We start from the raw sequence: 56,705 nt of genomic DNA on the forward strand, positions 1-56,705 counted from the left end.
GAAGCTTGCCGCCGCCATGCAGCGCAACCACGGCGTGGATCTGCGCTGCGGGGTGACGGTCACCGCCCTGCGCGGGGACGGGAAGGGCCGGTTCACCGGTGCGGACCTGTCCGACGGCAGCCGTGTGGAGGCGGATGTGTGCGTGGTGGCGTTGGGGGCGGTCCGCAACGTCGAGTGGCTGGCGGAGTCCGGGCTGGCCGCGGGCCCGCGCGGGATCGCCTGCGACGCGGGGTGCCGCGCCTTCAACATGTACGGAATCGTCACCGACGACATCTTCGTGGCCGGTGACGTCTCCCGCTTCCCCCACCCGCTGTTCGGCTACCAGATGCTGTCCCTGGAACACTGGGGCAACGCGGTCGCACAGGCCGAGGTGGCGGCCCACAACATGGTCAGTCCGGGGCCGCTGCGGCGCCCGCACCTTGCCGTCCCGACGTTCTGGTCGACCCAGTTCGGGCTCAACATCAAATCGGTGGGCGTGCCCACCTACTCCGACCATGTCGTCATCGCCCAAGGCTCGCTGGAGGCACGCCGCCTGGCAATGGTCTACGGCTACCAAGGACGGATCACCGCCGCAGTCACCGTCGACATGGCCAAGTCCCTGGAGTACTACCAGCATCTGATCGAGACCGCGGCCCCCTTCCCGCCCGCCCCCGGCGCGGCGGACCGCCCGCTCGCGGCCGACATCCCGGTTCCCTCCGATGTACCGGATCCGAAGGGGCTGTCCCACGGCCCCATCGTGGCGCTCACTGGTCACCTGCCGGACCGCCGACTGGTCACTGTGGCGAGCACTGGCTGACCCACCTCCCACCCCACCACGAGGAGCCGAACCCCATGCCCGCCGACACCCTGCTGCAACGGATCACCGACTACGCCAACCGCCCCAACCCCTACCCGCTGTACGCGGAACTCCGCGACGCCGGTCCCGTGGTGCGGCAGGCGGACGGCAGCTATCTGGTCGGCACCTATCACGAGATCGCCGCTCTGCTCCACGACCCGCGGCTCAGTGTCGATCCCCGCAGCCTCACCGCCCCGTCCGAAAGGGCGCCGAATCTGCCGTTCCTGCGGCTCGACGACCCCGAGCACCACAGACTCCGCAGGCTGGCCATGCGCCCGTTCGGCCCGCCGCACAGCCCCGGCCGGATCGACGCCATGCGTGGCCAGATCACCGAAATCACCGAGGAACTGCTCGATGGGCTCCGGGACCGCACGCAGATCGACATCGTCGACGATTTCGCCTACCCGCTGCCGGTCACGGTCATCTGCCGACTGCTCGGCGTCCCGCGCGAGGACGAGCAGCTGTTCGAGGCATGGACGGACGCGATTATCGCGTCCGTCGACGTCAGGCCCGAGGACAAGGACTCCACCGAGCGGGACCGGGCGGGCGACCAGGCGCGGATGGAGATGGGCCGGTACCTGGTGGACCTCGCTGAGCAGCGCCGCGGCCACCCGAGCGACGACATGCTCTCCGCCCTCATCAACGAACCGGATCCGGCCCTGCGGCTCACCCGCGAGGAACTCGCCGAAACTGGCGTGCTGTTGCTCATCGCGGGACACGAGACCACGGTCAACCTCATTACCAACGGGGTGCTCACCCTGCTGCGCTATCCCGACCGGCTGGCGCAGCTGCGCGACGACCCCGACCTGCTACCCGGCGCAGTAGAGGAACTGCTGCGCTACGAGCCCCCGCTCCACATGCGCGAGCGCATTCCCCTCGCCGACGTGGACGTCGCCGGCACCACCATCCCCAAGGGAACCTCCGTCGTGCTCGCGCTGGCCTCAGGCAGCCGCGATCCCAAGCGGTTCCACGACCCCGACCGGTTCGACCCGACGCGCCTCGACAACCAGCATCTCGGTTTCGGCGGCGGCATCCACCTGTGCTACGGCGCACCACTCGCCCGCATCGAAGTCCAGACCGCACTCGGTGCCCTGATCCCCCGCCTCGGCAACGCAACCCTGCTCCAAGACCCGCCCCCCTACCGGCAGGCAGCCATGCTCCGGGGCCCCCGGCACCTCCCCATCGGGATGCAACAGCCCGCCTGACTCCGGCCTCGGCCGATTACAGCAATCCGCCCCTTCGGGATGCCGCACGAGATTCCTGACAGCCACCTCCACCTCGTCGCGTCTTGAGCTGCGTTGACAGCGACAAACAGGATCTTCCGCTGTTCATCGCACTCAGCCACGAGATGGTGTCCCGTCAGGGATTCCAGGCCGCGCACGACCCATCCGAGCGGGCTGATCTTGTTCCGGATGACCTGCGGGAGCGCGTGGCTCCGCTGCTGCCACCTGCTCCTGAGCGGCGCCGCCGCTACCCCGGGCGACTGCGTGTGCCCGACCGGGTGGCACTCGCCGAGTTCATGTACGTACTGCGGACCGGAGTCGCATGGCGTGATGTCCCGGCCGAAACGGTGGGCTGCTCAGGGGTGACGCCGTGGCGCCGGCTTCGGGACTGGACCGAGGCCGAGACCTCCACCCCGTCGATGCCCCGGAAGGGGAACATGAAGTCGCCCGACGGATGGGGCGCATGCGGGTGTGCGGCCACGCACAGCCCTCCGACTTGATGGACCTGGTCTGGGCACTGATCGATCACCCCGTCCCTGAACTGGTGGTTCCAGTCGATGACCTCGCCGGGTTTGATGCCGAGCGCGAGCCAGCGCCCAGTCTTCGTGGTCACTTCCTCACCGAGAATGATCAAGAAGTCATCGGCAGCCAGGTGCCCCCACACACCGGATCCCGCAGCTGAGTTGTGCTCCGTCGTCGCCATGAAGTCGAGCCCGGCAGCACGCCCCCGAACGGCCAACTCTTCAGGAGTGGGTTCCCCGTCCGAGTGGACGTTTGCACTGGTCACCGGCTCGTAAGGTGCCGGGAGCCGTAACGCCGACGGAGGTCGCGGCGAGTGCGGTAGGCGGCGGGGCTCCGGGCTGCTGGGCCGGCACTGAGGTGTGGGCGGTCGCCACACCGGGTGGGTGCGGCGACCGTGGTTGATCGGCTCGTGGTTCGAGTCAGCCAGCCCGGAGCAGGGCGTGCAACTCGGTGGTGTCGATGATGTGGGCCCGTGAGGGGAAGACTCGGTGGAGTAGGACGTTATGGACTTCAGTGTCCGGGTCGGCGACGCCGTCGGACAGGACGTAGAGCTGGTAGTCGCGGTCGGCCGCATCGATGACGGTGGACAGGACGACTCCGCTGGTACTGATGCCGGAGACGACCAGAGTGGTGATGCCGCGCTCGCGTAGCTGCTGGTCGAGGTCGGTGGTGGACATGCCGCCGTAGCGGACCTTGCGCACGATGATGTCGCCGTCCTGGGGAGCCAGGCGCTCGTGGATGGCAGCGGCGGGATCCTCGTGGTGCATGACGCGGTGTTGGGCCAGCGGGGCGAAGGACTTGTTGGAGGCCGGGATCGCGTCCCAGTCGGCATCGGCGAAGCCGACGCGTACGTAGGCGATGGTGCCGCCGTTTGCGCGAACGTCGGCGATGGCCCCTTCCACGCGATCGAGCAGGGCGTTGCGGTCCTCGCCTTCGGGCACAAAGGCCAGGATCGCGGGCTGGTAGTCCATGACGAGAAGCGCGGTGTGCATGGGGTCGAGTGCGGGCGCAGTACTCACGCGAGTGTTCTCCTTGCTGGTGATGTGCGTGGTCGACGCGGACGCGCACCGGCGGACCGGCTGCGGCCTGCGGGCTTCAGTTGGCGAGTTGCGGTGCCTCATGAGTGGCTGCGGGACACTTCCGGCTCGTGCTGCGACGTCCGGTCCTGTCGGGGAAGCAGGAGCGGGGTGGTCAGGATGAGCAGTCCTGCGACCGTGAGAGCGGTGCGTGGGCTGGTGACGTCGGCGAGCAGCCCGGCGAGCGCGGTGAGGACGGCGATGGACGCCTGCTGCCCGATCGACCAGGCCGACAGGGTACGGGCGACGAGATGCTTGGGGGTGTGTTCGAGCCGGTAGGTGGCGAGCACCGGGCTGTACAGACTCATGTTGATGATGATTGCCAGCTCGACGGCCATCACGGTGACGAGGCCGACGACGCCGGGACGGACAAAGGCCAGGCCGATCAGCCAGATGGCGCGCAGAGTGCCGACGGTCCGGAAGACCCAGTGCCGGCCGAAGCGGGCCACGACACGGCGGGCCAGCCGCGAGCCGATGAGTCCGCCGAGGCAGGGGGCGGCGAAGGCAAGGCCGTACTGCCAGGGTGGGAACCCGAGCTGGCGAAGCAGGAGCACGGCCAGCAGCGGCTCGGTGGCCATGATCAGACCGGCGACGAGCATTTGGTTGAGGTAGAGCGGCCGCAGACCGGGGTGGCCCATGATGTGTCGCCACCCGTCGAGCAGTGCGCCCGCTCGGACCGGGCTCTTGTCGGTCGTCCGCGGCGCTTCTTCCTGGCCGCGGATCGCGGTGATGCCCAGCGCGGAGAGGAGGTAGCTGAGCGCGTCGGCCACCACGGTGATGACCGGCCCGAACAGGCCGATCGCCGCCCCACCCAACGGTGGCCCCACCGCGATGGAGCTCCAGTTCGTGGACTCGAACCGCGCGTTGGCCACGAGCAGGTCATCCGGTCGGACGAGAGCCTTGAGGTAGGCGCCGCTGGCCGCGTTGAACGCGATCTTGGCCGCGGCGACCACGGCCGAGATCACAAGCAGCTGGACGAAACTGAGCCGACTGAAGGCGTAGGCGACCGGGATCGTCGCCATGGCCGCAAACCGAACCAGGTCCATCATGATCAGGACCGGGCGCTTGCGCCGGAACTCCACCCACGGCGCGAGCGGCACCGCGATCAGCGCACCCACCGCAGGCCCCACCGCGGACAGCGCGGACACCTCAGCGGGTCCGACATGCAACACCAGTACAGCGATCAGCGGCAATGCCCCGAACCCCAGCCCGGACCCATACGCGCTCACCGCATATGCCGCCCACAGCCAGCCGAACTGACAGCCCAACGGTCTCCTGCCCACCATGCTCAGCGCGCCCCCCCTTGAAGTCCCACCCGAACAAACTGACGTTGACCAATGAGAGCCAAGCGGGCAGGACAACAGCAGGTCAAACAACTGACCTGCCAGCCATTCACAACTATTCGTTGTTCACTGAGGTGAGTCGGCGTGGGTCTCCAACCAGTACGTACCTTCGTCGCCGTCGCGGAAGCGGGCCAGTTCCAGAAAGCCGCCGCCGACCTGTCGACGGATGGAAACGCGCCACCCACGTTCTCCACTTATTGCAACTCTATTGCTATTGCGCGTAACAAGCGAAAAGCTAGATCGGTCCTTACTGTTGACCCAGGACGCGGAGCCGCCTTATGCCCCTGATGCCGGAATCCGGACCACAGCGTGTCATCGCCGCCTCGAACTTCGTCTACACCGTCGGCAGCGGCCTCTATCTGACCGCTGGAGTCCTGTACTTCACCGAGGCCGTCCGCCTTCCGGCAACCCAGGTGGGCCTAGGACTCGGTATCGCTGGTGTTCTCTCGCTCGCCGTGGGCATCGCTGTCGGTCATCTCGCGGACCGGCACGGAGCACGCGGTGTCTATGCGATCACCCTCGTCGTCCAGGCGTTGGCCACCGCCGGCTTCGTACTGGCAGACAGCTTCTGGCTGTTCGTCCTCGCGGTAGGCACGGCCATGGGTGCCAAAGCGGCCGGATTAGCCGCACGCAGCCCACTCATCAGGCACTACGGAGGGGGCCGACCGCAGGCATTCCGCGCTTATCTCCGCGCCGTGACCAACGTGGGCATCTCCCTCGGCGCCCTGCTGGCGGGCTGGGCCGTCCAGGTGGGCACCCTCCCCGCCTACCGACTCCTGGTCATCGGCAACGCGGTCGCCTTCGCGGCTTCCGCAGCGATCCTGATCCACCTGCCGCCGGTCAAACCTGTCCCCACCAACGGCGGCCCCCGCTGGATTGCCCTGCGGGACCGCCCCTACCTCCTACTCACCGCCCTCGATGGCATCATGGCCGTCCAGTTCAAGGTGCTCACGGTGGCCGTCCCACTCTGGCTGGTCACAGCCACCACCGCCCCGCGCTGGCTCATCTCGGGCACCATGCTCATCAACACCATCATCGTCATCGCGTTCCAGATACGAGCCAGCCACACCATCGATTCCCCAACGGCAGGCGGAGCCGCTTACCGTCGAGCAGGCGTGGCCTTTCTCGTCTCCTGCTCGCTGATCTCCCTGTCTGCCGGGATACCGGCGTGGGCCGCCGCCACGCTGCTCATGACCGCGATGGTGGTCCACACGATCGGCGAGCTGTGGCACTCCGCCGCAGGCTTCGAAGTGTCCTTCGCCCTCGCCCCACAGCACGCCACGGGCCAGTACCTCGGTGTGTTCGGCCTCGGCGCCGGACTGGCCGAAGCCCTCGGCCCGGCCCTGCTTATTTCACTCTGCATCACCTGGGGCCGCCCCGGATGGTACGTCACAGGAGCGCTGTTCGCCCTGACGGGCCTGGCAGCACCACTCGCCGTCCGCTGGGCACAACGCCACCAGCACGCTCGGCAGGCACACCCACAGGTCGCGTGGAAGGAAGCAGCCGCTCTGAAAGGCCCCGAAGGACGTTCGCCATCCCCGACTGCCGCGGGGCTGCTGCCGGGGCCGGTCGGCGTTCCGAAGATTGGAAAGGACGCGCACTCGGTGCCCTGACCCCACTAAGACCTGTCCGGTCGATCATGTGACTACCTCGTGCCTGGATCGTTGCTGCGGGTATGGGTCGGGGTGATCTGAGTGATGCCGAGTGGGAACGGCTGCGGCCGTTCCTGCCTGTCAGCAACAGGCGTTATGGCCGGTGGCGGGACCATCCGCAGGTGATCGATGGGATTCTGCACCGGGTTCGGACCGGCGTGCAGTGGCGTGACCTGCCTGAACGGTTCGGGCCGTGGAAGACCGTCTATGAACGGCACCAGCTGTGGTCGGCTGACGGCACTTGGGAACGGCTGCTTCAGCAGGTCCAGGCCGCCGCCGACGGCGCTGGTGAGATCGACTGGGCCGTCTCGGTCGACTCCACCATCGTCCGCGCACATCAGCATGCGGCCGGCGCCCGGACCGATCGGCCGCCCGCCCCCCGGTTCCAGGCGGCGGAAGGCCGTGGCCAGTTCGTGTCTCCAGGGCCAGGTCGCCGATATCCGCTAGCGAAGGCGTCGGCCCCCGCGAGTGAGGCGGGCGGCGACGTGCAGCAGCCGGTAGCGGAGCATGATCAGAGCCCGCACCGGACGGCGGGCCGCGACCTTGCGCCGTGCCCGTAGCCGCAGCGCGTAGGCGGGCATGGTCACGAACTTCGCTCAGGTCAGGTAGAGGTCGCAGGGGCCTTCGGCCGGGAGCCGCAGGTAGTGGCCGAGCTCGAGTTCGGTCTTGACAGGGGGTCGTGCAGCACGCCTGCGCGAGAAGTCGGGCAGGCCGACTTCTCGCGCGCTTGCGACCCAGCCCTGCCCCATGCCTACGGAAGCAGCGGGCGCAAGACCGCGGCCACCTGGGCCTTGACCGCGTCGCCGTGGGCGAGCGGGACGGGGTACCCGCCGCGCTCCGCGGACACTCCGAGGTCCGCCAGGACGTACAGGGCGCGCAGGGTGCGGACGGTGTTGGAGGCCCAGACCGGGATCGGCCCACGCTCGTACGGGGCGAGGGCGGCGCCGATCTCCGACAGCCAGGCCGTCGACCGCTCCGGCGTCAGGTCGGGGCGGGTGAGGACGAGGGCGATGGCCTTGGCGAGCCGGTCGTCCTCCCGTTCCGCGAACAGGTAGTCCGTCGTGGCGAGCAGGCGCTCGGCGGCGAGCCCGAGCAGCGGCTCGGGGTCGACCTCGGGCCGCAGTCCGCAGACCCCCAGCAGGTCCGCGCCGTGCGCGACGGCGTGCAGCCAACCGAGCTTTTCGTCGCGGCCCCGCAGGTCGGTCTCCGAGCGGTACCAGGCGGCGAACGCCTTGAGCCACTCGGGCCTGGGGCATCCCTGACTCACGATCATCTTCAGCACGAGCGGGGCGAACGTCTTGGCCTGGATCCGCGGATCGGTGAACCGCTCCGCCATCAGATCGCCGAGCGCCAGCCGCCGGTCCCCGTCGATCACCCCGCGGCGGATCCAGGTGTCCAGTACCGCGTATGGGTAGCTGTCCCTGACCTCCGGGTCCGGATCCCCCAGAGCATCCGCCAGCTCTGCGGTTAGGTCGTCCAGCCGGCGCCCCGCAGGAAGTGCACAGTCGGTCTCGTAGATCTCGCGCCAGTTCGTCACTCACGGCACCCTACCTGCGGCCGCCGACCCCGCTCACCTGCTATTTTGCAGGGCTCGGCCGGGCGAACGGGGCTATAAACCTGGAGGTTTGCGAGAGAAGGTGGGCCCGCGCGGATTGCGGCGAAAGCCACCAAAGGGGGGGGGGGGCGGGTGCCGGCCCGGGCCGGCGTAAGGGGGCGTTGTTGCGGGTGTTTTGGTTGAGAAGTCGCCCCGGCCGACTTCTCACGCAAACCCACCCTCGGCGCTCGGCCACGTTTACCTCTGCACCGCAGCAGCCCTCGTCATCTGGCCCCACACATGCTCGCCCGGACAGTTCCTAGGTGGCATCCCGGGTGGCGAAGGTGCCGTTCACCAGTCTGGTGACGGCCGCGCGCAGGTTGTCGACGGTGATGAAGCGCCGGCGCACGTGCCGCAGGGCGGCTTCGGTCTCGCCGTGCTCGCCGTTCGCCACGATGGCGCGGATACCCATGTTGGTGCCCAGGGCGAACAGTGCAAGCAGTAGGCGCCGTTGGAGGGCGACGTGACAGGCAGGCGAGACGACCGTCTCCGCTCTCGCCGAGGCCGCGCGCATCAGCCGGCCGACCGTGTACCGGAGGGCCGACGCCGAGTACTGCGCTGCGCTGCTGGCGGGCCGCCAACCCCGACACCAACCCGCACGGCGAGGACGCCCACACAGAGGGCATGAGGCTGGTTGGGGTGACGGATACCACCGCCCGCTACGCCGACGTCCGCGACCTGCCGGCCCGCGAGCAGGTCGCCCGCGCCGAGCGCGACCGCCTGCTGCACCAGGTGGAACTGCGCTGGGAAGCGCTGAGCACCGCGGCGGCATGGCTCGCCGCCCACCACGCCTACGTAGTCGCGGTCGACGAGGCCCGCATCGCCACGTCGGGCGATTTGACTTGCCACTACATATCGCGAAAGCTAGATGCGTTCCATGGAGAGTCGGACGGGAAGGCAGACCGATGGATCCCCTGGCTGTGCACAAGGCACTCGCCAACCCGGCGCGCCTGCAGTTCATGCAGTGGCTCAAGGACCCGGCGAAGTACTTCGACGAGGACTCCTACCGGCAGCAGGGGCTCGGCTTCCACATCGGCGTGTGTGTCGGCGACATCCAGAAGCGTGCCGGGCTGGCCCAGTCGGTGGTGTCCGGCTATTTGCAGACCCTGAAGGACGCGGGGCTGCTCACCTCGGAGCGCATCGGCAAGTGGACCTACTACCGACGCAACGAACCAGTGATCGCCGAGTTCGCCACGCACGTCCGCGACGAGCTGTAGCCCGCCCGCAGCCCGCCCGATTCCCACGCGTGTACTCCCACACAGCAAAATACATCTACTTTTCTAGATTTGATGAAAGGTTGCGATGAGAAAGACCTCCCTCACCGTCCTGGTGCTCGCCCTGGGCGTGTTCGGGATCATCACCACCGAGATGGGCATGGTCGGCGTGCTCCCCCAGGTCTCGGCCGAGCTCGGTGTCACGCCGTCCGCCGCGGGGTGGCTCATCGGGGCCTTTGCCCTGGTCATCGCCGTGTCCGGGCCGTTCACAACACTGCTCGCCTCCGGCATCGACCGTAAGCAGGTGCTCGCCGCCGCAATCGCGGTGTTCGCCGTCTCCAACGCCGTCTACGCGCTCACCACGCAGTACGAGGTGATGCTCGCCTTCCGCGTCGTTCCCGCCCTCTTCCATCCGGTGTTCTTCGCAGTCGCGCTCGCGACCGCCGCACGGCTGGCGCCCGCCGAGGACGCGGCCCGGGCCACGACGACCGTGTTCGGCGGTGTCACCGTCGGCTTCGCCTTCGGTGTGCCGCTGACCTCGTACCTCGCCGAGCATGTGTCCCTGGCGTCGGCGTTCTGGTTCGGCGCGCTCGTCAACCTGATCGCCTTCCTCGGCATCCTGCGGTTCGCACCGCCGATGCCCATCGGGCAACGGGTTTCCTACGGCGCCCAGTTGAGCGTGCTGAAGCGGCCCCGGATGTGGCTGACCATTGCGTCCGTCGTCCTCGTCTTCGCCGCGATGTTCTCGGTCTACGGCTACTTCGCCGAGTACCTGGGCCAGGTCACGCACATGGATGGCACCTGGGTCAGCACCATGCTGATGGCGTTCGGCATCGTGATGATCCTCGGGAACTTCGCCTTCGGCAGTCTGCTGCGGCGCAGCCTCCTCCGTACCGTGGTCGCCTACCCGGTCCTGTGCCTGCTCGTCTACGTGCTCCTGTACGCCGTCGGCCCCATGTTCGCGCCGATGATCCTGGCCGTACTGGTCTGGGGGGCCGTGCACTCCGGCGGGCTCATCGTGAGCCAGAGCTGGCTGGGGAGGGACGCCGTCGACGCGCCCGAGTTCGGCAACAGCCTCTTCATCTCGTTCTCGAACCTCGGCATCACCGTCGGAACCGCGGTCGGGGGCTGGGTCATGGCCGAGTACGGTGCCCGTCAACTGGCCTGGGCAGGAAGCGGGTTCGCGATCGCCGCGCTGATCACCATGGCGCTGCGACTGGGCCTGGAACACACCGGCGAGCGGCACGCGCCGCAGCCTGACCCGCGCACACGCGCGCTCGGTGAGGCTCGTACCTGACCCTGTTCCGCCGCCACCCAACCCGCTCCGCCGGGACGTCCCGCCAGCTCGCGCTCTTGCACAGCACGTAAACGATTCCCCGCAGAGCAGCACGGTCATCCACCGGCAACCCTCCGGGATGCCGATGCTTTCGAGGCGGACGCACCGGCAGCAGCGGGGCCATATGTTCTCACAGGTCATCTGCGGCCCTGCCACTTCTGGAGGGCGGACACCGCTGCGGGTTGCGCATTGACCGGGTCGGGGGCGGTGCTCGCCGGTGTGGCGAAAGCGGCGAGGGCGAGCAAGGAGACCATTAACGCGAGAAGGCACAGCAGCGGTCTTGGACGCACTCTCATGTGAAACTCCAAGCGCTGTCGATGGACTCGTTCCTAGGAGGTTCGTGCGGGTGACGCGATGGGAAGCAGGTGCCGGCCGTGCCGTGCCCCGACCGAGGCCGGGGCACGGCACGGCAGCGGTCACGGCCGGGTCGTCACCTACGGCATCCCGGTCGACACGAGCCCGATGGCCATGTACTACCGCAAGGACGTCTTCAAGAAGTACGGCATCTCGGTGCCGACGACCTGGGACGAGTACGCCAAGGCGGCCGAGAAGCTACACAAGGCCGACCCCGAGGCCCACATTGTGAACCTGCGGGCGATCCCCCTGTCCGGCCTGGCCTGGGAGACGGGTGCCAAGTGGTTCGGCACCGAGGGCGACGCGTGGCACGTCGGCGTCAACGACGACCAGTCCCGTCAACTCGCCGACTACTTGCAGCAGTTGGTGGACAAGAAGCTGGTGGCCACGGACCAGGGCTACAGCCCCGCGTGGTGGAACGGCCTGCAGTCCGGCAAGGTGGCCACGGCGATCGGCGCGGTCTGGCTGAACCCGCTGATCGCCCAGAATGCCCCCAAGGCCAAGGGCAAGTTCGCCGTCGCCAGCCAAGCCCATCGCCCGTCAGGCCAAGCGCACCGCTCAGTGCCAACTATCCCGCTTTCATGCCGACTAAAGGCCTCGTCACAACCGCTCAGCGGCGTACGCGCGGCATCCCCAGGCCGATCCAGGAGATGATTTCCCGCTGTATCTCATTGTTGCCACCGCCGAAGGTGAAGATGACGGCGGACCGGTATCCCCGTTCGAGTTCGCCGTGCAGGACGGCGCCCGCCGAGCCTTCCTTGAGCGGTCCGGCCGAGCCGAGGATCTGCATCAGCCAGGCGTAGGCGTCGCGACGCGCCTCGGAGCCGTAGACCTTGACGGCGGACGCATCCTGCGGGGTAAGGGTGGAGCGCTGGACGGCGGAGACCATCTGCCAGTTGAGGAGCTTCATGGCGTCGAGCCGGGTGTGGGTCCGGGCGAGGAGAGCGCGGACCCAGCCAAGGTCGATGACCCGGCGCCCGTCGGCGAGCTCGGTGCCGGCGGCCCAGCGCTGCACATTGTGGAGGGCGCGGATGGCCATGGTGCCGTGGGCGGCGAGGGTGACGCGCTCGTGATTGAGCTGGTTGGTGATGAGCCGCCATCCCTTGTTCTCGTCGCCGACGCGGCGGGAGACGGGGACGCGGACGTTCTCGTAGTAGCTGGCGGTGGTGTCGTGCGAGGCGAGGGTGTTGATCAGGGTGCAGGAGTACCCGGGGTCGCTCGTGGGGACGAGCAGCATGGTGATGCCCTTGTGCGGCGGGACGTCGGGATCGGTGCGGACGGCGAGCCAGACCCAGTCGGCGGTGTCGCCATTGGTCGTCCAGATCTTCTGCCCGTTGACCACATATGTGTCGCCGTCGCGTAAGGCGCGGGTCTTGAGGGCCGCGAGGTCGGTGCCCGCGTCGGGTTCGCTGTAGCCGATGGCGAAGTCGATCTCGCCTGACAGGATCTTCGGCAGGAAGTACGCCTTCTGTTCGTCCGTACCGAACTGCATGATCGTCGGGCCGACGGTGTTGAGTGCCATCAGGGGCAGCGGGACGCCCGCCTGGGCCGCCTCGTCGAAGAAGATGAACTGTTCCATCGGGGACAGGCCGCGTCCGCCGTACTCCGTGGGCCAGCCGACGCCGAGCCAGCCGTCGGTGCCGAGGCGCCGGATCGTCTCGCGGTAGAAGCGTTTCTGGGCGGTGGGGTCGTCGTATCTGGCGTAGGCGTTGTCGGGGACGAGCCCAGCGAAGTACGTGCGCAGCTCGGCGCGCAACTGCTGCTGCTCAGGCGTGTATTCGAGGTGCACAGCCCCTCCAGGAGTCTCGCGGTCGCGTCGCCCGTGTGCGGCGGCGCACACAGTAGAACGTGTTGCAAGAATCCGGAAGGGCCGCGGAGCCACACCCGGGGTGTCAGCGCTTGACGGCGCGCAGCACGACGAACTTAGGGTCACCGGCGACGGTGACGCAGTTACCGAAGATCCGGCGCAGCTGCGTGTGGTACCCGAGGTGCCGGTTGCCGACGACCCACAGCTCGCCGCCCTGCCGCAGCACGGTCCGCGCCCCATGGAACATGTTCCGGGCGGTGGCGTCGGTGGTCGCCAGGTGCGAGTGGAACGGCGGGTTGTTGAGCACCAGGTCCACACTGCCCGGGGCCAGGTCCGCCGTCCCGTCACCGACCAGGAAGCGGGCTTCGGCGTCGGCGCCGACATTGGCGCGGAAGGTCGCCTCGGCGGAGGCGACCGCCTGGTAGGACTCGTCGACGAAGGTGACCACCGCTCCAGGGTTGGCGAGCGCGGCGGAGGTGCCGACGACCCCGTTGCCGCAGCCCAGGTCCACGACGTGGTCGTGGCCGGTGCGCTCGGGAAGATGGTTCAGGAAGAAGCGGGTGCCGATGTCGAGGCGCTCGGCGCAGAAGATCCCGGCGTGGTTGACCACGGTCCGGCCGGAGATCGCGCCGACGTCGCCGGGCAGCTCGTAGCGGTACGGCCAGGGGCTGGGGGTGCGGGCCAGGGCCGGATCCGGGGTGCAGAAGATCAGCCGAGCCTTCTTCACCGCGAGCGAGGTGCGGGTGGGGCCGATGATCCGCTCGAACAGTTTGAGGGTGGAGGTGTGGATCTCCTTCACCATGCCGGTGCCGATGACGACGGTTCCGGCGTGCACGGCGGGCGCGAGCCGGTGCAGCTGATCCTCCAGAAGCGCGAGGCTCTTGGGAACCCGCACGAGAAGGACGTCGATCCGGTCCGGCGGGGTGTCCCTGGCCGACAGGAGACGTACGGCGTCCTCGTCGTGGCCGTTGCGGGCGAGGTTCGCCAGGGTCGCACGCTGCGCGAGGTACGAGTCGGTGATCTGTACGGGGCGGTGCCCGGCCAGCACCGTACTCAGGGCACCCCAGCGGTCGCCCACCACGACCACGGTGCCGGTCAGCTCGACCGGGGTCGCACCGTCGGCCCCCTGCAGCTGCCGGAGCAGATATTCGTCGGCAGCGTCCCAGGCGCGGAACGGGTCGCGCGGGTGTTCGGGGTAGCGGGCGAGCTCGTAATCGCCCTTTGACGTCGTCAAACGGTTCATTGTGCCTTCAGGCTAGCCGAGCGGTGGGGAGCACCCACACGCTCCCCACCGCACCGGCCGTCCGCTAAGGCAGCTGCTTTTCGATTGCCGCCCGGCCCTCTCGTGCCAGTCGGCGCTGTGCCCACTCCAGATTCTGCGGTGTCAGGTCCCGCCCGGAGGCGAGCACCAGGTCCTCTGCCGACGCGTTGTCGCTCCCGCCGGTGTGCAAGAGGCTGTCCGGGGTCACCCCCCGGGCCAGGGATACGGATACGGATTCGGGGTCTTCGCTCATACCGCCTCCTCGTCCTTGCGGCAATTCTCGCCCTGCGGCTCCAGGAGCGCATCCGAAGGGTTCACTTGACCTGCACATGATAAGTACACGGCGTTCACCCGTCGATCACGGTGCGTGTGGAAGGCTCCCGCTGACCACATACCACACGACCACCACGGCCCCGCCCCCACCCCGTGACGGCGTCGCGGTGCCGCATGCCCCGGAGAGGACACCCCACATGTCCCGTCGCCGCCTTCACTACCGGCGCCCCTTGCTCGCCACCCTCGCCGCCTTCGCGGCTCTCGCCGGCACGTCCGCCGCAGCACCGGCGACGCCTGCCGCACCCCGGCCCGCACCGGCGGCCGCGACACCGCTCACCACGCTCGACGACACGTACTACCAAAGCGCAATCGGCAAGACCGGAACCCAGCTCAAGAGCGCCTTGCACTCGATCATCAGCGTCCAGTCGAAGATCTCGTACACCCAGGTCTGGGACGCACTCAAGAACACTGACCAGGACCCCGCCAACCCCTCGAACGTGATCCTGCTCTACTCCGGGCGCTCCAAGCCGAAGAGCAACAACGGCGGCTCGGTCGGCCAGTGGAACCGTGAGCACGTCTGGGCCAAGTCGCACGGCGACTTCGGTACCACCACCGGACCCGGCACCGACATCCACCACCTGCGCCCGGAGGACGTCACGGTCAATTCCATACGCGGCAACAAGGACTTCGACAACGGCGGCAGCGCAGTGAGCGGGGCGCCGGGCAACTACACCGACAGCGACTCCTTCGAGCCGCGTGATGCGGTCAAGGGTGATGTCGCCCGCATGATCCTCTACATGGCGGTGCGGTACGAGGGCGACGACGCCTTCGCCGACCTCGAACCGAACGAGAAGGTGAACAACGGCTCCGCGCCGAACATCGGCAGGCTCTCCGTGCTGAAGCAGTGGAGCCAGGAGGACCCGCCGGACACCTTCGAGAAGCGGCGCAACAACGTCATATTCGACCAGTACCAGCACAACAGGAACCCGTTCATCGACCACCCGGAATGGGTCGAATCCATCTGGTAAATGGCCCATTCGTCCAGCACGCGGTCACGTCGTCGGGCGAACCGTCCGACGACGAGACCGCGCACGAGCGGACGGCGCGTGCAGAGCCGGCATCTGCGCCCCGCCGGCATCCAGTGGTCGCAACGGCAGTGGAAACGCGTCCGAGATTGCCAAGGCCCGGCATTGCCAGGTCCCACCAGGTCCGGCAACCATAGGGGCGACTCCGGAACGGGCGTTGTGCGCGTTCCGCACCTCACCTGGCGGGAAAGCGGAGCGGACTCATGGCATGGGTAGCAGGAGCGGGCATGTTCATGGGTCTGCTGGCGATCGCATGGGGGATCGTGACGCTCCGCACCGGGTGGATCCTGCCTTGGGCGCGCCGCCACGTCACCAGACCCCGGCTCCACGGCCTCGGTGCACTGGCAACGGGCGCATCCCCACTCATGCAGGGCCTCTTCTACTTCCGGTTCCTGCCGAGCGCCTCCTGGGAGGTCCGCTTCTTCGGCGGAAACGCCCTCTTGCTCATGGGTCTCCTCCTCATTGCCACGAGCCAACTGCTGCCGCCCCGCCGAAGTCCCGACCACACTCATCCTTCAGGCGTCTGAGGGGAAAGGGCCGCGCCCAGTACTCATCGTCGCCCAGAGCGATACACAGATCGCGGCCGTCACCCAAGCCCCGATCCCGTCGCCGGACTCGTCCGACCCGGCCCACGACACCTTCCGCGTCGTTCCGGAGAAGGTGCAACTCGTCGCCTGCTTCGGCAAGGACGGCACGGGCCTCTGCCTGCGGCCTGCTGCTACGGCGACGACCACACCGTTCCGCCCCGGGCGCTGTCGCCGTGGACGCACCGTCTAGGGTGCGGGCATGATCTCGCACAGCTATCTCTCCGAACTCTTCTCGCTGGACGGCCGGGTCGCAGTGGTGACGGGTGGCAGTTCCGGCATCGGCCGGGCCATCGCCGGGGCTCTCGCGCGAGCGGGGGCGAGCGTGGTGATCGTGGCGCGCAAGGAGTCGGAACTGGCGGCCACGGTCAACGACCTGGCGGCGGACGGCTGCCGGGCGGACTGGGTGAGCGCCGACCTGAGCACCCGCGACGGGGTGCGCGCGGCGGCGGAGCAGGCAGCCGAGGTGTTCGGCGAGCCCGACATTCTCGTCAACAGCGCCGGCATCAACCTGCGGCCGGCGATGGGCGAGCTGAACGAGGAGGTATGGGACGCCACGATGGCGGTGAACCTGGAGGCGCCCTACTTGTTGGGCCAGCGGTTCGGGCCCGGCATGGCCGAACGGGGCTTCGGGCGGATCATCCACGTCACCTCCCAGCAGGCGCACCGGGCGTTCGTCCAAAGCGGCGCCTACGGGGTTTCCAAAGGTGCGCTGGAGTCGCTGGCCCGCTCTCAGGCTGAGGCGTGGTCGCCACACGGCGTCACCTGCAACACGCTGGTGCCCGGCTTCGTCATGACCCCGCTCAATGCACGGTTGTCGTCCGACCCGGAGAAGGTGGCGGCACTGGCCGCGCGCACGATGGTCGGACGCAACGGCCTGGCCGAGGACTTCGCCGGAGCGGCGGTGTTCCTGGCCAGCCGCGCATCCGGCTACGTCACCGGCCAGGCGATCTTCGTCGACGGCGGGCTCTCCGTTCACTGAGCTCAACACCGCATGAAAAGCACAGCTCGCGACATCCCTGGCTCTGCGCGCGCCTCGCCCCCCGTCGTCAGCTGCGCTCGGCCTGGGCGATCCGGGGGAACGACTTGACGCCCGCTGCCTTACGGCTGTTCGCGTGCTGGCTGACCGTCCTGCCGGGCGGGGCGTCCGCGAAGCCGAGCACCACGGAGTCGAGGACCTTGCCCGACGCATCGACAAACTCCACCCGGACCGCGTAGAACGCCGGCTTGTCGGTGGGGTTGGTGACGCGGACCAAGGCGCTTCGGAACTGCTCGGACTTCGCAACCGGCAGCCCGGTCACGGACAGGTCCTTCACGGCGTTCCCCTGCCCGTGAACGCCTGCGAGCTGCTTGGTCGCCCGCTGCCTGTTGCGTTCGACCTCGGCGGAGACCGAGGCCGCGAATGACTCGTGGGTACGCGGCGAGGCGCTCGCGGACGGCGACTCGGACGGGCCCGGGGACACCGTACGGGTGCTCCTGGCCGTGCCCGGCGCGGTGGTGGAGCCGCCGCAGGCGGCGGTGCCGGCGACGGTCACCGCGGCCAGCAGGGCGAGGGTCAGGCGGCGGGCGGTGCGGCCGCCGAGGGTGCGCCGCAGGGGGCGGGACTGGTTCACGGACACTCCGGGTCTGCTCGGGAAGGTTGGGTCGACGTCGAAGGGCAGGACGGGAGGACGCACCGGATCCGCCGGGCTCCTCTGCTCGGGTCACTCGGCGTCGTCGCCGAAGACCTCGCGGAGCCGCGCCTCGCTCAAGGTGTCCAGGTTGCTGTGGAGGAGCTCGGTGCCGCCACCGGGGAGCGCGCCGCTGATCCGGTCCGGAACCTCGTCGGTGGTCAGCAGGAACAGCGCCGAAGTGCCGGGCGTCACCTGCTTCTTGACCTCGGCGATGAAGTCGTCGTCGATGCCGACGTCGGCCAGCTTGCCGCCCAGCGCCCCAGCCGCCGCGCCGATGGCCGCACCCAGCAGCGGCATCAGGAAGATCAGCCCGAAGAGCATCCCCCAGAACGTTCCGCTCAAGGCGCCCGCGCCGACCAGGTTGAGCATCTGCTTGGTCTTCGGCTTGGCCTTGTCGGCCGGCCAGCTGACCACGGCGGCGTCCAGGATCCTGATCAGCCCCTCCTTCTGCAGGGACTTGAGCGTGGACTCCACCTCCTCCGCGCCCTCGGCCGACTGGAACTTCCACACGGTGAGCGTGGACATCGCGCATCCCTCCTGAGGCAAGGTCGAGCAATTCGCTCATATTAGGATCAAAAGGTATGAATTGACTCGTCGAAATCGCCCGCTCCGCACGGGAGTGGGCGCAGTCCCCCGGAGGGAACTATGGATACGGACGCCCTGACCGCCGGCCTGCTGCAGGAGCTGCGAACGCCCAAGCCCTATCCGGCTGTGTCCCTGACCATGCCAACGCACCGACAGGCTCCGGACATCGCCCAGGACGCCGTACGGCTGCGCAACCTTCTCTCCGAAGCCGAACGGCGGCTCGACGCCGATCCCGCGGTGTCCCGGGAGGCCAGGGCGGCCATCAAAGCGCAGCTCTCCCGCGCGGTCGACGAGGTGGATACGCGCCGCAGGCTCGACGGCCTGGTCATCCTGGCCACGGCGGACGAGCATCAGATCTGGCTGCTCCCCCGTACTGCGCCCGAACGGGTGGTCCTGAGCGACACCTATCTGACCCGGAACCTGGTGGCTGCAAAGGCTCTGGCCGAACCGTATTGGGCGCTGAACGTCGCAGCCGACCACGCGACGCTGTGGAGCGGAACGGTCGGCTCCGTGCAGCAGGCACAGATCGGCGGGTTCCCGCTGACGGTTCCGCAGGAGGAGCCGAACCCGCAGCGCGAGGAGCAGATCGGCGACACGCCGAGCACGTTCTCCGACGAGGAAACGCGCATCTTCCTGCGCTCCGTCGACGAGAAGCTGCGTGCCGTCCTGGCCGCCGATCCGCGACCGATGTATCTGGTCGGTCTCGCCCCGGCGCTCGCCCTGCTGGACGAGGTCGGCGGGACCGCCAAGCCGGCAATCGGCCGGGTCACGAAGGGGGTGCCGGCCGATGTGTCACCGAGCGGATTCCTCAAGGAGCTCGCACCCGCTCTCGACAAACGCCGCGCGGAGGTCGCCGCAGAGGTCGCAGCCAGGCTCGACGACGCCCGCAGCCGCCGTGCCTACGCAGGTGGTCTCGACGAGGTGTGGGCAGCCGTGCGGGAGGGGCGGGCCGGTCTCGTCGCGGTTGAGGAGCAGTTCCAGCAGATCGTGCGGGTCACGGACGAGCACCTGGAGCCGATGCCCGCGGACGCCGTGGGCACAGCCGACGGGACGATCCGCGAGGACATCGTCGACGAACTCGTCGAGGCGGCGCTGGAAAGCGGCGCCGATGTGGTGTTCCTCACCGACGACTCGCTGGCGGAGCACGGGCGGATCGCGGCAGCTCTGCGCTACTGAGCAGGAGTCGCTGAGCAGGGCGAGCACACCAGGCGAACAGGGCCGGTGCAGGCCCGGCGGTACGCGGGACGGCGGGGACGGCGGACAGCCTCCGGTCGGCGGGCCGCAGCGCACTCGCCGCTTCGAGGGCGGGGAAGGCCGGGGGGCCGCTCTCGGCGCGCCCGGCGACGACGCCCCGTAGGCCCCCGACTGCGCAGACCAGGCCCCGGTGGGCGGCTTGGCTGCGATCGCGGCGCCGCACGGCTGGGCGGGCGAGGACACGCGCCGCTGCGCGGCTGCCCGGGCGGCCGCAGGACCCCGGACCGGGGCGAGCCGATGCGTGCCCCGGGAGCCGCTGGGACACTGATGGGGACACCCCTGGCTCCCGTCCCGCAGAAGACACAGCACCCGGGAGAGGAAGTGACCGCACCATGCCACCCGGATCGAGTGCCAAACATGTGCGGCAGTACGAACACATCAAGGAGACTGCGCAGGAGCGCGGAGTGAGTGAGGAGCGGGCCGAGGAGATCGCGGCGCGCACGGTACACAAGGAGTCTGCCCGCTCCGGCAAGTCGAGGACCGCGAGCGATCTGTTCGTCCATGACCTCTCGTCCGCGCGGCGCGGCGGCCCGGGCTCCCCCAGCGCTGCCGAAGGCCCTACCCGCGACGAGCTCTACGAAGAGGCCAGGAAGAAGAACGTCAAGGGACGCTCGAACATGACGAAGTCCCAACTGGCCAGGGCGGTCGGCCGCTGAACGCTCGCCCCTGTCGGTCGGCACCCGCCTCGCGGTCCGTCCGGCCGGGGCGTCGTGGTCCAGTCGGCCACCTCGGCGAGGTCTGTGGCATGTTCACGGATCCACGCGTGGTGGCGGGTGCGGAGATCCGCCATCGCCCGGCGCACGGCGCGGACACGCGTCTCGTCGACGGGGTCGCAGGCGGTACGGGCCGCGGCCGTCACGGGGCAGGCAGCTATGCGGACCGGCTACCGTCCGCCTCGGGGCCGTACCAGACCGTCGTGGCATTGCAGAACTCGCGAATCCCGTGCCCGGAGAGCTCTCGTCCGTAGCCGGAGCGCTTCACTCCGCCGAAGGGCAGTGCGGGGTGGGAGGCCGTCATGCCGTTGAAGAAGACGCCGCCCGCCTGCAGATCACGCACGCACTGACGGCTGTCGTCGGCGTCACGTGTCCATACGTTGGAACTGAGACCGAAGGGGGTGTCGTTGGCCAGGGCCACGGCCTCGTCCAGGTCGGCGGCCCGGTACAGCGTGGCGACGGGGCCGAAGGTCTCCTCGCGGTGGATCCGCATGGCCGGGGTGATCGCGCTGAGGACGGTGGGGGCGTAGAACCAGCCTCGGTCCAGCCTCGCGCCCAGGCCGGTGGGCCGACTGCCACCGCAGAGCACAGTCGCGCCCCGCCGTACGGCGTCGTCCACCAGTTCCTCGATGTCGGTGCGGCCCTGTTCGCTGGCGAGGGGGCCGATGTCGGTGGACTCCTGCTGCGGGTCGCCGACCTTCAGAGCGCGCATTCCCGCGGTGAATTCCTCGGCGAACTCGTCGTACACATCGGTGTGCACGATGAACCGTTTGGCGGCGATGCAGGACTGGCCGTTGTTCTGCACGCGGGCGGTCACCGCTGTCCGGGCGGCCTGCCGCACGTCGGCCGAGGGAAGGACGAGAAAGGGGTCGCTGCCGCCCAGTTCCAGCACGGTGTGCTTCACCTCGTCGCCCGCGATCGCCGCGACCGCGCGGCCGGCCGGCTCGCTCCCGGTGAGGGTGGCGGCGACGACCCGGGGGTCACGCAGGATGGACTCGACCGCCCCGGACCCGATCAGCAGCGTCTGGAAGCAGCCTGCCGGGAAACCCGCCCGGCGGAACAGGTCCTCCAGGTACAGCGCGGTCTGCGGAACGTTCGACGCGTGCTTGAGCAGGCCGACGTTGCCCGCCATGAGCGCGGGGGCCGCGAACCGTACGACCTGCCAGAGCGGGAAGTTCCACGGCATCACGGCGAGGACGGGGCCCAGCGGACGGTAGTGGACATAGGCCCGGGAGGCTCCGGCGTCGCCCACATCGCCGGCCGACGGGTGCTCGTCCGCGAGAAGTCGCTCTGCGTTCGCCGCATACCAGCGCATGGCCTTGGCACATTTCGCGGCCTCCGCACGGGCCGCCTTGACGGGCTTGCCCATTTCGGTGGTCATGGTGCGGGCGATGTTCTGCTGGTCCTCGTCGAGGAGGTCGGCGGCCCGGTTCAGCAGGCGGGCCCGTTCGCCGAACCCGGTCGTACGGTACTCCCGGAACGTGGTGTCTGCGGTCGCGAGCCTGCGTTCGATCTCCGCGGCTCCCAGTGCGTCGAACGTCTTGAGGGTCTCACCGTTCGCGGGGTTGACCGTCGCGATGGGCATGACTGTGGCCTCCTTGCCTCGGTTCTTCGACCGTGCCGCGCCACGCTCCGTCGCGCAACGCGGGCCCCGGTGCGGGTAACCCGACCGGCGCGGACTGTGCGTGCTGTGAGCACGTCATCCGCGCCGGTAGGCAGGGCAGGCTTCTTCGCGTACGGACCCGCGTGCCGGTCCGGGTGGCGGTGCGCGCTGCCCGTTTCGTGGGGCCGACAGCGGCGGCCGCGTCAGACGAGGGCGGGCTCGGAGACGGGCGGCAGCAGGAACTCGCCTACGCCGGGCAGCGGCGTGCGCGGCACCAGATCGGTATTGCGCGGCGCCTCGGCGTAACGGGTGAACCAGACGACCTTGCCGTCGAGTGTCCGGCAGGTGCCCCAGCTATGGCTCAGGGCCATCACGCGGCTGAGACCACCGCCGCCGGTGCTGAGCAGCCGCGGCATCTCCGAGCTGTTGTCTGCGACGGAGACCGTGAGGTGCCGTCCGGACCAGCGGAGTTCGACGACGCAATGGTTGTCGTCACCGACGTGCCGGTGGACGTTGGTCAGCAGCTCCTCCACACCCCGGCACACCGGCCGGACATGGAGTTCGAGGCTCCAGTAGCGCAGATGCGCGGCGACGATCCGTCGCACCTGGGCAACGCGCTCTGCCGATACCTGGAGTTCGACCAGATAGTGCCGGTCGAGTGGAACGGTCATCGTCGAGGCTCCTCACATCGAGGCCCACTTGCTTCGCCCGCTGAACCAACGACCCCCCGAATACGAAGAGTGAGCAGATGTCACTGATAGGTCACTCCTTAGGGTGACCCGGTAGGACCGGTTGCGCAACACGTCGGGCGACGGGCCGCGGCGACGGGACGGGTAAGCCCTCCCGAAAGCCCTGCTCAGCGCGGAGAGGGCTGAGCAGGGCTTGCGCGCCGAGCAGTGTCATGCCTATGAGCTCACCGCCGATGTGCCACGCCTCACCGGAGGTCAGGGCAGATACGGCAGCAGCACGAGATCGTTCTGCGTGAAGTCGCCGAGGACGTGGTCGATCGCGCTGCCCTCGGTCAGCGCGATGCCGAGCCCCGTCATCACGCCGTTGGTGAACTGGCTCCGTACGGTAGGCGAGTTGAGGACGTGTCCGGCGACCAAAACGCCGAGCATGCGGCGCACCCAGACCTCACCAGAGCAGCTGTCGACAGCGACTTCGGCATACTGCGCGCCGAACGCATGCCGCACGTAAGGGGATTGCGCAGCCGTCTCCTCCGCGATGTCGGCGGCTTTTGCGTGCTTTGCATCAGATGTGCACCAGCCCTCCGGCTCGTTGCCGACGCGCCGGTTCTGCGCCCTACCGGCTCTCCAGCCGCAGGCGAACCTCCTCCTCCTGGTCACCGGAGACCGTTCCGACGACGTGCACCGTGAAGGCGTCGGCAAGGTGCCTCCTGAGCTCCTCGACCGCCCAGTAACCACCCTGCACATCGACCTTCACGGGCTTGCCCAGCGCGACGGGACCCGAGACCACCCGCGCCTCGGACACGTCGACCGTCACGGTCCATACCGTGGGGCGCTTTCCCGCCAGGTCCTGCGGCACGTCCGCCAGGGCCCGGTCAGTGGCGAAGGCGGCCCGCAGGACGTCGAAAACCGTTCGTGCGTCATCCTTCGCGCATCCGCTGACGGCGACCGACACCTCCTTTCCGTGCCGGCTCTCCTCCATCTGCGACTGTGTGCTGTTCACCGGGGTTCCTTCCGCTCGGAGTTCTGCCGCACGCCCCCACGCCGGGGACCGACGGTGTGGACCGGATCCTCGGCGGACGTGACGATCCCAAATCGTGTGCGGGCCGAACCCGCGAGCAGCGCCAGGCCGACGCCTACGGCGGTCGTCCTCGACGTGCACCTGCCGGCCGCAGCCGGCCGCGCAGTAGGGACGGACGGACCGCACCACCCAGCCGAAGGACGCGGCCCTCCGTACGTCGCGACATCGCCGCTGGTCAGCTGTCGGTGGACCGGCCAGCGGCCGATCGGATTCGGCACTGCCATCGCATCCCTCCGGCGATTCGGGAACCCTTTCCAGGCTCACCCCACGGCTGGGTCTCGGCGACACGAAGGGAACGGCGGCGGATGGGCCCGGCAGCGAAACCCGTGCCGCCCGACCCGACGGGGGCTACGTACAGGTAGAAGGTGGCGATGTGCTCCTTGGTCTCCAGATACGGCCCGTCGGTGATGGCCGGGGCGCCGTCCTGGACGTCGACGTCATCACGGTCGAGGGCGTCGTGCGGCGGCGTCTCCCGTCAATTTTCGATTTCTATCTGCGCAACCATGTGGACGGGTCATCGATGATGGCCCGGATGACCGAGCTCGCGGCCCCGAGCACGGAGGCGTCGGTGCCCGCGAGCGAGATCCGGACGCGGACCGGAGACCAGGATGAGGACGGCACCCGAAGATCGACCTCACGCTGCACCTCTGGCTGGATCCAGGGCCCCAGCGGTGCGTAGATGCCGCCGAGCACGACGCAGCCGATGTCGAGGAGTTTGACGGCCCCGGCGATCGTGATGCCGAGGGCTTGGCCGGCTCGCCTGAGCGCCGCGAGGGTTTGCGAATGGCCCGCCTCGGCCGCCTGCACGATGCGGCCGACGGTAGACTGTCCCCCCATTGAGGTGGCGACCTGCAGGGGGAGTCCGGCGGCCCGCAAGATGGCCTCTTGGCCGGCCACCTGTTCCAGACAGCCGTGGGCGCCGCACTGACATGGTGGTCCGTCCATCCCGACGGCCATGTGCCCGATCTCACCGCTCCAGCCGTGCTGGCCACGAAACAGCGCACCGCCCATGACGATGCCGGCGCCCACCCCGATCTCGCCCGAGACATGCAGAAAATCGGCGGGCGCGGCGCCCCGGTCCAGGCGCAGTTCGCCCAGCGCGGCGAAGTTCGCCTCGTTGTCGACCGTGATCGCCAGCCCGTCCAAAGCTCCGGTCCGGGCGAGCAGAGACGAGATGTGGACGTCGCGCCAGCTGAGGTTGGGTGCCAGGCGCAGCAGCCCCTTGTCGACCAGCCCGGGAACGGCCACGCCCGCACCGGCCACGGTCAAGTCCAGCCTCTCGGCCGCAGTGATCGCGGTCGCGGCCAGGTCGGCGACGGTGCTCAGCACCTCGCGCGGGGTTCGCCCCCGCTGGTCCTGCTGTACAACCTCCTGGCAACGGATTCCTCCGGTGAGGTCGATGACGCATGCCGCAATGTAGTCGACGTTGATTTCCAGCCCGAGTCCGGCCGCTCGATCGTCGGCGAGTACCAATCCGGTCGCCGGGCGGCCCGTGGGCCTGGTCTTGCGTGGTTCCAATTCGCCAACCAGACCACCCTCGATCAGGACGTCGACCAGAGCCGAGACGGTGGCCCTGGTCAGTCCGGTCGCCGCTGCCACGTCGGCACGCGACACCGGTTCAGCCGCGCCGGCGATCTGGTTGAGCACCAGCGACAGATTTCGCGTCCGCAGGCTTTCTTGCCGGGCCGGACTGGCCATGCCTTCTCGGTTCCCGGGACCTGCCGAGTCTCCACCCTTCATAGGTGTTGACACTGCCACATCCCCACTCTAAGTTCAGCGACTAAACAAAGCTCATCCGACATGGACCTCACCCTGGGGGAACCACATGACCGTGCCGCGATTGCGGGTGTAGGGCCTCAAGACGTTCCCCGGGGCCCGAGCGCTCGATGGCGTTGACCTGGAGATACTGCCCGGTGAGGTGCACAAGGAGCTCGGGCGGAACGGTGCCGGAAACTCAATTCTGATCAAGGTTCTCGCTGGCGTGCACCAGGCGGACGGCGGTGAGTTCCATGGCCGCGGCGATGTGCCGTGGCCCGATGGACCGTGGCACGGCGATGTCGGACCGCAGAGGGAGGGGCCGTCCATGCACGTAAAGCTCCTGCGATTGCTCGCCTCATCAACCGCGAGCGGCTAGTAGGAGCCATCCACTGAGGGTGTCCCTCAGTCCCGGCAAGAGACCCCCGTAGCGCATTACGAGGGGACCCCCGACCCCGTCCCGGCATCTGCGGCCGGACGACCCCAGAACGTGGGGCGGGGCGCTGACGCTGACAGCACCCCGGCGCACCCCAACCAGTAATCGGCCCGATGAGTCCACACTCCCCCGAGCCCCAGAGGAACGGTTGTGGCACACAGACTTCGAATCCTACGTCACATAGCCGCGACGATGGCCCTTGCCCTCGTCCTCCCCATCCTATCGATGGTCGCCCCGGCGGCCCTGGCATCGCCGGCGCACGCCGCCACTGCGGCACCTGCCTTCAAGGTGCTCGTCTTCTCCAAGACCACCGGATTCCGACACGACTCGATCCCTGACGGCGTCGCAGCCATCCAGAAGCTCGGCGAGGAACAGGACTTCGCGGTCGACGCCACCGAGGACAGCGCGGCGTTCACCGACGAAAATCTGGCGCAATACCAGGCCGTCATCTTCTTGTCCACGACCGGCGACCCGCTGGGCACGCAGGACCAAAAGGACGCCTTCCAGCGCTATATCCAGCACGGCGGCGGTTTCGCCGGCGTCCACGCCGCTTCCGACGGCGGTTACAGCTGGCCGTGGTACGGCAAGCTCGTCGGCGGGTACTTCAAGTCGCACCCGGCGATCCAGAACGCCACCGTCAAGGTCGAGGACCCGGCGCACCCGTCGACCGAGGGTCTGCCGACATCGTGGAAGCGCAACGACGAGTGGTATGACTACCAGGCCAACCCTCGTGGCACCGTGCACGTGCTGCAGTCGATGGATGAGAAGTCCTACAACGGCGGCACGATGGGCATCGACCACCCGACCACGTGGTGTCAGGACTACGACGGCGGCCGGTCGTGGTACACGGGGCTCGGTCACACCAAGGAGAGCTTCAGCGAGCCGGAGTTCCTGAAGATGCTCCTCGGCGGCATCAAGACCGCGGCGGGTGCGGTGAAGGCCGACTGCGCGGCCTCGCAGAGCGCCAGCTTCGAGAAGGTCACCCTCGACAACAAGACGTCGAACCCGATGATGCTGGACATTGCAAAGGACGGGCGGGTCTTTTACATCGACCGGCTGGGCGACGTCAAGGTCGTCAAGCCGACTGGCGGCACGGTGACGGCCGGTCACCTGAACGTGTTCACCGCCAACGAGAGCGGGCTGCTCGGGCTGGTGCTGGACCGTGACTTCGACTCCAACCACTGGGTGTACCTGTTCCACTCCCCGGTGGGCGAGACCGTGGACCGGCTGAGCCGGTTCACGGTCACGGGAGACACGCTCGACATGTCGAGCGAGAAGAAGGTGCTCGACGTGCCGGTGCAGCGAGCCGAGTGCTGTCACCACGGTGGCGGCATGCTGATGGATCGCAAGACCGGTGATCTCTGGCTGGCTGTGGGCGACAACACCAACCCGTTCGCCTCGGACTCCTACACCCCGATCGATGAGCAGCCGGGCCGTGAGGCGTGGGACGCGCAGCGCACCTCGGGCAACACCAACAGCCTGAGTGGCAAGCTGCTGCGGATCCACCCTGAAGCGGACGGCACCTACAGCGTGCCGGCGGGCAACCTGTTCGCTCCGGGGACGGCGAAGACGAAGCCTGAGATCTACAGCATGGGCTTCCGCAACCCCTTCCGGATCGGCCTCGACCCGAAGACCGGGAATCCGATGGTCGCCGACTACGGTCCTGACGCCGGGTCTCCGAGCGCCACGCGGGGTCCGGAGAACACGGTGGAGTGGAACCTGATCACCAAGCCGGGTAACTACGGCTGGCCGTACTGCACCGGTCCCAACACCCCGTACATCGAGTACGACTTCGCCACCAAGAAGTCGGGATCGGCGTTCAACTGCGCCGCCCCGGTCAACAAGTCGCCCAACAACACCGGGCTGACCAACCTTCCGCCGGCGATACCGGCGACGGTCTGGTACCACTACAACACCGACCCGAACCAGTTCCCCGAGCTGCAGGGGGGCGCGCCGATGGCGGGCCCGGTCTACCGGTATGACGCGGACCTGAAGTCGGACGTCAAGTGGCCGGCGTACTGGGACGGCAAGGCGATCTTCGGCGAGTGGAACACCAACAAAATGTTCTCGTTCCAGCTGAATGAGGACACCACCAAGCTCGTCAAGATCAACCAGATTCTCAAGTCCATGAGCTTCAAGCGGCCCATGGACATCAAGTTCGGCCCTGACGGTGCGCTGTACCTGATCGAGTGGGGGTCCGGGTTCGGCGGTGACAACGCCGACTCGGGTGTCTACCGGATCGAGTACGTCAAGGGCAACCGGCCGCCGGTCGCCCGTGCCTCGACGGACAAGGCCGACGGTCCGCTGCCGCTGACCGTGAAGTTCTCCAGTGAGGGGACCAAGGACCCCGACGGCAAGGCGCTCACCTACGCCTGGGACTTCGGTGACGGCACGGACGGCACGACCGACGCCAACCCCACGCACACCTACACCAAGGCGGGCGAGTACAACGCGGTCCTGACCGTCACCAACGCCGACGGCATGACCGCCAAGGCCAGTGTGACGATCACCGCGGGCAACACCCGGCCCACCGTGAAGGTGGACCTGCCGCCGAACGGCGGATTCTTCGACTTCGGCGACCAGGTGAAGTTCAAGGTAACCGTCACCGACCCCGAGGACGGCCAGATCGACTGCAACGAGGTCCAGATCCAGGCGATCCTCGGCCATGACGGTCACGGTCACCCCCTCGACCAACTCAAGGGTTGCGAGGGCATCGTGCAGACCAACGAGGGCGGGCACGGCGCCGACGAGAACCTCTTCTATGCGATCGAGGCCAGCTACACCGACCACGGCGCCGCCGGCGGGGCCAAGCCGCTGACCGGGCGGGGTCAGGTCATGTTGCAGCCCAAGCACAAGCAGGCCGAGCACTTCTCGGCGACCGGCCGGGTGAAGGACAGCAAGGCCACCACCCCCCATGGCATACAGACGGAGACCACCGGAGACCCGCTGGGCGGCGGCCGGAACATCGGGTACATCCGGGACGGTGACTGGTGGTCGTACGACCCGGTGAACCTGACCAACATCGACGCGGTCCGGCTGCGGGTGGCCTCCAACAACTCCGGTGGGACTGTGCAGGTCCGGCAGGGTGACCCGGAGAACGGGAAGCTGCTCGGGACGGCCGATGTGCCGGGCACCGGCGGCTGGCAGAAGTACGTCGATGTCACGACGAAGCTGACCAACGCGTCGACCGACAGCGGCCCGCTGTACTTCATCGTGCGCAAGCCGGCGAGCGCGGGCGACGACGCCTTCTTGATCAATGCCAACTGGGTCGACTTCATCGGCAAGGGTGTCACCGACAGCCAGCGCCCGGTGGTGACTGCGTCGGCGAACCCGACCTCGGGCACCGCGCCGCTGAAGGTCGACTTCACCGCGTCGGCCACCGACCCCGACGGCAACCTGCCGCTCACCTACAAGTGGGACTTCGGGGTGAAGGGAGCCCCGCAGTCGACGACCGCGAACGCGAGCTACACCTACAGCGCGCCGGGAACGTACACCGCCGCGGTCACCGTGACCAACTCCAAGGGCGCGGCGACGACCAAGGAGATCTCAATCAAGGTGGACGCGTCGAACACGCTCTGCCTGACCGGACGTTCCGACGACTTCCTGGGCACTGAGCTCAACCACGACCGCTGGTCGGTCATCCGGGAGAACCAGGACCTCAAGGTCGAGGACGGCAAGCTCGTCATCCCGACGTCGAACACCGACATCTACGGATCCAACAGCGGCTCGCCGAACATCGTCGTGCAGCCGGCGCCGTCAGGCGCCTGGATGGCCACCACCAAGGTCACGCTCAACGCCCGCGACGCCTACCAGCAGGCGGGCCTGATCCTGTACGGAGACGACGACAACTACGCCAAGATGGTGCTGCAGGGCCGCGGCACCGACAACCACGCCAACCGCGTCTTCCAGTTCATCCGCGAGGAGAACGGCGATCCCAAGGAGGTGACGGCCAGTAACACGGCCCAGCTCGGGGACGCCTACCCCGACACCGTGTACGTGCGGTTCATCAGTGACGGCACCAACCTGACTGCTCACTACTCGGCGGACGGCATCAACTTCACCGCGATGCCGGAGACGAAGCCGCTCGCCGGGATCAAGAACCCGAGGATCGGCATGTTCGCCATCACCGGGACCGGCAACCGCCCGGTGATCGACGCCCACTTCGACTGGTTCCACATCACCCCCGACGACACGGCGACCAAGCCGGGTCCGAACGAGGAGTTCGACAGCACCACGCTCGACCAGTGCCGCTGGGACTCGATCGTGCGCCACGACCCCTCGGCCGTGCGGGTGACCGGTGGCAACCTGGAGATCGACACCTCCAAGGGAGACATCTACGGCACCGACAACAGCAACCCGAAGAACTTCATCGTGCAGAAGGCGCCGGCCGGCGACTGGACACTGGAGACCAAGGTTGACGGCAGCGCCTTCAACGAGCGGTACCAGCAGGCCGGCCTGATCGTCTACAAGGACGACGCCAACTACGTGAAGTTCGACTTCGTCACCGACAACCAGCCCGGCGAGGCCGTCGCCCGGCGGCTCGAGCTGCGCAGCGAGATCGACGACGTGGTCCAGAACCCGCAGCCTGCGGTCAGCAACCTCACCAGCGGCGTGACCTGGCTGCGGCTGAAGAAGGAAGGCGACACCTTCCACGGCTACTACTCCGCCGACGGCAAGACGTGGACCGAGATCGCGTCGAACGGCAACCCGACGCCGGTCAAGAACGACGTCGTCTCGGCGAACGCGAGAGCCGGACTCTACGCCTTCGGCGTCAATCAGACGGCGTCGAAGACGGCCAAGTTCGACTACTTCCACCTCACTCCGGCGGTCGAAGAAGACAGGACGCCGCCGGTGACGACCGCGAAGACCGACCCGGCACAGCCGGACAGCGGCTGGTTCACCGGTCCGGTCACAGCCACGCTGACCGCCGCCGACGAGGACAAGGGCAGCGGCGTCGACCGTACCGAGTACAAGCTGGACGGTGGCGACTGGACGTCCTACACCAGCCCGGTCATCGTCTACGGCGACGGCTCGCACACGCTGGCCTACCGCTCGGCCGACAAGGCCGGCAACGTCGAGGACGCCAAGACCCTCACGGTCAAGGTGGACGCGACGGCGCCGATGACCACCGCGAAGTTCGCCTCGGCGAACGACGACGGGTGGCACAACGGCGCGGTGCCGGTGACGCTGACCGCGACGGACGCGACGTCCGGCGTGGCCAAGACCGAGTACTCCACGGACGGCGGCCCTTGGACGCCGTACACCGCGACGGTCACGATCACGGGCGAGGGGCAGCACGAGCTGCGCTACCGCTCGACCGACAAGGCCGGGAATGTGGAGGACATCAAGGCCGTCACGGCCAAGATCGACACGAAGGCACCGACCGTGTTTGTCTCCGGCGTGGCAGCCGGCGAGAAGTACGGCGACAGCCAGGACCTGGCCATCAGCTGGCAGGCCGTCGACTCCGGGTCCGGGATCGCGTCGGTGAGCGGCACGCTCGACGGCAAGCCGTTCACCTCAGGCACGGTCCTGGCCTTGCACGAGCTCGGCCTGGGCAAGCACACGCTCAGCGTCACCGCCGTCAACAAGGCCGGCAATCGGACCGAGCAGACCGTGAAGTTCACCGTCGTCACCTCGACGGCCGACATCGCGAGCCTGATCGACCGCTTCGAAAGCACCGGAAAGCTCACCCCGCTGGGCGCCCACAAGCTCCACGGCAGGCTCGACGGCGCGATCGACGCCGAGAACAAGGCCAAGTCCAACGACAAGACCATCGATGAGCTGGAGAAGTTCAAGGCCTTCGTCAACGACGACAAGAACGTCTCCGACGACCATGTCCGGGCCACGCTCCTGCGCGACGCCGACGCACTGATCATTCAGTACGGCGGCACGCCGAAGGGCTGACCACCGGCCACGACCCCGACGAGGTGCCGGGCGACCGAAAGGAACCCCGGCACCCCGCTGAACCGACCAGGGTGCCCCGCGACACCTGCCGCAGGGCACCCGCCCCGTTCCGCTCGCATCACTACATGCGTCCAACGTCCATCAGGAGGTGGCCATCATCAGCCGACGCAGGGAACCGACGGTGGTCCGGAATTCGACCCGAGGTCGGGTGCTCACACTCGCGGCCGCATTCACGCTCGGCGCGCTTCTCGTCGGCGGCCTGGTGTTCGCCGGAACCCGGGCGAGTTCGACCGAGCGGACGGCCGACCGGATTCGCGTCGAGGCCGCCCAGCGGGACAAGGCGCAGATCAAGACCCTGACCGAGCTGGCCCGTACGACCGGCGACCGGCTCGTCCCTGTGCTCGACGGCCTGGACCGGGCCATGCCCGCTGCCGGCAGCACCCGACCCACTGCGGTGACCTCCGCCGACGTCGCAGGTTGGCGGCGTGCGGCCACCGCAGCCGTCGAGGCCTTCGCCGATCCACCCTCCGGCGAGACCGCTACCAACGTTGCGAGGGCGAGCCTTGCCTCCGCCGTACGACAGATCGCCACCACCGTCGACACATACGCGACCTCGCGGGCACTGACCGGTTCCGCCCGCGAGACCGTGGTGGCCCTCGCCGTACGGCAGCGCGCCGACGCGATCTTCACCTGGTCGACCGGGGCCACGGCGCTCGACGCCGCGAACACGGAAGCAGGCCACGGACACCAGCACGTGTTCTTGCCGGCATCCCCCGGCAGCGGAGCACTCACCCCCGACGACGAACCCGAAGGAAGGCACCGATCATGAAGATGACACGGAGGTACGCCACGACGACTGTCCTGTTCACCGGGCTCGTCCTGCTGCTCGGCGCACCGGCAGCGTCCGCCCATAGCGGCCCGATCGAGCTGGAAGTGACCGGGGATGGCAGCCACGACATCAACGTGCTGGTCACCTGGAAAAAGGACGGCCATCCGGTCAGAGACATCGTCGAAGCGACGCTGTTCGCAACCTCCACCGACGGCCGTTCCTTCGGTCCGGTCCGGCTCAACTCGGCGCCCGAAGGCCAGAACCTCTACCACTCCGCCCAGCCGCTGCCGAGCGGCCAGTGGAATGTCACGGTGACCACGACCAAGCCTGCCAAGGCGCATGCGACGGCGAACGTGACGGCGCGAGACATCGCCGCACCCAGGAAAGCGGCAACCGTGCCAGACCGTGGGAACTCGATCGGCATGCCACTGAAGATCGGCGTCATCGCCGTCGTGGCGGCCATCGGCGTCGCGGCCTGGAGACGCCTGGTTCATCGCAAGCGCCTATGAGTGGGCGGCGGAGCCGTTGCTGCCGCTGGGCGAACGCGGCCCGATTCCTGACCTGCGGCAGTCATCCAGGCACCGCCTGGTCTCCTGATACCTGAACGTCTGGACCGAGTCCTGTGACGCTCATTGTCCGGGTGTCCGATCCGCGTGGGCTGCGGGGACGCCTGAAGTTAATTTTCGGCAGCTCCCCGCCCTTGGGCGGTCTCCTTCGTCATGCCCGTCACGCTTGGCGAGAAGACCTGCACATTCACCGTCACGGTCTGGTCGCCTCCTTCCACTGGTGCGTGATCTTCTTCAGTACAGCCTCGAAGGACGGATCGCGCCCGACATCGGAGGTCATGGGGGCTGGAAGGCGAAACGAATCACCATCGTGGCGACTGATGCGGATCCAATAATCGTAGTTCCCGTGGTATCCGCCCACTTTGTCTACCTTGATCTCCGAAATCTCATGCCAGGCAGCGGCGGAGCGACCAAGCAGCCTCCGCGTCTGGATACCGTGCGCGTCTACGATCGTGCGCCCAAGCGCCATGCCGGCCAGCCACGGGGCTGCCGGAATCCCCATCAGGCCGAATGCCGAGAGGAACGCGCCGATGTCGGTCTCTCGTGACCACCCTGTTGCCAGAGCAACGATGGAATAGGCAGACAACGCAACCACACCCGCGAACCACAACCACCAGGTGTTCCGCTGAGAGGCTCTGTATTCGACTCTCTGCACGGTTTTTACCCTATAGGTCAACGCCGTTGCGTTCAGGGTCCTTGCGTGATCGCGATCTGTCCGGCCGCCGGCGACCGGCAGTGACGGACGAGCAACCGCCGCCACAAGCGAAACCCCAGGTCAGAAGCCCCCGACCGTACGGGTTTCCGCCCAGGGGTGGCGGCAGGGTCGTTGCGTGTAGGCGGTCTGTCCGGTTGATCATGCGATTCCGAGGGCCGTGAGGGGCCGTCGAGGGTCGCGGACGGTGTGGCGGCAGGCGGCGATGTTGGTGTGGCCGTCCTGGCGGAACGCGCTGAATTGCCGTCGACCTGACTGACGCGGCCGACGCCGGAGACCCGTCGGATCCGCCACCTCAGTTCGCGGGCGCGCCACCGTACCCCGTTACCTCAGTGCGTCCAGGAGAACACGCTCACGCTCGGTGCTCAGGCCGGCCCGGCGGGGTCGGTCAAGACCCTGCTCCCGCTCCCAACGCAGCGCGTCCGCCAGCAGTTGGGCCCTGGGCCGGTGCCGCAGCCCGGCCGCGCTCGCTGCGGCGCCGTTGCGGGCGCTGAAGCCGGCCCAGTCCGGGTCGGCCATCCACATCGCGAGCGACTCCGGGCCCATGAACTGACCGACTGCCTGCCCGAGCAGCCAGTCGGGGTCGGCCTCCACCACCGGCCCGGTGTGCCCGCCGATCTCCCGCGACAGTGCGACCCACTCCCCGAAGGGCACGATCGGGCCGACCGCGTCGTACGTTCCGGTCGTCCCCTTCTCCGCACAGTCCAGCAGCCAGGCCGCGAGATCCCGCACGTCGACCACCTGCGTCGGGATGCCGGGGGAAGCCGGCACCAACAGCGGCGCCAGCGGGTCGCGCGCCGCGCGGCCGACCCAGTAACCGGTGCGGCCACTGTGGTCGCCCGGGCCGCCGATCAGTCCCGCCCGCGCGATGAGGAGCCGGTCGCCCACCGCGGCCGTCGAGGCTTCCTCACAAGCCACCTTGGCCTCCCCGTACTCCTCGCGGTCGACCTCGTCCCGCTCGGACGCCGGGAGCAGTTCCGCCGACTCGTCCGCGTCCGGCTCCGCGTGGGAGGCGTATGCACTGACCGACGACACATACGACCAGTGGCCTGCCCGCTCGCCGAGCGCCCCCAGCGCCCCACGGACGAAACCCGGCTGCCACGACACCTCGACCACGGCGTCCCAGTCCCGGCCCCCCAGTCCTTCGTATGCCGACAGGTCACGCCGGTCCGCGGCGACCAGCGCCGCACCCTCTGCCACTTCGCCGCTCTCTCCGCGGGCCAGGCAGGTCACCCGATGCGCGCGTTCCAGTGCCTGTCGCGAGACCTCGCGGCCCACCCACGCCGTTCCACCCAGTACCAAGATCTCCATCGGCCCACTCAAACACGGACCATGAGCCTGCGCGCCCTGCTTCGCCGAGAGCGGAGCGGCCCGCCGGGAAGAGCTCCGGTTTCCGCACCAGCTGGATCTGTCACCGCTGACAAGGCGGCGAACTATCGCGTGGATGTGTGACCATCGCGCCATTGCCCGAATTGCTAAATATTGCGCCTGTTACCCGATTGGCGCCGCGTTGACGGCGGAGTGCGGTTTGGGGCGGTGGGATGCACGGGTGGACGGAAAGGGCTTACCGCCGAGCGCGGCCGGGGTGGATGCCACTCCCAGTGAATGGCAGGGGCATGCCCATACGAAGTCTGTGACCGTTACAGTTGCCGGTTACTGAAATGTCCGCATTGCGTAACGGGGGTCGGATTCTCCGCCGACGCCGGGGCGGGTGTTCCAAGGTGTGGATCCTCGGCTTGTTGGGCCGGGACCCGTATCGCGCAGCATGGCCCTTGTCGGGGCCTGGGCGCCGTTCACTTGAGGGGACATCAGTGTCTGCTTCTCTTACCGTCCGTCGTCTTGTCGCCACCGGTCTGGTGGCCGGTTCCGCCGTTGCCGTGGCGGCGATGCCGGCGTCCGCCGCCGACGGCCACCAGTGGGGCCGTCACCACCATGAGGACTCCAGGGTGGTGCTCGGTGACATCCAATACAACAGCCCGGGCCGTGACGACTACTCCAACCGTTCGCTGAACGCGGAGTGGGTCGAGGTCACCAACACCGGTCGCCGGGCGGTGAATCTGGACGGATGGACGCTGTCGGACAGGGACGGCAACCGATACCGCTTCGACGACCTGCGCCTGGCCGGCCAGGCCACGGTCCGGGTCCACACCGGTTACGGCCGTGACACCCGCACCGATGTCTACCAGGACCGCAGCGACTACGTCTGGGACAACCACTCCGACCGCGCCACTCTGCGCAACGACGACGGCCGGGTCGTCGACACCGAGTCCTGGGGCCGTGACCGTGACCGCGACCACCGCTACGGTGACCACCGCTACGGTGACCACCGGCAGCGCCGCTGACCCGACCCCCGCCCGCCACTGACTGCGGGCACTCCTGGGGAACCCGGGCGTGCCGCCATCCCCAGCCCCGGGGTGGCGGCACGCCACTGGCGCGTTCACCGGCCTTGTCACGGCGTGAGGCGCGCCGGGGCAGCACGGACCGGACACGCACCGGGAACCTGGTGCGTGCATCCTGCGGTACATGGCCGCGCACGCTACGTTCAACGACGCACGTACACGACAGGCACGGGGTGTCCGGCCGACGCTGTCGCCCGATCGAAGCGAAAACTCTCTGACCGTCGCAACCAGAGCCGGCTGCGACGGTCACAGTCGACAGCGAGTGTCGACGACTCCGGACAGCGGTTGCCAATCCTGGCATTCCGGGACGCCCGAATACGCCCCGCACAAGGGCGCCCCTCCGCCATGCGAATGCCACCACATCCGACGCCGCGCCCTGATCCACCGGGAATAACGGGACAGCCCTCAGGAACGCCGCTCCCTGATGGGCTCCGGCCGCAGCTGCTGCGGAGCCGATTTCAGATGGGCCGAGGGGTCCGGGCTGGGACCTCTTCACAGGCGATCCGACCTGCGACCTCGCCGCCGAGTTACGCCCGTCGTTCCCCCGGTCGCGCGTACAGCGGGATCACTGTCCTGGGCGCAATGCGAACGGGACGCAGGCAGGAGAGGGTGGAGGTATGACCGTATTCGTATCACTGAATCCCCCAGGGGAGACACCACCTGCCGAGGGCTGCATCAGCGAAGCCCACCAGGAGCGCCCGGACGGAGGCATCTGGGAACACCCCGCCCTGTGGGCGGGACTCATTCTGCTGGGATCGGTCATCTTTGCCGCGTTCTTCATCGCGCGGATCTTCGGATACGGATGACCGACCCCGGCGCCGGCCGGTGACCGGACCAGGCCCCGGCCGGCGTCGACTGCGGCGAGCACCGGGCAGAGGTACCGGATCGTCGGGATCACCCGCCGCCGGCGTCGGGGCCTGACCAGGCAGGCCAGGCGGGCGGTGTTCGCCGCCGACCTGATCGGCCGGGACTTTACCGCCCCCCGTCCCGGGATGCGGCTGGTCGGTGACATGACCGAACTCGTCACACTGGAAGGGAAGTTGTATCTGGCGACCTGCATCGATCTCGCGACGCGGGAGGTGATCGGCTGGGCGATGGCCGACCACCACCGCGCCGAGCTGCCGGTCGCCGCCCTGCGGATGGCGGCCGGACGCGGCACTCTGGAGGACGGCTGCATCATGCATACCGATCGCGGCAGCGAATACACGAGTGACGAATTCCGCACGGAGATACGGAAGTTGCGCATGAGGCAGTCGATGGGGCATGTCGGTTCTTGTTACGATAACGCTGCCGCGGAAAGCTGGTTCGCCGTTCTCAAAGCGGAGATCGGAACCACCGTCTGGGGGACCCGCGAGGCCGCTCGGGCCGATGTCTTCCGTTACATCGAGATCGAGTGCAACCGCAGCCGACTCCGCAGGCACCCCGAGTACGGGTACGTCACCCCACTCGAAACGAGAACCTTGCTCAGGCAAGACCTCACCCCCGCAGCGTAAACACCGGCTGTCCAGGAGCCGGGGGGAACTTCACAGGGGGCCTCCCCCTGAGTGGTGGACACGCTGATACTGGATCTGTTTGATCTGGAGGAAGCGAGAAGACTGCCGATGGCGATGAAGGCCTACTCGGACGAGTTCAAGGCCGATGCTCGCCGAAGATTTGAGCACGCTGGCCATCCTCGCCGCAATCCGTGCGGGCCGCAGTTGGATTGCCGAATCGGCTGCCGTCGATCTGTCGCTCACGACCGTCGCCGCCAGCCGCAGCGCGGGGATCGGCGAACGACGGGCAACCCACGGGGAACCCGTCATGGTGCGCGCGCACATACGCGGTGTCCCATCGGCGAGCTTCAGCTTCCACACCGACCGGGGCAAAGTCCACCGACGAACGCTGCCAGACTCTGGCGTGGGCACCACCGAGTGGCACACGACATCGGAAGACTCGGCCTTCGTCCGGATCGAGGTACGCCATCCGCATGGCCATATGGCCGCTCTCACGAACCCGATCGTTCTGACCTGACCTCCAGATTGCCTCGGGACGGCTTACGGAGGCGTCGAAGGCAGATGAGTTGCAGGCCAGCTGGAGCAGGCCCAAATGGAGGTCAGCGCGTCGTTCGTAGCGGATGCGGAGCCGTTTGAAGGTGCAGCCAGGCGAAAGCGCGTTCGACCACCCAGCGCACCTGGCCCAGCCCGGAACCGTGGGCACGCCGCGTCCGGGCGATCACCGGCTTGATGCTGCGCTTCCACAGCAGGCTGCGGTACTTGTTGAAGGTAGCCGCGGTCTGCGTACAGTCGCCGGGGCTTGCGATGCGGGCGACCCTGCAGCCCCCGGATCGGCGGGACCGCATCAAGTAGCGGTCGGAGCCGGGTGACGTCGTGGCGGTTGCCGCCGGTGAGCGTGACGGCGAGCGGAGTTCCAAGGCGGTCGACGATCACATGGTGCTTGGAGCCGGGACGGGCACGGTCGACCGGCGAGGGGCCGACGTAGTCCCCCCTTTGAGAGCCCAGACGTGCGACCCGTCCACGGCGCAATCATCCAGCTCCAGAAGGTCCGGCTGGCGCAGCTCGGTCAACAGAGTGGCGTGCAGACGGGGCCAGACCTCGGCCTCGGTCCAGTCCCGCAGCCGACGCCACGCCGTCACCCCCGAGCAGCCCACCGCCTCGGCCGGAACGTCGCCCTGGTCGACGCCCGCCCGCAGCACGTACAGCACGCCCGCGAGCGCCGCCCGGTCCGGAACAGGTAGTCGCCCGGGGTGGCGGTGGCGCCGCTCGGGAGCAGGTGGCAGCAGCGGAGCCACGCGCTCCCACAGGTCGTCCGGAACAAGATCAGTACGCGCGCGGGACACCCTGTCGACCAAGGTCCTCAAGCGCAATCCCCGCAGCTCAACTCATTCCAAAACGATCAGTAAAGACGATGTCCTGCGCGGTGAGGGACGTGGCGCGTGTAGCGGCACAGGGCCGCGACAGGTCTGAGGCCGGGTCGTTGCCGGGGCGTGACGACGAGTAGGCCTACGGGAGCCTGGAGGCCAGGAGATCGTCGGCTCGATCACCCGACTTCGGCCCCCGGCGTCCGCCCGATCCGATTCCGTTGCGGGCCATGGGCTTCAGCCGGCCGGGGGCATCCAGTGCGCGTCCGACAGGACGCGCAGGGCGGGAACGCAGTCGGCCTCGCGCTGCCAGGGGCCGGCCGCCGGGGCGTCACGACGGCCGCGCGGGGCGAGAGGCCGTTCGTGGTCGGCCACGTCGTCGGACCAGGCGGATTTGGCGTGCCGCAGCACGACCAGGCATCGGGAGTCGCCCGAGGTCATGGTGTCACCTGGTGCTGGTGGCCTACCTCGCGCGCGAGGTCCAGCCCGAGGACGCGGTCGAAATGGGCGAACATCTCGAACTTGGCACCGGCCGCCACGTCCGCGTCCCTCTCCACGCTGCGCAACATGTCCAGGACGGCGGGGACGCCCAGATTGTCGGCGAGCGCGGCATGAGCCTGTCGCAGCAGGTCGACAGGGATCGGCCTGGATGGCTCCTGCGCCCAGTCGGCCACCAGTTGCCGCCAGTGCCGCAGTGTCCGCCGGGCCTCGACGAGCGCGGCACCGGTGACCATGACGGGCGTGCGGTAGGCATGGCCGAGCAACAGCATCCTGACAGCCAGCGGGTCGGTTCCCTCTGGGGCGGCTGTGTCCGGGGAGCCTGGGCCTCCCTCGTCCGGGGGTGCTGTGCCAACCCGGCCCACATCGATCCGTACCCCGCCGACGCTGCCCTGCTGGTCAGTACCGTGCGCGAGCACATGCACGTCGGCAGCAGCGCTCGGTGTCCCGCTCGGATCGTGAGCACGGACGGTGGCGGGCGGGTGGATGCCGAGTACGGCCATGACCCGGTCGAGCGCCTGAACTTGCTCCTGCGGCAGGTCCGGCACGGTGAGCACCGTGAGGGTCTGCAGGCCGTGCAGCTCAGCGGTGCGCGCCAGTACGTCGCCGAGCAGCAGCACACGCAGGTGCACTGCACCGATCCCGTTGTCGGTGACCGGCAGATGGACGCAGATGCGCAGGAGGTGGCGGTGCGCGGAGGGAATCTCCACGAGGCGACCCGTGCGGGCGTCGGCGATACGCAGCATGCTGCGGAGGCTAGTCGTGGAAACCTCCGGTACACAGGAAGCTGGCAGATGAAGCCTTGGGTCACCGTCGTCGCGCTCCTCCTGGGCGTAGGAGGCGCTGGCGAGACGGCGCAGGGCCCCAGCCCGACACCAGGGACGACGGCTCCGACAAGCTCGGGACCTCGGATTCCGTGAAGCTTTGGCCTCTGTCGCCGGTCCGGAGATTTGGCCTCTGTCGCCGGTCCGGAGAAGAGAGCAGGAGCCCGGACTTACATGGGTCCGGGCTCGCGCGCTACTCCTGCAGTGGCTGCGCGAGGCGTCGGGCAGCGTCCTCCGCTCGAAGGAGCCAAGCCTCCCGCTCCAGGATCTCCGGGTCCGTCAACAGCCGTAGTAGCGGTGCTTCGAGCTTTACCGCCTCCACCACCGTGCCCGTGGGCTCTTCCGGCGTGCTCAGCGCGTTCTCCTTCGGTTCTCAGTGGGGACAACGACGGGCTCAGGTCAAGAGACGGGGCGCACCCGTCCGGGCGGCCGGCCCAAGGGTCGCCGCCGCGGGGCGGGGCGCACTCTGCTGGGCGGCTGCGGCCCGGGTGGCAGGGCCGGTGAGGCCCGGTGGGAGGGTCGCCGCGAGTCGGCCGCCGTGGTGCGCGGCGAGATCGGCCATCGTCTTCAGGGCGGCGAGGTCGGCTGCGCTGAACCGGCCTGGCTGGCCCTGGGCACGCTGCACGATCCCCTGCGCGTGTTCGGCCACCGCACTGTAGGGCCCGGCCGCTGGCCCGGGACCGGCAGGCAGCTCCGAGGGCGGCAGCTGCTGCCAGGCCTCGCGGAACTCCGCTACACGGCGGTGCGGGGAGGCGCTGAGCTCCTTGCCCATTTCGGTGTCCGCCCAGGCCTGGAAGGCCTTGGCGATCTCGCGAGAGGCCTTCATGGCGTCGTCCCGCGTGGCGTACGGCAGCGGGGCGTTCGACCGCAAGGTGCTGCGCAGCTGGCAGATTTCAGCGAGATTCTGGTCCTGGGCGGCGGTCACGGCGTCGGGCCGCTCGCTGCGCGGACTGCTGTAGGCCAGGGCCGCGTCAGAGACCTTGAGCAGCGCCTCGGCGGTCGGCAGGTCCGGGCGCGTGGCGCCGCTGCGCAGCCGGTCGGCCCCGGCCTGCGCCCAGCGGGCGATGGTGTCGCAGGTGCGGGCGGAGAACGTGCGCCAGAACCCCTGGACGCGCACGTCGTCGGCCAGCCGCTCGAAGTAGGGGCCAGCCTTCTCCTTGATGACGTCCCACAGATGGGCGGTAGCGCCGCGGACGGTCTGCAGCTGCTGCCATTGCGGCGAGTCCTTGAGCGCCGGAGCATGACGATCGGCCTCCTGCAGGGCCGTGTTGACCGCGGCGGCTGCCAGTTGAGGGTCGGCCGCACTGGCGGAGGCAGCGGCCGCGGGCTGCGGACCCACACTGTCCGTTGCAACCTGTGGGCTGGGCACCGTGCGCCGCCACTGCTGTTCCAGAATGCGCAGATCGTTGTCGACGGCGGCGCGGAGGTCCTGGGCGGTGCCCAGGTCGGGCGGAACGATGTCGGCCCATGCCTCCTCCACCCGCTCGAACGCCTCGGGCAGGCCCACCGGTTCGATGAGGTTGGCAGCCCACAGGTCTGCGGGACCATAGGCGTTCCCCGGATCGGTGCGGCCCGCTTCCGTGGAAGCAGCGGACGCTGCGGGCGGGACCGCTGGCGCCTGCGTCAGGGTCGAGACGCCAACGGGTGTCTTCAACTTCCATGTCGGGGCGCCGTAGCCGTCGTACAGGACCCCGTCGCGTGCGGTCCACCCCGCCCCGTCCGGGAGGTCGTTTCCGGTCCACAGCGGAAGCTTGCGCTGCGCCTCGGGCATCGCCGCCTCGGCATTCGCTCGCGCCCGCTCCTCCAGTGGGGATGGCGGCGCCGCTTGCGGGGCAGGGACGGGCGGCTGGCTGACCCGGGAGACCTCGGCGGCCGCCTGGATAGGGTCAACGGTGGGTGTGGCCATGGGGGCTTCTCCATACGGTCGGGTGTCGCGGGCGGGAGCAGCGGCTCCGGAACATTGGCTGGCAGGAGCGGTTCGGCGATCTCCGGGACGTCATCTCGCTGCTGGCTGATCGCTTCGGCGTGCGGCGGGGTGCGTGCAGGGCGTATCGCGTCGCCGGTGGCCAAATCGGCTTCCTCGGTGGGCGTGCTCATGGGGGCCGCGTCCTCGTCTTGGGCGAAGAGGCCGAGCGGTGCGCCGGGGGTCAGCACCACAGGCAGCGGATTGCTGGCCCGTGCGGTGTCCGGGCCGAGCGTTTCAGAAGTGGCGGGTGGCGCGGGCGCTGGGCACCCGGACCGCGGGTTTGGGGGTGAACAAGCCGTGGGCTTGCCTGGCAGCGGCGGCCACGCTTTGCGGCACGGGGGCGGCGTTCAGTGTCGCAGTGTCCGGCTTGGTGGGCGGCGGGGGTTCTGGGGCTGCCGGCGTCGCCACGGTTTCGGGCACGTACTCGTCGTACTCGCTGACGGCTCCGGGACGGCGGGTACCGGTGCGGTCGCGAGGGCTGTCGGTTCCCCGGGCTGCTGCTCGGAGGCAACGACTTCCATCGGGTGGGCGTCGGCCTGCAGAGCAACCCCCTCAGGCGCAAACCGTCCCTCGTCCCCCATCGATTCCTCCCTTCGCGTGAGTACGGTCTCTGCGGCGCGACAACACCTCTACAACGGCGCGTCCAGTTCAGCGGTGCGCCGAGCCAGTTCGGCCGCCGCCGGATGCGCGGCCGCCGTGGTGGTGGCCTCGGCGGTGACCAGGTACACCTCGAACGCCTCGTCGGCGTCGGGCGGTGGCGGCACCAGCGGCGGCGGGCCCTGGTGGCGACCGCTGGCACAGGCGGCCAGCTGCAGGCGGGGCGTGAACGCGTGCAGGGTGTTGATCCAGTCGGCCTCGGCAAGCTCCCGCCCGGCTGCCTGTTCGCCTGCATAGGTGCGCAGCCAGCCGATGTACAGGGCGGTCAGGTGCTCGACGACGGGAGGGTGGCGGTACCAGCAAGGCGGAATGTTGTTGTGGAGTTCGAATGTGCGGCGCAGCCAGGTGACCCAGGTCGCGAGTTCGCGCATCCGGGCACGCCGCTCCGGCGGTTGCATGGCAGCCCACACCCACCGCTGAGGCTCCTGCTTAGCGGCGGTCGGTGTCGGCCACAGGGAGGCGGGGTTGTCGAGGGCGTCAGACACGGGTGTCGGCCTTCCCGGGTGCGGCGGGTTTGGTGAAGCTGACCGTCCCCGTCGGAGGAACGGGGGCGGTCAGCAGCTTCTTGAGGTCCTTGTCGCGGAAGGTGAGCCGCATCCTGACCTTGATCGGGGGCTGGTTGGAGTACTGGGCGATCGCGGTGAAGTCCGGCAGCTGTTGCAGGGAGTGGACCGGGGCGAGGTCGGTCTCGGTGGCGGAGGTGTTGGTGGAGTGCTCGCCACGGGAGCGGCCGTGGGAGGTGCGCATCACTTCAGTGCGTCCGTACAGGCCGGAGAAGTAGCGCAGGGTCTCCAAGTCACCGCAGCCGGGCAGCAGCATCCGCAGGCCGCTCGCGGAGAGCACGGTGTTGGCCTTCTGCGTGCCGAGCCGGTCGCGGAGCTGGGACAGGTCGTGCCACACCGTCAGGACATCGATGCCCATGCCCCGGCCGGTGGTCAGGATGTTCGGCAGCCTCGGGTAGCGGAGCATGTTGCCGGCCTCGTCGACCATGACGCCCAGCGACGGGTCCAGCGGCTTTCCGGCGGTGCTGTAGCGGACTTCAGCACCGTGGATGATCGACGCGATGATCGAGGTCAGCAGCGGGGCGAACCGCTCCGCGTCGGCTTCGGACGCGATAAGGCAGACGGTGCCGTACTGCTCCAGAAGCTCCTCGACGGTGAAGTCGGTGCCCGAGCACGTTTCACGGACTTCTTCGTCAGCGTAGACGCGAGCCAGCACGTTGAGACTGAACTGGATCGAGCCGATACCGTCCTCGTGGAGGCGCAGCCAGGGGGAGGCGTAGTCGTCGGCGACTTCGGTGTAGCCGTGCTGCAGCAGGACGGCGCGGACGTGGTCGACGGCGTCCTTGCCCAGCCCGAGCCAACGGCGCATCGTGCTGACTCCGCCGCCGGAGAGGTTCGCGGCGAGCAGGACGCCCTTGAGGACGCTCTTGGCCTGGTCGATCCAGGGGGCGGCACGCTTGTCATCGCCGGAGGAGGAGGCCTCTGCCATCCACGCAGCCATCCGGTCGGCGGCCTTAGCGTCGGTGCAGTAGTCCACCGGGGACCACTTCTGTGTGGTGCGGCCGGGGATGCCGGCGGGAGCAATCACCCACACCGGGCCGAAGTGCCGGCGCCGGGCGTAGATGATGTCCAGGTCGGCGGCCTTGGTGGTCGTCACGACCAGGGGTCCCTGCCACTCGGCGGCATTCGGCAACACCAGTCCTGTCGTCTTCGACGACCCGGGCACCCCGAACACCGTGGCGGAGATGTTGGGCTGGGCGGCCACGATCTTCTTGGTCCGCATCCCGCGCCCGGCGGTGATCCGGTTGGCTCGCCTGACCGGGTCCTGCGGTGCAGCAAGTTTGCGTTCCACCTTCGCACCGCCCCACTGGGCGCCGCCGGTGCGGCCGCTGCGGTCAAGGAGGCTGACGGCTTTGACGGCCAGGGCGAGGACGGCGACGACCAGGACGACAGCGAGCAGGTAGAACAGCCAGGCCGGCGGGGCCGGGTCGTAGGCGGCACCTGGGCCGCGTACGAGGGCGGTGAGAACGGTCGCCGGGACGCTGTCGGTACGCGTCGCCCACCCGTGCCCGGACAGCAGGGAGGCGAGCGGTGCGGCCAGAAGCACAGCGCCCCCGACCGCGACCAGGGCGCCCGCACCGTAGGCGGCAAGCAGGGTGTTGTCGTCCATACCCGCGGTGGACGGGCCGCCGCTCTTCTCCGTCGCCATCACACGACCATCCGCTCGTCGGTCTCGAACAGCTTCTGCTCGGTGTGGGAGAGGACCAGCTGGACGGCGTGGGAGCCACCGCCGCGGCCTACCTTCCACAGGGCGCGGCCACGTTGGCCGGCGCCCCAGGAACCAATCAGGTCACATTCGGCGTCGGTGAGTCCGATCGCCTCGCGGGTGATCTGCAGCGGGCGGGTGTCCTGGGCGAGTTGAATGCGGGTCTCGCAGGAGGAGATGAGGTCCTTGGCGATCGCCACGGCCTCCGAGCCGGCCGCACCGACGCTCTCGAAGTCGGACAGGCGGTGGGTGGCCAGGATCTGGATGGTGCCGGTCGCCCGGGAGAGCCTGAGGTCGGCGTCGATCTTGCGGACCATGGCCGCACCGCCACTGCGCATCTGGCGCCACAGTTCGTCCCGTACGACGACCCACGGCCGCTGGCCGGGCCGGTCGATCGCCGCCTGTGCCCAGGAGGAGACGCAGGACAGCACCATGGCGACCGTCTCGTCGCCGTACTGCTCCAGGGCGGAGATGTCGACAGACTGGATGGGGGCCTGCCAGTCCAGGCCGATGGATGTCTCCTGGTCGAAGAGTCCTCCCAGATGGCCGTTGACCATGGAGCCGAGTGCCGAGCGGATGGTGGCCATCTGCTCGCGGGCCCGCTGCACTTCGCCGTCGCGGACCCGGAGTTCCCGAGCCATCTCGTCCGTGGGGTCGCGCAGCTTGTCGTAGACCAGCGGCAGCGTGGGCACCGCGAGCCGGGTCTGTCCGTACAGCTCGCCGGTGACCTCCCGCACCGCGACGTCCAGGGCTTCCTCCTCCTGTGACTGCAGAGTCCGCTTGAGCTGGAGCTCCAGCAGGGCCTTGAGGAGGGTCAGTCGGCGCCGGTGGATCTCCTGGAGGCGGCTGCGGAGTTCGGCCGAGTCCGTGATCCGGTCCAGGCCCGCGCCGAGGGGGCCGGCGTCCAGCGGGTTGAGGCGGCCGGGCAGGCCGGGGCCGAGCCGGACCGGCTCGACTCCCAGGTGGCGGCACAGACCTTCGTACTCGCCCTTCACGTCGCCCGCGATCAGGGTGCGGTGGCCGAACGCCATCAGCCGGAAGCACAGGGCCTTGATGTGCGCGGACTTCCCCGACCCCGGAATACCGGTGATCATGACGTTGGGGTTGGTGCACAGTCCTTCGCGGACCCAGACCGCCGGATGGGCGGAGAACGCCTGCGTGGTCAGGGTGTTGTGGCCGATGTACGCCCCGACCGGCGGCAGCGCCCCGGCGTGCAGGAACGGGTAGGCGCCAGCCGCATTGCCGGTGTCGGCGCGCACCACCTCCGTGCGGGGCAGGGACGCGGACCGCCCCGCATACGGGTGCGCCCACCCCTTGCGCGGGGCGATCCGCATCACTGTGTCGGCATCTTCGAGACGTCGGGCGGCGCGCTGCTCGGCCGCCGTCGGCCCGGCCGGAGGGGGGACGAACGTCGTGTTGATGCCGGTGGCCTCGCCGATCCCGGCGGCATTCAGCAGGGTGTCGTCGCCTGTGCGGCGGCGGGTGAGGAGGCCCATCAGAATCCCGTCCGTCGGTCGGGCAGTCCCTGGCCGAGCGGAAGCGCGCCCGCGGCGAACCCGACGTCCTGGGCTCCCCACATGCGCCGCAGTTCCAGGCCGGCCGCCGCAGCGTCAGCCTGCATCTCCGCGCAGGCCGTCTCCAGCTCCTCCAGGTCGGTGACGGTCACCGACAGCACCGCGGTCATCCGCACCACGCCCTGGCCGGACGCGCGGGCCATGTCCTGGGCGCGGGCGAGGTTGACCTCGCGGCGCTCGTCCTCGCTCTCGTCCCGGCCTGTCTTGGCCCGCAGGTACCGGGCGGAGGACCGCTTGCTCTTCTCCTTCGCGAGCTCCTGGCGGGCCCGGCGCGGGCCGAGCGGTTCGTAGACCAGGCTCATCGAGCGCCGGGCATTGCGCCTCGGGCGCAGCAGCGGCTGCAGGAACGTCGCGTACACCTGGGCCTGCGGCCAGCTCCGCACCTGGTACGTGACCGTCCAGGCCCCGTCGTGGCGGTAGGTGCCCCATCCGGTCTCGGCGGCCGCGGGCCCGGCGAGGTCCGTGGCGACGCCTTCTTCGGTGCCTTCCCATCCCAGTGTCCGGGCGGCGGCATTGGCGTTGGCGAGCGCGACCTGGGCGTCGGGGTCGTACGCGGTGCGCACGGTCTGGGCCAGCCCCCGCGGGGAGAGCCATTCGACGACCTGCAGGCTCGCGGTGCTCAGTGCTCCGCCGAGTGCGTGGAGCTCGCGTACCAGGACGGCGGCGGCGCCGACCTGGCCGCCGCCGGCGCCCTTGATGGCGAGACGGGCCCGAGCCGCCGACAAGGTGATGGACAGATACGTCTCGCGGGACGTCGCCGCGGGGCCGGCCCCTTCCATCACATCCGCCAGCGCGCTCACCGCTGCCGACGGGGCATCAGCGGTGATGTACTGCGCAGTCCATGACCGCAGGGCCGCCCCGTCGTCGGGCAGGCACCGCTGGTGCACGGACAGGCGGGTAATGGGCGAGTCCTCGGTGCAGAACGTGCGCATCAGCGCAGCCCAGGATGAAACCCGGGCCGCCTGCTTATCGCTGTCCACCAGCGCAAGGCCAGGGAAGGAGACACGGGCGATGGCGGTGTACGTCCCGGCCACCGGGTCGTGCGCGACACCGAGAAACCCTCCCAGCCCATCGGGTGCCTCCAGGATGCGGAGCCGGGCCAGGGTGCCGGGCAGGTCCATCGGCTGGTGTCCGGTGCGGCCGGATCGGGGGGCGAATGGCCCGCTGGAGAAGATGTTCTGTTTTCTTGCCACGGCAATCTGATGCCTCACTGCCAGAAGGATCCATTCATCGGCACTCAGCCCGCTCACCCGCCCGAAGGCAAGCAGAAGCAGCAGCAGAGCCAGCGGCACACACACAGCGGCCGCGGCCCAGCTGGACAGGTTGACGGGGGTGAGCAGCAGCGCGCAGGCCACGGCAACCAGGGCGAAACCGGGCCCGGACAACCGCCCCATGAAGCCGGACTTCTCCGACTGCCATCCGCTGTAGGTGATGGGTTGTGTCATCGGCTATCCCTGAGTCGGAGGGCTGGGCGGCTGCACCGGCTGCAGCATGCTCTGCGCACCGTCGTCCGCTTCCTGCGGTTGTCCGGCGGAGGCGGAATGGCGCCGCTGTGCGATAACGACGTGACGGCCGCCAGCCGCCCCGTGGTCGAGACCGGCGTGGCCAGCGGTGCTCGCCATGCCGGACTCGAGGGTGTCCTTGCCCGCGGCGAGGACCTGCAGGGGCAGGCCGATCGTGCCCACGACCCGGGATCCGAAGGTCCGTCCGCTCCCGCCCCCGGTGCCGCTGCCCATGCTCTGCACGGCGTTGGAGCCGCTGGCGGAGGTCTGGGCGTTGTCCTGCTCCAGGGCACGGGTATAGGCGCTGCCTCCGCCGACCGCCCCGGCCCCGCCCAACTCCGGCCGGTAGCCGCCGCTCATCGATGCGGCGGACGAGCCGATCGAGCTCATGATTCCGGAGGCGATCGCGCTCCCCCCGCCGACGGTGGAGAACGTCATGAACTTCGCCAGGACAGGCCACGCGAAGCAGGCGAGGACGAAAATGACGAGGCCGACGAACATGTTCTGCACACCATCGCCGTCGGACATGGCACCGAACCCGATCGCGAAACAGAGCACGATCATCGGCTTCATCAACACCAGCGCAATCAGCGCGTTCCTGGCCTTGGGCCACCACTCCTGCGTCGAGTCGGACAGCTGCCCGGCCAGCACCACCGGCATGGTCGCCACCAGGATCATGATTCCGGCCTGCCGCAGCAGCACCTCGATCCACAGTGCGGCGATCGCCAGGATGCACACGATGCCGACCACGATGATCACACCGACCGCCGCGGCCGTCACACCTTCACCGGTGATAAGCGCCGTGCCCACGGTCGCCGCGCCGCCGCCACCGGTGATCAGGCCGCCGAACAGGGTGCCCAGCTGCTGCTGCATCGCCTTGGTTGCATCGCCCGCACCCGAGCCGCCACCGTGGAAGCTGTAGTTGATGATCCAGGTGGACACGGCATCTGACCAGGTCAGAGCCGTCTGCGTGGCAACCACGTAGACCGACGAGATGATCCCCCACTTCGCCAGCCCCGTCACGGCAGTCGCCGCGGGCTCGCCTCGTTGGCTGATCGCCACCTTCCCGAACTGCAGCAGCAACAGGAAGGTCGCAATCAGCAAGGAGAGGACCGTCATGATGCCCTTCGGCTTACCGATGCCGGTCTTGGACAGATCGATGGTGGACGAATCGTTGAAGACCTTCGCGAACTCCTCCAGCAGCCATACCACGGACTTGCCGATGTAGCGGGCAGCCTCCTTCAGAGCGTTCGAGGCCATCTCTGAAATCTTCCCGGCCACCCACGTAAACGGGGACTTCGCCTTAGGCGGGTACTTGTTGCCGCCCTCACGCTGGCACTCCCGGAATATGCCGCCCTTGTTGACACAGTCGGTGATGAACTTGTTCAGCTTTTCGTAGTTGGGATCGTCGGCCTTGTTCGGGTAGTTCTTGCGCCACGTCTCCAGCCGACGCTTCTCGAAGGCGCGCCGCCCCTCCTCGGAGCAGTTCCGGGCCCCGGTGCCGTCAGCTCCCTCGCAGATGTCGACGGTGCCGGGCATTTCGCCAGCCTCCGGCAGTCGACAGATGCTGGTCTCGTCGATCTCGTCGTACAGGCAATAGTGACCCCTATTGTCGATCCCTACTGTCGAACCGCCGGACCAGTCGTTTGGCGCCTTCTTGCCGCTGTCAGGCCCGTAGTCGAGATGCCATCTCGGCTTGTCCTCAGCCACTGCTGCAGGGGCGGCGCTCAGACCGGATCCGAAGCACACCAATAGGACAACCATGAGACAGACGAAGCGGCGGAAGAGGCCTCGCGATGTCCGGTCAGTCCGCATGCCTCACCTGCACCCAGCCGTCGTCCCACGCGTACGGTGATTCGGGGAAGTAAGAGACGGGGAAGCTCCGCTTCTTCCAGTACTGCGGCTCGTCGGTAAGTTTCCACTGGCCGTTCTGCCACTTGAGAATGAAATCGACGTCCTCCTCCTTGAGCGGGTCGTCGTCCGTTGGCTTCTCAGGCGTGGTCGCGAAGCGGTCATAGTTCATCCAGATTTGCACCACCTCCCCGTCGGGAGTCAGTGATTTTCCGCGGACCGCGTTGACAGTGGTGGTGAAGGTGATCCCGGCGGGAGTTCCGCCGGACGACGGCAGGTTGACACCTTCACGCATCTTGCGGACTTCGGAGATCTGCTCGTCGACGTAGCCAGCGGCATCCGGTGACACGACGGCCTCAAGTTGCTGGCGTGCTTTCTGATCGTCGAGGAAGGCGTACTCCTCCCAGAAGTAGACAGCTGCCGAGATGGCACCGCTCGGGCTGTGAGGGAAGCCGGTGGAAACCCCGTTCCGCTGCCCAGTCGGGACTCTCAGCGTGACCTTCTTCGCCTTCTCCGGGGTCATCCTGCCGCTGCCGTTGGATCCGGTGGCGGACGGCTCTGCTTTCGCCGTGGCTGAGTGGCCTGTCGCGCCCTTCTCTGAATCGTCGTTTCCGAGAAGGGAGTAGGCCGCGACGCCTCCGGAGGCCAGTCCTGCGGCGGCAAGTACGGAGAGCCCGGCGAGGGTGAGTTTAGCCTTCCGGGCGCTGCGGTCGTGGGTGTCCATCTGCCGCCGCCTCACTTCGCCATGTTGTAGAACGCGAGGACGAGGCTGCTGGTCACACCGATGCCTCCGGCCCCGAACAGGCTCCACAGCACGGACTGCTTGCCGCGGGCGGCCAGCTGTGCGCGTTCGCTGTTGTGGCCCACAGCCACCAGGAGCCATCCCAACAGTCCGCCGCCCACTGATGCTGCGAGACCGAGCCCGGCCGTCCAGGACAGGATCGTCTTGACCTGGGTGTTCACCGCGTCGGGAAGTTCCGGACTGTATTTCGGGACAATCGGGTCCTTACCGTCGGCGAGTACGTGCAGGTCCGGGGCGGTGGCCAAGGTGTGCAGGATGGTCATCAAGGTCATAGCCGACACCTCGTCAAAGTGGTCTGGAAGCGGGGGAAGCGACGGCGAGCGGCGCGGGGCGCGGCGCCTCGGGAAGCGGCATGCCCCAGGTGGCGCCGGCCACTGTCAGGACTGCCTGGGCGAGCGAGTGGGCGGCCTGCCGGGTGCGTGAGCGCAGCCGGGATGCCGTCCGCAGCCCGTGAGTACGGATGTGCGGGTCGTGCGGGAGGTGCACCACGGCGGCGGTGCGGGAGGTCAGCATCGTCGCGCCTGCCCGGACGACTGCGGGCAGCCGTCCGTCGGTCTGTGCGACGAGTACGGCCACCGTGCGCTGCAGCTGCATGCCGTCGGCATGCAGCGCCATCACTGCCTGTTGCAGGGCCTGGACGCCGCTGGCGGTGGCGGCCGCACACAGCACCGGTACCGCGTAGGGGAGTTCGCACCAGGCCCGGGTCTGTCCGATCCGCCCGGCGCAGCGTGCGTCAAGGATGTCGTGGGCGACGGGGTGTGTGGTGTCGGCGATGACGGCTTGCCATCCGCCGATGGCAGCCAGCTGGAGCCAGGCGGCAGGGTACTGCGGAAGCGCGAGCGGCGGACTGTGCCAGTCACGCCTGTCGGTCAGCACCTGCCAGCCCGCGCCCCGCCCGGCCGGCCGCCAGGCGGCCGCGCGCTGGACCTCGGATCGGGTCAGCGGCCGGTCAGGCGGGAGCACAGCCAGGCCTCCGACTTCCTGCCCGACCGTCCACGAGGGCCAGGGCGAGGACAGGCGCGGTGCGGTGTCGAGCACAACCGTCCCGCTTCCGGCCACGGTCATCGCTCCGGCGAGCAGATCGGCCACGGTGGAGCGCCCGCTGCCCCCGGTCGCTGCCATCACCGGCAGCACCAGACGGGATCCGGCAGGTAGCGCCATCAGCGCGCCTTCCCATTTGCCCACCCTTACCCCCACACACGGCAGATTCGATTCTTTGCGATGGCTAATCTTGTACACAATTCATCGTTCACAAGCACCTCGGAACCATATCGCTTTGATGCGCGCAACAACTAAACATATTGTCAATCTGCGTCACATAGAGCCGTGATGGCATAGTGTTACGCATCATCACCCGACCCGGACGTGGCCTATTCTCAGCAGAACAGACCGCACGGCAGGATTCTTTTACGCAAATCTAGAGTGCAGGTCTAGGGGGACTGTGCGCGTCAAGCGATGGCTAGCCGTTGCCGTCGGCGGGGCGGTCATGACACCGGTCGCGGTCGGCATGGGAATCGTGCTGCTCATCGCGACGTTCGACGACGACAGGGCCGGGGGCAGCGTGGAGCCGACAGCGGGCAGCCTCAAGATCGGCACGGGAGGCGTCCCAGCCGAGTACGCGTCGATGATCCTCAATGCCTCGGCAGACTGCGACCAAGGGCTGCCTCCGTCGATCCTGGCTGCCCAGCTGAAACAGGAATCGAACTTCAACCCGAGTGCTGAGTCCCCCGACGTCGGCGCGCAGGGCATCGCCCAGTTCATGCCGGATACCTGGCCGACCTGGGCCGTGGACGGAAACGGCAACGGGACCAAGAGCGTCTGGGAACCTGCGGACGCCATCGCCGGGCAGGGGAAGTTCATGTGCAGCCTGCTCAAGAAGGGCAAGGCGCATCCCCAGTACAACGGCTCACCCCTCGAACTTGCGCTCGCCGGCTACAACGCCGGCTGGGGCCGCGTCGAGCAGTACCAGGGCGTCCCGGACATGCAGTTCGCCAAAGGCCAGACATACAACTACGTCCAGATCATCATGGCTTCCGCCCGGCAGTTCACCGCCCCCGCGTCCAGCGAGGAGGTGGATCTGCCTGCCGGATACACTCTGCCCGCCGGAACACCACCCAAGGTCCGCACCGCGGTGGCCTGGGCACTGCAGCAGAGGGGCGGCTGGTACCACCTCGGTGGCGACTGCACCAACGCCCACGGCCAGGGGTCTGCCCACTGGTGCGACTGCTCGTCTCTGATGCAGCAGGCCTACCGGGCCGCCGGGGTCGCCATCCCCCGGGTCACATACGACCAGGTCAACATCGGCGACCGGGTGAGTATCGACGACCCCAAGCCCGGGGACCTGGTGTTCAATCCGGGCAGCGACGGATCGGACGCGCGCCCGGGGCACGTCGGCATGTACATCGGCGACGGCAAGATCATCGAGGCGCCCCGCACCGGCGTGCGAACCCGGATCGTCTCGTACAGCAGCTGGCGCAACTCCACGAGCGCCATGACCCGAATCACCGAAGTCCGCCGGGTGGTGAAGTGGTGACCCGCACAACCGAAGGGCGTACCGCCATGCACGAGCACGAAGAGCTGTTCCGCCCCTGGGGCACCGTGACTCCCGCATTCTGGGGCGCCCAGGCACTCGCCCCCGCCGCGCAGACCGGCCCTCAGGCCCGGATCCCGGAAGTGCTGCGCGAGCGCCTGGCCGCCGTCGCCGCTGCGGCCACCGGCGGCCAGTTGCAAGACGCCGCATGGATGGCCTACCAGCTCGATATCGAGATCGCCGCCGAGTGGGGCGCCGAGCACCTGAACACCGTCCACATCCGGGAAGTCCGGGGACACATTGCTCACCTGATGGATGATCACGCCACCGCGCTGGGATGGTACCTGCACACCGCGCGCCTGCGGGCCACGATCCAAGGCCCTGGTCACCCGGACACCGAGGAAGCCACCCGGCGCGTCTACGGCCTCTGGCGCACGGTCCCGGCCCATGACGCGCGCAGGCTCGGCAACGAGCTCCTCGCCGCCGTCACCGACATCCACGGCCCAGAGGCGGCCGTCGCCCAGCGGACCCTCAAGAGGTTGCAGTCCCTCGACTAACCATCACCTATTCCGCGCTACAGGGAAGTGCTCGGCCCAGGACAGCGGCCGGGCACGCAGTAGCCCCGGGGGACGAGTGCTCTCCCGGGGGCCGGTTGGTGATGTCAGAGACCGATGCCGTCGGTGGCGGAGTATTCCCAGCGTTCGCCTTCGTCGGCCTTCTCCGCACTCAGCATGAGGTGCCTTTCCACGGAGCTGGAAGGGTCATAGCCCTCGGGACGGTCCGGAGCGGCTCTGTGCCGACGGCCGGTAGCCGGGCTCGTGCCGTACGGATGCGGCGGCCTGCTGCTCGTGGAGGTGCCTGCCTCTGGTCTCTGCGGTGTGCAACTCGCCGTACTTCTCTGCGATGGTCCGGCGCAGCGCTTGCTCCTCGACCATCAGCACGGCATTTTCCCGGTAGATCGCTGCTGAGTTCCGGTACTTGGTGATCTGGCCGTGCAGGCGCGCAAGCTGCTTGAGTTCGTTCGTGTCGACGCGCTGCGCGAACGCGGGCACGTGTGCCCGCATGGCAGCGAACTTTCGGGCGACGTCGTCGATGTTGCGGGGTGCGGGCTGGGTGGCGCCCATCTCCCGGAAGGCGTCGGCATACTCGCTACTGCGGATGGTCTCCCACGCCTCGTTCCGGGCGGTGTTTGCCGCGGACGTGGCCCGGCTTTCCTCGCTCCATCCTGCGGTGCGCTGGGCACGGTAGCGCTCGGTCAGTTCCTGGTGTTCCTTCTTCGATGTGCTGGCCAGACGGAGCGCGAGGCGGCCCTTACTGTTGTTGGCCTTCAGCCGTTCCAGCGCGGCGTTAGCTTCGCTGACCGCGGCCTGGGCGAGTGCCGCCTTGCCGAGTTCCTCGCGGGCGGTGCGGAGATGGTTGTCCGCATGGTCCAGCAGCACGATGGCGTCGGCGGCGCGGCGCTGGCCCTTGGTCTGGCCTTGGGCCTTTTCCTGGGTGAGCCGCTCGGCCAGGGCCCGGGCTTTCTCACCGTCGTGCAGGGCACCCTGGTCGCAGATCTTGGCGCGCTGCAGAGCGTCGCCGGGCTTCCAGCACAGGTCGGCGTCGGACGTCGTGCCGAAGGGGCGGTCCGTCCAGGAAGGGATCGCCCGCATCGCGCGCTGGCGCTGAAGCTCGGCCGGCTGCCGCTGCCGGTCCTCGCTCAGCTCCAGCACTGTCTCGTCATCCAGGGCGCGCTCGGGCACCGGCTGCTCGCGGGGTACCGGCGCCCGGTGGGCCTGTTCCCGTTCCTCCTGTTCGACGTGGGGCAGCACCGCTCCTGCTGCGGGAGCCCGTTCGGCAGGAGGCCCGTGGGCGACGGGCCGCTCCTGGATGGCCTGCACGGGCAGCACGGCCGGGGCGGGCGGCTCGCGCAGCAGGTCGGAAATCATGCCGTCCGGCCGCGACTGTCCCAAGTAATGGGCGAAGGCCAGGATGGCGCGCTGCAGGAGCTCCTTCTCGCTGCGGGCAGCTCCCAGGCGTGCCTGCGTCGTCTCGTCCTCCAGCACCGCCAGCGGTAGCCACAGATGGTTCTCGGATCGGGCCCGGGTGATGCCCGGGTAGGTCGCGAAGGCGTTCGCTCCGTGCCCGTACATCAGAGAGGTGTCCACGGTCATGCCCTGGCTCGCGGCGATCGTCATCGCGTAGCCAAGCGACAATGCCCCGGAGGCAATCTGATCGGCGCTCAGCCACGCCGACTCCTCTCGCGGTTTCCCGCCGCGGCCCTTGAGCCGCCAGCTGATCTGGACCCGGCGCTCGTCATCGATCGCGGTGACAACGGCGCGGTAGCCGTTGAGAAGGTCCGGGCCCTGCCCGCGGCGGGCACGGTAGTCGTTTGCGCGGACCCGTACAGCGTCGCCGACCGCGAGGGTGAGCTGATGACCGCCGGGCAGCGCGAAGGTGCGCTCGGCACCGAGCTCACCGGCAGCGCGGCGGATCTGCTGGGCCCCAGCGTTGAGGACATCGACGTCCGTGTTGCGGGCGGCAAGGACGACCATGCCCGCGATCAGGTCATGCATGTCGGGCCAGCGGACGCGCAGCTCGTCCCACGCGGTGAGGATCTGCGAGCGGGCCTCGTCCGCGCTCTCGGCAGCGTGGACCCGGCCGCCGGCAGCGAGCAGGTTCAGGGCCTGCTCGTGGTCGCCGGTCCGCCACACTTCCAGCGCCTGGCGCTCGGCAGCGTTCTCCTGACGGTAGTTCTCGGTGAGGGTAAGCCCCTGGACCAGACGATGCGCCTCGCGGAACCAGCCGCCCACCCCGATCGCCTGGAGCTGTAAGTGGTCGCCGATCCCGACGATTTTGGTACCGGTGCGGACGGCCTCGGTCATCAACAGGGCCGCGGACCGGTCGTCGACCATCGTCGCCTCATCGAGGACCAGGATGTCGATGCCGGCAAGGCCCTTGCCTCTGGTGATCCGCTCCAGCCAGGCCGCGACCGTGCGCGACGGGATCGCGGAGGCGCTGGCTAAGTTCTGGGCGGCGACC

General features: G+C 68.6%; 51 protein-coding genes and 5 pseudogenes (1 of these 56 running past the window's edge). 24 read left to right on the forward strand and 32 right to left on the reverse strand.

Annotation, left to right across the window (positions count from 1 at the left end; all coding sequences use genetic code 11):
• The 4 genes and pseudogenes from ACNPQM_RS26050 to ACNPQM_RS26065 all read left to right on the forward strand — a co-directional run.
• The coding region (locus tag ACNPQM_RS26050) for an FAD-dependent oxidoreductase (protein ID WP_418085932.1) at positions 1-796 on the forward strand (796 nt) is incomplete at its 5' end.
• A 35-nt stretch (positions 797-831) separates the two neighbouring features.
• Entirely contained in the window at positions 832-2,040 is a 1,209-nt protein-coding gene (locus tag ACNPQM_RS26055) for a cytochrome P450 (RefSeq protein WP_418085933.1), read from the forward strand.
• A gap of 143 nt (positions 2,041-2,183) precedes the next feature.
• A pseudogene (locus ACNPQM_RS26060) lies at positions 2,184-2,459 on the forward strand (transposase); the annotation flags it as partial.
• Positions 2,460-2,554: 95 nt separating this feature from the next.
• Entirely contained in the window at positions 2,555-2,740 is a 186-nt protein-coding gene (locus ACNPQM_RS26065) for a hypothetical protein (protein WP_418085934.1), read from the forward strand.
• A gap of 259 nt (positions 2,741-2,999) precedes the next feature.
• Here ACNPQM_RS26065 and ACNPQM_RS26070 read toward each other — a convergent pair whose 3' ends face one another.
• Entirely contained in the window at positions 3,000-3,599 is a 600-nt protein-coding gene (locus tag ACNPQM_RS26070) for a cysteine hydrolase family protein (protein ID WP_418085935.1), read from the reverse strand.
• Positions 3,600-3,697: 98 nt separating this feature from the next.
• Positions 3,698-4,942 carry an MFS transporter gene (locus tag ACNPQM_RS26075; RefSeq protein ID WP_418085936.1) on the reverse strand — a complete coding sequence of 415 codons (1,245 nt, stop codon included), beginning with the start codon at positions 4,940-4,942 and terminating at the stop codon, positions 3,698-3,700.
• Between the two features lie 335 nt (positions 4,943-5,277).
• Here ACNPQM_RS26075 and ACNPQM_RS26080 point away from each other — a divergent pair, with 335 nt between their 5' ends.
• Positions 5,278-6,612: an MFS transporter gene (locus ACNPQM_RS26080; protein ID WP_418085937.1), complete on the forward strand. Its 1,335-nt coding sequence runs from the start codon at positions 5,278-5,280 to the stop codon at positions 6,610-6,612.
• Between the two features lie 62 nt (positions 6,613-6,674).
• A pseudogene (locus ACNPQM_RS26085) lies at positions 6,675-7,034 on the forward strand (IS5 family transposase); the annotation flags it as partial.
• A gap of 60 nt (positions 7,035-7,094) precedes the next feature.
• On the opposite strand, the gene ACNPQM_RS26090 reads toward ACNPQM_RS26085, so the two are convergent.
• From ACNPQM_RS26090 to ACNPQM_RS26100, 3 genes are all read right to left on the reverse strand, one after another.
• Positions 7,095-7,232, reverse strand: a complete 138-nt coding sequence (locus tag ACNPQM_RS26090) for a hypothetical protein (RefSeq protein ID WP_418085987.1) — start codon at positions 7,230-7,232, stop codon at positions 7,095-7,097.
• A gap of 170 nt (positions 7,233-7,402) precedes the next feature.
• Entirely contained in the window at positions 7,403-8,188 is a 786-nt protein-coding gene (locus ACNPQM_RS26095) for a DUF2785 domain-containing protein (protein WP_358861371.1), read from the reverse strand.
• Positions 8,189-8,504: 316 nt separating this feature from the next.
• Positions 8,505-8,759, reverse strand: a complete 255-nt coding sequence (locus ACNPQM_RS26100; protein WP_418085938.1) for a Tn3 family transposase — start codon at positions 8,757-8,759, stop codon at positions 8,505-8,507.
• Positions 8,760-9,150: 391 nt separating this feature from the next.
• Between ACNPQM_RS26100 and ACNPQM_RS26105 the strand changes: the two genes are divergently transcribed.
• The gene (locus tag ACNPQM_RS26105; RefSeq protein WP_358861369.1) at positions 9,151-9,462 is read left to right on the forward strand and encodes an ArsR/SmtB family transcription factor; all 312 of its coding nucleotides are present in this window, start codon (positions 9,151-9,153) and stop codon (positions 9,460-9,462) included.
• A gap of 85 nt (positions 9,463-9,547) precedes the next feature.
• Positions 9,548-10,756 carry an MFS transporter gene (locus ACNPQM_RS26110; protein WP_418085939.1) on the forward strand — a complete coding sequence of 403 codons (1,209 nt, stop codon included), beginning with the start codon at positions 9,548-9,550 and terminating at the stop codon, positions 10,754-10,756.
• On the opposite strand, the gene ACNPQM_RS26115 is transcribed toward ACNPQM_RS26110, so the two are convergent.
• Positions 10,659-10,919, reverse strand: a complete 261-nt coding sequence (locus ACNPQM_RS26115; RefSeq protein ID WP_418085940.1) for a transposase — start codon at positions 10,917-10,919, stop codon at positions 10,659-10,661. The genes ACNPQM_RS26110 and ACNPQM_RS26115 overlap by 98 nt on opposite strands.
• Positions 10,920-10,932: 13 nt before the next feature.
• Positions 10,933-11,091: a hypothetical protein gene (locus ACNPQM_RS26120; protein ID WP_418085941.1), complete on the reverse strand. Its 159-nt coding sequence runs from the start codon at positions 11,089-11,091 to the stop codon at positions 10,933-10,935.
• A gap of 58 nt (positions 11,092-11,149) precedes the next feature.
• Here ACNPQM_RS26120 and ACNPQM_RS26125 point away from each other — a divergent pair, with 58 nt between their 5' ends.
• The gene (locus ACNPQM_RS26125; protein WP_418085942.1) at positions 11,150-11,803 is read left to right on the forward strand and encodes an extracellular solute-binding protein; all 654 of its coding nucleotides are present in this window, start codon (positions 11,150-11,152) and stop codon (positions 11,801-11,803) included.
• Here ACNPQM_RS26125 and ACNPQM_RS26130 read toward each other — a convergent pair.
• The 3 genes from ACNPQM_RS26130 to ACNPQM_RS26140 form a co-directional block, all read right to left on the reverse strand.
• Positions 11,760-12,938 (reverse strand): acyl-CoA dehydrogenase family protein, encoded by a 1,179-nt coding sequence (locus ACNPQM_RS26130; protein WP_358861366.1) that lies wholly within the window; start codon positions 12,936-12,938, stop codon positions 11,760-11,762. The two genes, ACNPQM_RS26125 and ACNPQM_RS26130, sit on opposite strands and share 44 nt — an antisense overlap.
• Before the next feature lie 103 nt (positions 12,939-13,041).
• Complete coding sequence (locus ACNPQM_RS26135) at positions 13,042-14,199, reverse strand: methyltransferase (protein ID WP_358861365.1); 1,158 nt, start codon at positions 14,197-14,199, stop codon at positions 13,042-13,044.
• 64 nt (positions 14,200-14,263) lie between these two features.
• A complete protein-coding gene (locus ACNPQM_RS26140) occupies positions 14,264-14,470 on the reverse strand; it encodes a hypothetical protein (RefSeq protein ID WP_358861364.1) in 207 nt (68 codons plus the stop codon).
• A gap of 217 nt (positions 14,471-14,687) precedes the next feature.
• On the opposite strand from ACNPQM_RS26140, the gene ACNPQM_RS26145 reads away from it, so the two are divergent.
• The 3 genes from ACNPQM_RS26145 to ACNPQM_RS26155 all read left to right on the forward strand — a co-directional run bounded on the left by ACNPQM_RS26145 (position 14,688) and on the right by ACNPQM_RS26155 (position 17,141).
• On the forward strand, positions 14,688-15,518 hold the full coding sequence (locus ACNPQM_RS26145) for an endonuclease I family protein (RefSeq protein ID WP_418085943.1): 831 nt from the start codon (positions 14,688-14,690) through the stop codon (positions 15,516-15,518).
• Between the two features lie 260 nt (positions 15,519-15,778).
• Complete coding sequence (locus tag ACNPQM_RS26150) at positions 15,779-16,102, forward strand: hypothetical protein (protein WP_418085944.1); 324 nt, start codon at positions 15,779-15,781, stop codon at positions 16,100-16,102.
• A 259-nt stretch (positions 16,103-16,361) separates the two neighbouring features.
• A complete protein-coding gene (locus ACNPQM_RS26155) occupies positions 16,362-17,141 on the forward strand; it encodes an SDR family NAD(P)-dependent oxidoreductase (protein WP_418085945.1) in 780 nt (259 codons plus the stop codon).
• Positions 17,142-17,208: 67 nt separating this feature from the next.
• On the opposite strand, the gene ACNPQM_RS26160 is transcribed toward ACNPQM_RS26155, so the two are convergent.
• Positions 17,209-17,772, reverse strand: coding sequence for a hypothetical protein (locus tag ACNPQM_RS26160; RefSeq protein WP_418085946.1), 564 nt, complete (start codon positions 17,770-17,772; stop codon positions 17,209-17,211).
• A 90-nt stretch (positions 17,773-17,862) separates the two neighbouring features.
• Entirely contained in the window at positions 17,863-18,357 is a 495-nt protein-coding gene (locus tag ACNPQM_RS26165) for a DUF1269 domain-containing protein (RefSeq protein ID WP_358861359.1), read from the reverse strand.
• Between the two features lie 120 nt (positions 18,358-18,477).
• Here ACNPQM_RS26165 and ACNPQM_RS26170 point away from each other — a divergent pair, with 120 nt between their 5' ends.
• Together ACNPQM_RS26170 and ACNPQM_RS26175 are read left to right on the forward strand one after the other, a co-directional pair.
• A complete protein-coding gene (locus tag ACNPQM_RS26170) occupies positions 18,478-19,593 on the forward strand; it encodes a chemotaxis protein (protein WP_418085947.1) in 1,116 nt (371 codons plus the stop codon).
• Between the two features lie 410 nt (positions 19,594-20,003).
• Positions 20,004-20,327, forward strand: coding sequence for a plasmid stabilization protein (locus ACNPQM_RS26175; RefSeq protein WP_418085948.1), 324 nt, complete (start codon positions 20,004-20,006; stop codon positions 20,325-20,327).
• Positions 20,328-20,541: 214 nt separating this feature from the next.
• Here the strand turns inward: ACNPQM_RS26175 and ACNPQM_RS26180 are convergent, their stop codons facing one another.
• From ACNPQM_RS26180 to ACNPQM_RS26200, 5 genes are all read right to left on the reverse strand, one after another.
• Positions 20,542-21,969: an NADP-dependent succinic semialdehyde dehydrogenase gene (locus ACNPQM_RS26180; RefSeq protein ID WP_358861356.1), complete on the reverse strand. Its 1,428-nt coding sequence runs from the start codon at positions 21,967-21,969 to the stop codon at positions 20,542-20,544.
• Between the two features lie 221 nt (positions 21,970-22,190).
• Positions 22,191-22,658, reverse strand: a complete 468-nt coding sequence (locus ACNPQM_RS26185) for an ATP-binding protein (RefSeq protein ID WP_358861355.1) — start codon at positions 22,656-22,658, stop codon at positions 22,191-22,193.
• Between the two features lie 273 nt (positions 22,659-22,931).
• On the reverse strand, positions 22,932-23,333 hold the full coding sequence (locus tag ACNPQM_RS26190) for a molybdopterin cofactor-binding domain-containing protein (RefSeq protein ID WP_418085949.1): 402 nt from the start codon (positions 23,331-23,333) through the stop codon (positions 22,932-22,934).
• The gene (locus ACNPQM_RS26195) at positions 23,290-23,676 is read right to left on the reverse strand and encodes a hypothetical protein (protein WP_418085950.1); all 387 of its coding nucleotides are present in this window, start codon (positions 23,674-23,676) and stop codon (positions 23,290-23,292) included. The genes ACNPQM_RS26190 and ACNPQM_RS26195 overlap by 44 nt, the downstream gene beginning before the upstream one ends.
• A 567-nt stretch (positions 23,677-24,243) precedes the next feature.
• Entirely contained in the window at positions 24,244-25,452 is a 1,209-nt protein-coding gene (locus tag ACNPQM_RS26200; RefSeq protein ID WP_418085951.1) for an ROK family transcriptional regulator, read from the reverse strand.
• Positions 25,453-25,651: 199 nt separating this feature from the next.
• Between ACNPQM_RS26200 and ACNPQM_RS26205 the strand changes: the two are divergent.
• The 4 genes and pseudogenes from ACNPQM_RS26205 to ACNPQM_RS26220 form a co-directional block, all read left to right on the forward strand.
• Positions 25,652-25,777, forward strand: a pseudogene (locus tag ACNPQM_RS26205) (ATP-binding cassette domain-containing protein); the annotation flags it as partial.
• Between the two features lie 393 nt (positions 25,778-26,170).
• On the forward strand, positions 26,171-31,849 hold the full coding sequence (locus ACNPQM_RS26210; protein ID WP_418085952.1) for a ThuA domain-containing protein: 5,679 nt from the start codon (positions 26,171-26,173) through the stop codon (positions 31,847-31,849).
• Positions 31,850-32,057: 208 nt separating this feature from the next.
• On the forward strand, positions 32,058-32,678 hold the full coding sequence (locus tag ACNPQM_RS26215; RefSeq protein WP_418085953.1) for a hypothetical protein: 621 nt from the start codon (positions 32,058-32,060) through the stop codon (positions 32,676-32,678).
• Positions 32,675-33,187: a hypothetical protein gene (locus ACNPQM_RS26220; RefSeq protein ID WP_418085954.1), complete on the forward strand. Its 513-nt coding sequence runs from the start codon at positions 32,675-32,677 to the stop codon at positions 33,185-33,187. Before ACNPQM_RS26215 ends, ACNPQM_RS26220 begins: the two co-directional genes overlap by 4 nt.
• Positions 33,188-33,437: 250 nt before the next feature.
• On the opposite strand, the gene ACNPQM_RS26225 is transcribed toward ACNPQM_RS26220, so the two are convergent.
• Positions 33,438-33,899: a PH domain-containing protein gene (locus ACNPQM_RS26225; RefSeq protein ID WP_418085955.1), complete on the reverse strand. Its 462-nt coding sequence runs from the start codon at positions 33,897-33,899 to the stop codon at positions 33,438-33,440.
• A 381-nt stretch (positions 33,900-34,280) separates the two neighbouring features.
• Complete coding sequence (locus ACNPQM_RS26230; RefSeq protein ID WP_418085956.1) at positions 34,281-35,267, reverse strand: oxidoreductase; 987 nt, start codon at positions 35,265-35,267, stop codon at positions 34,281-34,283.
• 500 nt (positions 35,268-35,767) lie between these two features.
• Between ACNPQM_RS26230 and ACNPQM_RS26235 the strand changes: the two genes are divergently transcribed.
• From ACNPQM_RS26235 to ACNPQM_RS26250, 4 genes are all read left to right on the forward strand, one after another.
• Positions 35,768-36,298: a lamin tail domain-containing protein gene (locus ACNPQM_RS26235; RefSeq protein WP_418085957.1), complete on the forward strand. Its 531-nt coding sequence runs from the start codon at positions 35,768-35,770 to the stop codon at positions 36,296-36,298.
• A gap of 674 nt (positions 36,299-36,972) precedes the next feature.
• Positions 36,973-37,161, forward strand: coding sequence for a DUF6480 family protein (locus ACNPQM_RS26240; RefSeq protein WP_418085958.1), 189 nt, complete (start codon positions 36,973-36,975; stop codon positions 37,159-37,161).
• Positions 37,162-37,239: 78 nt separating this feature from the next.
• Positions 37,240-37,848: an IS3 family transposase gene (locus ACNPQM_RS26245; RefSeq protein ID WP_418085985.1), complete on the forward strand. Its 609-nt coding sequence runs from the start codon at positions 37,240-37,242 to the stop codon at positions 37,846-37,848.
• A 145-nt stretch (positions 37,849-37,993) separates the two neighbouring features.
• Entirely contained in the window at positions 37,994-38,365 is a 372-nt protein-coding gene (locus ACNPQM_RS26250; protein ID WP_418085959.1) for a hypothetical protein, read from the forward strand.
• Here ACNPQM_RS26250 and ACNPQM_RS26255 read toward each other — a convergent pair.
• From ACNPQM_RS26255 to ACNPQM_RS26310, 12 genes and pseudogenes are all read right to left on the reverse strand, one after another.
• Positions 38,340-39,191, reverse strand: a pseudogene (locus ACNPQM_RS26255) (IS5 family transposase). The gene ACNPQM_RS26250 and the pseudogene ACNPQM_RS26255 overlap by 26 nt on opposite strands.
• A gap of 282 nt (positions 39,192-39,473) precedes the next feature.
• A pseudogene (locus tag ACNPQM_RS26260) lies at positions 39,474-39,653 on the reverse strand (histidine phosphatase family protein); the annotation flags it as partial.
• The gene (locus ACNPQM_RS26265) at positions 39,650-40,456 is read right to left on the reverse strand and encodes a hypothetical protein (RefSeq protein WP_418085960.1); all 807 of its coding nucleotides are present in this window, start codon (positions 40,454-40,456) and stop codon (positions 39,650-39,652) included. The gene ACNPQM_RS26265 and the pseudogene ACNPQM_RS26260, both read right to left, overlap by 4 nt.
• 472 nt (positions 40,457-40,928) lie before the next feature.
• A complete protein-coding gene (locus ACNPQM_RS26270; RefSeq protein WP_418085961.1) occupies positions 40,929-42,440 on the reverse strand; it encodes a hypothetical protein in 1,512 nt (503 codons plus the stop codon).
• Between the two features lie 689 nt (positions 42,441-43,129).
• Positions 43,130-43,642, reverse strand: a complete 513-nt coding sequence (locus ACNPQM_RS26275; protein ID WP_418085962.1) for a hypothetical protein — start codon at positions 43,640-43,642, stop codon at positions 43,130-43,132.
• On the reverse strand, positions 43,635-45,368 hold the full coding sequence (locus tag ACNPQM_RS26280) for a type IV secretory system conjugative DNA transfer family protein (RefSeq protein WP_418085963.1): 1,734 nt from the start codon (positions 45,366-45,368) through the stop codon (positions 43,635-43,637). Before ACNPQM_RS26280 ends, ACNPQM_RS26275 begins: the two co-directional genes overlap by 8 nt.
• A complete protein-coding gene (locus ACNPQM_RS26285; protein WP_418085964.1) occupies positions 45,368-46,921 on the reverse strand; it encodes a type VI secretion protein in 1,554 nt (517 codons plus the stop codon). The genes ACNPQM_RS26280 and ACNPQM_RS26285 overlap by 1 nt, the downstream gene beginning before the upstream one ends.
• On the reverse strand, positions 46,921-48,444 hold the full coding sequence (locus ACNPQM_RS26290) for an SCO6880 family protein (RefSeq protein WP_418085965.1): 1,524 nt from the start codon (positions 48,442-48,444) through the stop codon (positions 46,921-46,923). Before ACNPQM_RS26290 ends, ACNPQM_RS26285 begins: the two co-directional genes overlap by 1 nt.
• Before the next feature lie 3 nt (positions 48,445-48,447).
• Complete coding sequence (locus ACNPQM_RS26295; protein ID WP_418085966.1) at positions 48,448-50,040, reverse strand: hypothetical protein; 1,593 nt, start codon at positions 50,038-50,040, stop codon at positions 48,448-48,450.
• Between the two features lie 265 nt (positions 50,041-50,305).
• On the reverse strand, positions 50,306-51,076 hold the full coding sequence (locus tag ACNPQM_RS26300) for a hypothetical protein (RefSeq protein WP_418085967.1): 771 nt from the start codon (positions 51,074-51,076) through the stop codon (positions 50,306-50,308).
• 11 nt (positions 51,077-51,087) lie between these two features.
• Positions 51,088-51,426, reverse strand: coding sequence for a hypothetical protein (locus ACNPQM_RS26305; RefSeq protein WP_418085968.1), 339 nt, complete (start codon positions 51,424-51,426; stop codon positions 51,088-51,090).
• Between the two features lie 13 nt (positions 51,427-51,439).
• Positions 51,440-52,339, reverse strand: coding sequence for a hypothetical protein (locus tag ACNPQM_RS26310; RefSeq protein WP_418085969.1), 900 nt, complete (start codon positions 52,337-52,339; stop codon positions 51,440-51,442).
• A gap of 301 nt (positions 52,340-52,640) precedes the next feature.
• Here ACNPQM_RS26310 and ACNPQM_RS26315 point away from each other — a divergent pair, with 301 nt between their 5' ends.
• Together ACNPQM_RS26315 and ACNPQM_RS26320 are read left to right on the forward strand one after the other, a co-directional pair.
• On the forward strand, positions 52,641-53,687 hold the full coding sequence (locus ACNPQM_RS26315) for an NlpC/P60 family protein (RefSeq protein ID WP_418085970.1): 1,047 nt from the start codon (positions 52,641-52,643) through the stop codon (positions 53,685-53,687).
• Positions 53,684-54,241 carry a hypothetical protein gene (locus ACNPQM_RS26320; RefSeq protein WP_418085971.1) on the forward strand — a complete coding sequence of 186 codons (558 nt, stop codon included), beginning with the start codon at positions 53,684-53,686 and terminating at the stop codon, positions 54,239-54,241. Before ACNPQM_RS26315 ends, ACNPQM_RS26320 begins: the two co-directional genes overlap by 4 nt.
• Positions 54,242-54,445: 204 nt before the next feature.
• On the opposite strand, the gene mobF is transcribed toward ACNPQM_RS26320, so the two are convergent.
• Positions 54,446-56,705, reverse strand: partial view of a MobF family relaxase gene (mobF, locus tag ACNPQM_RS26325; protein WP_418085972.1) — the 3' portion only. It continues 1,889 nt past the right edge of the window; 2,260 of the gene's 4,149 nt are visible here — the last part of the coding sequence; the start codon falls outside the window, past its right edge; its stop codon occupies positions 54,446-54,448.

The organism is Streptomyces sp. NPDC056231 (assembly GCF_048270745.1).
Taxonomy (GTDB): domain Bacteria; phylum Actinomycetota; class Actinomycetes; order Streptomycetales; family Streptomycetaceae; genus Streptomyces.

Excerpts from the sequence above, each read along its gene's own strand:
- ACNPQM_RS26105 (WP_358861369.1), top strand. The coding sequence starts at position 9,151 with ATGGATCCCCTGGCTGTGCACAAGGCACTCGCCAACCCGGCGCGCCTG.
- ACNPQM_RS26125 (WP_418085942.1), top strand. The coding sequence starts at position 11,150 with ATGGGAAGCAGGTGCCGGCCGTGCCGTGCCCCGACCGAGGCCGGGGCA.
- ACNPQM_RS26080 (WP_418085937.1), top strand. The coding sequence starts at position 5,278 with ATGCCCCTGATGCCGGAATCCGGACCACAGCGTGTCATCGCCGCCTCG.
- ACNPQM_RS26145 (WP_418085943.1), top strand. The coding sequence starts at position 14,688 with ATGTCCCGTCGCCGCCTTCACTACCGGCGCCCCTTGCTCGCCACCCTC.
- ACNPQM_RS26295 (WP_418085966.1), bottom strand. The coding sequence starts at position 50,040 with ATGCCCGGCACCGTCGACATCTGCGAGGGAGCTGACGGCACCGGGGCC.
- ACNPQM_RS26250 (WP_418085959.1), top strand. The coding sequence starts at position 37,994 with ATGCTCGCCGAAGATTTGAGCACGCTGGCCATCCTCGCCGCAATCCGT.
- ACNPQM_RS26180 (WP_358861356.1), bottom strand. The coding sequence starts at position 21,969 with ATGCCCATCGCGACGGTCAACCCCGCGAACGGTGAGACCCTCAAGACG.
- ACNPQM_RS26100 (WP_418085938.1), bottom strand. The coding sequence starts at position 8,759 with ATGCGCGCGGCCTCGGCGAGAGCGGAGACGGTCGTCTCGCCTGCCTGT.
- ACNPQM_RS26290 (WP_418085965.1), bottom strand. The coding sequence starts at position 48,444 with ATGACACAACCCATCACCTACAGCGGATGGCAGTCGGAGAAGTCCGGC.
- ACNPQM_RS26220 (WP_418085954.1), top strand. The coding sequence starts at position 32,675 with ATGAAGATGACACGGAGGTACGCCACGACGACTGTCCTGTTCACCGGG.
- ACNPQM_RS26280 (WP_418085963.1), bottom strand. The coding sequence starts at position 45,368 with ATGGCGACGGAGAAGAGCGGCGGCCCGTCCACCGCGGGTATGGACGAC.
- ACNPQM_RS26055 (WP_418085933.1), top strand. The coding sequence starts at position 832 with ATGCCCGCCGACACCCTGCTGCAACGGATCACCGACTACGCCAACCGC.
- ACNPQM_RS26170 (WP_418085947.1), top strand. The coding sequence starts at position 18,478 with ATGGATACGGACGCCCTGACCGCCGGCCTGCTGCAGGAGCTGCGAACG.
- ACNPQM_RS26115 (WP_418085940.1), bottom strand. The coding sequence starts at position 10,919 with ATGGCCCCGCTGCTGCCGGTGCGTCCGCCTCGAAAGCATCGGCATCCC.
- ACNPQM_RS26140 (WP_358861364.1), bottom strand. The coding sequence starts at position 14,470 with ATGAGCGAAGACCCCGAATCCGTATCCGTATCCCTGGCCCGGGGGGTG.
- ACNPQM_RS26075 (WP_418085936.1), bottom strand. The coding sequence starts at position 4,942 with ATGGTGGGCAGGAGACCGTTGGGCTGTCAGTTCGGCTGGCTGTGGGCG.
- ACNPQM_RS26305 (WP_418085968.1), bottom strand. The coding sequence starts at position 51,426 with ATGACCTTGATGACCATCCTGCACACCTTGGCCACCGCCCCGGACCTG.
- ACNPQM_RS26285 (WP_418085964.1), bottom strand. The coding sequence starts at position 46,921 with ATGGGCCTCCTCACCCGCCGCCGCACAGGCGACGACACCCTGCTGAAT.
- ACNPQM_RS26120 (WP_418085941.1), bottom strand. The coding sequence starts at position 11,091 with ATGAGAGTGCGTCCAAGACCGCTGCTGTGCCTTCTCGCGTTAATGGTC.
- ACNPQM_RS26230 (WP_418085956.1), bottom strand. The coding sequence starts at position 35,267 with ATGGAGATCTTGGTACTGGGTGGAACGGCGTGGGTGGGCCGCGAGGTC.
- ACNPQM_RS26165 (WP_358861359.1), bottom strand. The coding sequence starts at position 18,357 with ATGTCCACGCTCACCGTGTGGAAGTTCCAGTCGGCCGAGGGCGCGGAG.
- ACNPQM_RS26185 (WP_358861355.1), bottom strand. The coding sequence starts at position 22,658 with ATGACCGTTCCACTCGACCGGCACTATCTGGTCGAACTCCAGGTATCG.
- ACNPQM_RS26315 (WP_418085970.1), top strand. The coding sequence starts at position 52,641 with ATGACACCGGTCGCGGTCGGCATGGGAATCGTGCTGCTCATCGCGACG.
- ACNPQM_RS26200 (WP_418085951.1), bottom strand. The coding sequence starts at position 25,452 with ATGGCCAGTCCGGCCCGGCAAGAAAGCCTGCGGACGCGAAATCTGTCG.
- ACNPQM_RS26150 (WP_418085944.1), top strand. The coding sequence starts at position 15,779 with ATGGCATGGGTAGCAGGAGCGGGCATGTTCATGGGTCTGCTGGCGATC.
- ACNPQM_RS26110 (WP_418085939.1), top strand. The coding sequence starts at position 9,548 with ATGAGAAAGACCTCCCTCACCGTCCTGGTGCTCGCCCTGGGCGTGTTC.
- ACNPQM_RS26175 (WP_418085948.1), top strand. The coding sequence starts at position 20,004 with ATGCCACCCGGATCGAGTGCCAAACATGTGCGGCAGTACGAACACATC.
- ACNPQM_RS26265 (WP_418085960.1), bottom strand. The coding sequence starts at position 40,456 with ATGCTGCGTATCGCCGACGCCCGCACGGGTCGCCTCGTGGAGATTCCC.
- ACNPQM_RS26135 (WP_358861365.1), bottom strand. The coding sequence starts at position 14,199 with ATGAACCGTTTGACGACGTCAAAGGGCGATTACGAGCTCGCCCGCTAC.
- ACNPQM_RS26300 (WP_418085967.1), bottom strand. The coding sequence starts at position 51,076 with ATGGACACCCACGACCGCAGCGCCCGGAAGGCTAAACTCACCCTCGCC.
- ACNPQM_RS26210 (WP_418085952.1), top strand. The coding sequence starts at position 26,171 with ATGGTCGCCCCGGCGGCCCTGGCATCGCCGGCGCACGCCGCCACTGCG.
- ACNPQM_RS26155 (WP_418085945.1), top strand. The coding sequence starts at position 16,362 with ATGATCTCGCACAGCTATCTCTCCGAACTCTTCTCGCTGGACGGCCGG.
- ACNPQM_RS26090 (WP_418085987.1), bottom strand. The coding sequence starts at position 7,232 with ATGCCCGCCTACGCGCTGCGGCTACGGGCACGGCGCAAGGTCGCGGCC.
- ACNPQM_RS26270 (WP_418085961.1), bottom strand. The coding sequence starts at position 42,440 with ATGGCCACACCCACCGTTGACCCTATCCAGGCGGCCGCCGAGGTCTCC.
- ACNPQM_RS26240 (WP_418085958.1), top strand. The coding sequence starts at position 36,973 with ATGACCGTATTCGTATCACTGAATCCCCCAGGGGAGACACCACCTGCC.